Origin of the sequence: Streptomyces sp. NPDC127114 (assembly GCF_042677525.1) — a bacterium.
Classification (GTDB): Bacteria; Actinomycetota; Actinomycetes; order Streptomycetales; family Streptomycetaceae; genus Streptomyces.
The window spans coordinates 1-56063 of sequence record NZ_JBHXTJ010000027.1 but is presented as its reverse complement, the minus strand read 5'-3'; the positions used below and the strand labels follow the sequence as shown (position 1 = coordinate 56063).

The following is a 56063-nucleotide window of genomic DNA, read 5'->3' as shown; positions in this document are numbered from 1 at the left end:
CGGCGACGTGGTGCTCGCGTGCTGCGGTCCGTACCCGGTCCTCGCCTGCCTCGACGCCGCGGACACCCTCGCCGGGCTCGGCATCGAGGCCACCGTCCTGAACCTGCACACGCTGCGGCCGTTCGACACGGAGGCGCTCGTGGCGGCGGCGGGGCCGGCCGGGCTCGTCGTGACGCTCGAGGAGCACTGGCGCGGCGGCGGCCTCGGCGGCGCGGTGGCCGAGGCACTGGCGGAGGAGGCACCCACGCGCGTGCTGCGGCTGGGCATGCCCGACCGGTTCGTCGACGAGGTCGGCAACCAGGAACACCTCGTCGCGCACTACGACCTCACCGCGGAGCGGGTCGTCAGGACGGTCCGCACCGCGCTCGACAGGACGGCCCCCGGCCCGACGGCCCTGGCCGGCACCCCCCACTGAGCCACCACCACCGAGGCACCACCGACCCGAAGGGACACCACCGATGACGACCACAACGACCCAGGCCTGCCCCGAGTGCGAGGACGAGGTGCAGCTCAGCGCGTCCGTGCGGCTCAACGAGATCGTCGAGTGCGCCGGCTGCCGCAGCGAGCTGGAGATCGTGGCGCTGAGCCCCGCGGTGCTCGCCCTCGCGCCCGAGGTCGAAGAGGACTGGGGCGAGTGACCGTGCGAGGACGGACGACACCCGCCGGCGGCCCGGCGCCCACCGGGCGCACGGCGCTCACCGGGCGTACGACGTGATCCGGGTCGCGGTCGTCGGCGCGGCCGGCTACATCGGCGGGGAACTGCTGCGCCTGCTCATCGGCCATCCCGAGGTCGAGGTGGCGCACGCGGTGTCCTCCCGGTTCCCCGGCAGGCGCGTCGACGGCGTGCATCCGAACCTGCGGTCCGCCACCGACCTGACGTTCTGCACCGCGGACGAGGTGGAGGAGTGCGACGTGGTCTTCCTCGCCACGCCGCACCGCGCCGCCATGACCCAGATGGAACGCTGGACGGGACAGGCCAAGCAGGTCTTCGACCTCACCGGGGACTTCCGGCTCGACGACCCCGAGGTCTTCCGGCGCTACTACGGCACCGAGCACGCCGCCCCGCACCTCCTGGGCGACTTCGTGCCCGGGATCCCCGAGCTGTACCGGGACCGGCTGCGCACCGCCGACCTGGTCAGCGTGCCGGGCTGCATGGCGGTGGCGGGCGTGCTCGCGCTGCACCCGCTCGCGGCGGACGGCCTGGTCGAGCCGGAGGCGCAGTTCGACGCGCGCACCGGTTCGAGCGGTTCCGGTGCCACCGCGGGCGAGGCGAACCTCCATGCCGAACGCAGCGGCGCCATGCGGGTGTTCGCGCCGACCGGTCACCGGCACGAGGCCGAGATCTCCCGGCACCTGGGCATCTCGGCCGCGATGACGGCGACCGGGGTCGAGGCCGTGCGCGGGGTGCAGACCGTCTGCCACGCCACGCTGCGCCCCGGCGTGGACAAGTCCGCGGTGCGCAGGGCGTTCCGCGAGCACTACCGGGACGAGCCGTTCGTCCGGGTCGTGGCGCACCAGCGCGGCACGTTCCGCTACCCGGAGCCGAAGATCCTGCTCGGGTCGAACTTCTGCGACGTCGGCTTCGCCGTCGACGAGGAGGCCGGCCGGCTGGTGACCATCGCCGCACTGGACAACCTCATGAAGGGCGGCGCGGGCAACGCGGTCCAGTGCCTGAACATCCGCATGGGCTGGCCGGAGAACCTCGGCCTGTCCTTCCCCGGCCTGCATCCCGTCTGAGCCCAGGTGACTGGAGACACTGTGACCACCAGACCGCTGACCGTCGTCAAGTGCGGCGGCAACCCGGCCGTCGACGCCGCGGGCATCTGCGCCGACGTCGCCGCGCTCGTCCGGGCCGGGGAATCCGTTCTCCTGGTGCACGGAGGCTCGGCGGAGATCGCCCGGCTGGCCGGGAAGCTCGGTGTGCCGCAGCGCCGGCTGGTCGCCCCGGACAACGTGTCCACCAGGTACACCGACCCGGCGACCCTCGAAGTGGTCGTCCTCGCCCTGGCCGGTTCGGTCAAGCCGAAGATGGTCGCCGAGCTGTCCCGGCTCGGCGTGCCCTCGGTCGGCCTCACCGGCCTGGACGGCGGCATGCTGCGCGCCCGCCGCAAGGCCGCCGTCCGGTCCGTCGTGGACGGCAGGACGACCCTCGTCCGGGACAACCTCAGCGGCCGGCTGCGCGAGGTCCGCACCGAACTGCCGCGGACGCTGCTGCGGTCCGGCTTCGTACCGGTGGTGTCGCCGCCCGCGCTGGACGAGCACGACCAGCCGGTGAACGTCGACGCCGACCGCGTCGCGGCGGCCCTGGCGGCGGCACTCGGCGCCGACCGCCTGGTGCTGCTGACCGGCGCGCCGGGCGTGCTGGCCGATCCCGACGACGACACCAGCGTGCTCAGCGGCTTCCAGGTGCCGGCGAGCGGCGCGCCCGGCCGGTTCGCCGGCGGTGGCATGGCGCTCAAACTCGTCGCCGCGCGGGAGGCGCTGGCCGGCGGAGTCGGGTCGGTACGCATCGCGGACGGGCGGGTGCCCGACCCCGTCAGCCGGGCACTGGCCGGGTCCGGCACCACGGTAACCATGACGTGCGCGGAGCCGGCCACCGCCGGACCGCGCGAGAGGGAGCTCCGAACATGAGCGAACCGAACGGCGAACCGGCCGTGTGGCAGGGCGGCACGGTCTGGCTGACCGGACTGCCCAGCGCGGGCAAGACCACGCTGGCGCGGGGCCTGGCCGGCCGGCTGCGCGCCGAAGGACACCGCGTCCAGGTGCTCGACGGCGACGAGGTCCGCGCGGCGCTGTCCGCGGAACTGGGCTTCTCCAAGGAGGACCGGGACACCAACGTGCGACGGATCGGCTACGTGGCCGGGCTGCTCGCCGCGCACGGCGTCACCGTCCTCGTACCCGTCATCGCCCCGTACGCGGTGTCCCGCGCGGCGGTGCGGGAACGGCACGCGGCGCTGGGCGTCCCGTACGTCGAGGTGCACGTGGCGACCCCGGTGGAGCTGTGCGCCGACCGCGACGTGAAGGGTCTCTACGCCCGGCAGGCGGCCGGCGAACTCCAGGGCCTCACCGGCGTGGACGACCCCTACGAGGCGCCGGTCGACCCCGACCTGCGGCTCGCCACCGAGGACCGTACGGTCGAGGAGTCCGTCCGGCTGCTGCGTGCGCTGCTCACCGCACGCGGGCTGTCGTGACCGCCGTGGCGCGGGCCGCGCTCGACGACGCGCCCGGACGCGTCGGCCCGCCGGCCGGCCCCGCGGTGCCGCCGCTGTCCCACCTGGAGATGCTGGAGACCGAGGCGGCGCACGTCTTCCGCGAGGTGGCCGGCGAGTTCGACCGGGCGACGCTGCTGTTCTCCGGCGGCAAGGACTCGATCGTCATGCTGCACGTGGCGCTCAAGGCCTTCGCCCCCGCGCCGCTGCCGTTCTCGCTGCTGCACGTGGACACCGGGCACAACTTCCCCGAGGTAATCGCCTACCGGGACCGGATCGTCGAGAAGCACGGCCTGCGGCTGGAGGTCGCGTCGGTGCAGGCGTACATCGACGACGGCAGGCTCCGGGAGCGCCCCGACGGCACCCGCAACCCGCTGCAGACGGTGCCGCTGCTCGACGCCATCCGCGACGGCCGCTACGGCGCCGTGTTCGGCGGCGGCCGGCGCGACGAGGAGAAGGCGCGCGCCAAGGAACGGGTGTTCAGCCTGCGCGACGAGTTCGGCGCCTGGGACCCGCGCCGGCAGCGGCCGGAACTGTGGCAGCTGTACAACGGCCGCCACGAGCCGGGCGAGCACGTCCGCGTGTTCCCGTTGTCCAACTGGACCGAGCTGGACGTGTGGCAGTACATCGAGCACGAGGGCATCGAACTGCCCGAGATCTACTTCGCGCACCGGCGCGAGGTGTTCCGGCGCGACGGGATGTGGCTGACGGCCGGCGACTGGGGCGGCCCACGGGACGACGAACCCGTGACCGAGCGGCAGATCCGCTACCGCACGGTCGGCGACATGTCCTGCACCGGCGCGGTCGACTCGTCGGCCTCGACGGTGCGGGCGGTGATCGCCGAGATCGCGGCGAGCCGCGTGACCGAGCGCGGCGCGAGCCGGGCCGACGACCGGCTGTCCGAGGCCGCCATGGAGGACCGCAAGCGAGAAGGGTACTTCTAGACATGTCAACGGACGTTGCGGAGGCGGAGGTCCGGTCCGGCGCGTCCGGGCGGCTCTCGGGCGGCCTGCTGCGCCTGGCCACCTGCGGCTCGGTCGACGACGGCAAGTCCACGCTGGTCGGCCGGCTCCTGTACGACACCAAGTCCGTGCTCGCCGACCAGATGGAGGCCGTCGAGGAGGCGTCCCGGCGGCGCGGGCAGGACGGCCCCGACCTGGCGCTGCTCACCGACGGCCTCCGGTCCGAGCGCGAGCAGGGCATCACGATCGACGTGGCCTACCGCTACTTCGCGACGGCCCGGCGGCGGTTCATCCTCGCCGACACACCGGGGCACGTGCAGTACACGCGCAACATGGTGACCGGCGCCTCCACCGCGGACCTGGCGGTGATCCTGGTCGACGCGCGCAAGGGCGTCGTGGACCAGACGATGCGGCACTGCGCGATCACGGCTCTGCTGCGGGTCCCGCACGTCGTGCTCGCGGTCAACAAGATGGACGCCGTCGGCTACGAGGAGTCCGTCTTCACCGCCATCGCGGAGGAGTTCACCGCGCGGGCCCGGGAGCTGGGCATCGCCGACGTCGTCGCCATCCCGATGTCGGCGCTGGCCGGCGACAACGTGGTCGAACCGTCGGCCGGCATGGACTGGTACGGCGGCGACACGTTGCTGTCCCACCTGGAGAACGTGACGGTCGGGGCGGACCCGGCCGGGATGCCGCTGCGCCTGCCCGTGCAGTACGTGATCCGGCAGCCCTCCGGTGACCGGCAGGCCGTGGAGCGCTGGCTGGCCGGGCAGCTGGCGTCCGGCCGGCTCGCGGTCGGCGACCGCGTCGTCGTCCAGCCGGCCGGGGCGGCCAGCACGGTCACCGACCTCAGCGTGCTCGGCAGGAGGACCGACCTCGCGTGGGCGCCGCAGTCGGTCGCGGTCCGTCTCGCCGACGACATCGACGTCGCCCGGGGCGACCTGCTCACCGCCGGCCCCGCCCCCGTGCCCGTACGGCGCTTCGGCGCCACCGTGTGCCACCTCGACCAGCGCCCGCTGCGCCCCCGGCAGCGCGTGCTGCTCAAGCACACCACCCGGACCGTGCCGGCCGTGGTCGAGCAGATCACGTACCGCATGGACGTCACCGTCGCCGGCCGGCTGCCGTGCGAGGACGGGCTGTCCGCCAACGACATCGGCGGGGTGCGGATCCTCACCGCCGAGCCGCTCGCCCTCGACGACTACGCCGACAACCGGCGCACCGGCTCGTTCCTGCTCATCGACCCGCAGGACGGGGCGACCCTCAGCGCCGGCATGGTCGAGGCGGGGGCGGAGGACCCGTCGCCCCGATGACCACCGCGCCAGTGTTCCACCGCACCAGTGATCAACCGCCGAAAGGGTGAACCACGCCATGAGTACGACCCCGGACGCCACTTCCCCTCAGGAGCACGTCGCCCTCGCCGAACGCTGGGGCGCGCACAACTACCACCCGCTGCCCGTGGTGCTCAGCCACGGGGAGGGCGCCTGGGTGACCGGTCTCGACGGCCGGCGTCACCTCGACTTCGTCGCCGGGTACTCCGCGCTCAACTTCGGCCACCGGCACCCCGACATCGTCGCCGCGGCCAAGGCGCAGCTCGACCGCCTGACGCTGACCGGCCGGTCGTTCCACAACGACCAGTTCGGCCTCTTCTGCCGTGAACTGGCCGAGCTGACCGGCACCGAGACGGTGCTGCCCGCCAACACCGGCGCCGAGGCGGTCGAGTCGGCCGTGAAGGTGGCCAGGAAGTGGGCCTACCAGGTCAAGGGCGTGCCGGACGGCACCGCCGAGATCGTGGTCGCGGGAGCGAACTTCCACGGCCGCACCACGACGATGGTGTCGCTGTCCACCGACGCGGTCGCCCGCAAGGACTTCGGCCCGTTCACGCCCGGGTTCCGGGTCGTGCCGTACGGCGACGTCGACGCGCTGCGCTCGGCGGTCACCGACCACACGGCGGCGGTCCTCCTGGAGCCCGTCCAGGGCGAGGCGGGCGTGGTCGTCCCGCCGAAGGGCTATCTCGCCGAGGTCCGTCAGCTGTGCGACGACACCGCCACGCTGTTCGTCGCCGACGAGGTGCAGTGCGGTCTGGCCCGTACCGGCGCGACCCTGGCGCTCGATCACGAGGGCGTCCGCGCGGACCTGTACACCCTGGGCAAGTCCCTGGGCGGCGGCCTCCTTCCGGTGTCCGCGGTGATCGGCCGGGCCGACGTCCTGGGCGTGCTCAAGCCGGGCGAACACGGCTCGACCTTCGGCGGCAACCCGCTGGCGGCGGCGGTCGGCCGCGCGGTGGTGAGGCTGCTCGCGACCGGTGAGTTCCAGGAGCGGTCCCGCGAGCTCGGCGCGTACCTGCACGCCCGGCTCGGCGAGCTGGACGGCGTCGCCGAGGTCAACGGCCGCGGCCTGTGGGCCGGAGTGGAGATCGCGGAGGGCCGGCCGAGCGGACGGCCGGTGTCCGAGGCGCTGCTCGAGCGCGGTCTGCTGGTGAAGGAGAACAGGTCGCACCTCCGGATCGCGCCGCCGCTGGTGATCACCCGCGAGGAGATCGACTTCGGCGTCGACGCCATCGCGGAGGTGCTCGGCTGACGCCTCGTCAGCCGGGTTGCCGCGTAGGGCGGTCACCCGGCCCGGTGAGGCTTACCGTGATAGCGTTGCGACCGGTGATCCTTTACCACGAGGACCAGCATTCCCTCTGACCACCTGGCAGGGACGACCCGTCGGCCGGACCACCGTCGGGGATCCCGCGCCGAACGTCCCACCGTCTCGACCGCACGTGGACGGACACGAGGCCGCTGACCCTCCGTGCGGCGCACCGCGCGGAGGTGCCGAACTGATCCTTCCAGCGCCGTGACGCCATTTCCGACTCCCGGCGATCCCGCGGGTCGGCACGCGAGAGAAGGAGCCGCATTGTCCATCGATGTCGAACCCACCGGACGGCCTCGCGTCCTGGTCGTCGGCGGCAAGCCCAAGCTTGTGCGCAAGGCCCGCGAGCTCGGCCTCGACGTGGTGCACGCCCAGTACCCCGACGCGTACGACCGCGTCCACTGGCCGTACGTCGACCAGGCGCTTCTGCTCGACTACGGCGACATGGACCGCTTCCTGCCGCTGGCCCGGGCGTTACACGAGGTGTACCCGTTCCAGTCGGCCGTGGCCCTGTTCGAGCTGGGGCTGCTGCCGGCGGCGCGGATCAACGAGGCGCTCGGCCTGAACGGCGAGTCCGTGGAGACCGTGGAACTGCTCCTGGACAAGTGGCGGATGCGGCAGCGGCTCGCCGAGAAGGGCATCAGCCCGATGGCCTCGGCGATCGGCCGGTCCGCCCAGGACGTGCGGGACTTCGTCAAGGCGCACGGGCTTCCGATCATCGTCAAGCCGGTCCGCGAGTCGGGCAGCGTGGGCGTGTTCCGCGTGGACGACGAGGCCGGCGTGGAGGCCGTCGCCGGGCGCTACCGGTCGCTCGACGACGAACAGTGGGCCGTCGGGGACCTGTTCAGCGCCGACTCCTTCGACGAGTTCCTGATGGAGGAGTACCTCGACGGCCCCGAGATCAGCGTCGAGACGCTGAGCTTCGACGGCCGGCACGTGGTCTGCGCCATCACCGACAAGGCGGCGTTCGGCGGTGGCTCCGGCTTCGTCGAACTCGGGCTCTCGCAGCCCAGCCGCCACCCCGAGGAGACGCTGGACGAGGTCAGGCGGCTCGTGGCGGACTTCCTCGACGCCGTCGGACTGCGCAACGGCCCCGGTCACACCGAGATCCGGCTGACCTCCCGCGGCCCGCGGATCATCGAGTCGCACAACCGCATCGGCGGCTACGGGGTCAACGAGATGGTCGAGACCGCCTACGGCGTCGACATGGAGCGCTACACCCTGGGCGTCAGGTTCGGCCTGGTGGCGCCGCTGCCCTCGGCGCCGGAGCCGCTGGGCGGCGTGGCCCTCCAGGCCCTGACGCCGGAGCCCGGCCGGGTCGTGGAGGTGAACGGCGTCGACGCCGTGCGCGCGGACCCGGCGTTCGTCGACCTCCACGTGAAGGTGAAGCCCGGCGACGTGGTGAACCCCCTCACCTGGAACGAGGACATCGGCGGCTACGTCATCGCGCGCGGCGCCGACGCGACCGAGGCGATCGCCCACAGCAAGCGTCTCGCCGCGGCGATCCACGTGCGCACCGAGCCCGTCGCGTGAGCACCGCACCGCCGGACAAGTCGCGCGTCGAGGAGCCGCGGTTCCGCGACGCGTTACGCACCCTGCCGGCCCGGGTGTGGATCATCAGTCTCGGCATCCTGGTCAACCAGGTCGGCAACTTCCTGCCCGTGTTCATCGTGCTCTACCTGACCGAGCGCGGCTATTCCGCCGGGGCCGCGGGCCTCGTCCTGGGCGTGTCCGGTCTGGGCAAGGTGCTCGGCAACGCCGTCGGCGGCTACCTCGCCGACCGGCTCGGCCGGCGTTGGACCATCGTGCTCTCGGCGGTGACCACGGCCGCCCTCACGGCGGTCGTGCCGTATCTCGCGGCCCTGCCGGTCATCATCGTCGTGGTCGGGCTCATCGGCGTCACCTCGCAGATCTACCGGCCGGCCGCGGCCGCGGTGCTGATCGACGCGGTGTCGAGCAACCAGGAACGGCTCGCGGCCTTCGGGGTGTTCCGGTTCGCGATGAACGTCGGCTCCGCCCTGGGCGGCGTCATCGGCGGTGTCCTCGCCGCCACCTCGTACGTCGAGCTGTTCCTGGGCAACGCCGTCGCGTGTCTGCTGTTCGGCGTGGTCATGGCGCTGCTGCTGCGGGACGGGCCCCGGTCCGCGGCGGACGGGAAGGACGCGGAGGCGAAGGCGGACCGGGCGGCCGGCTACCGGCAGGCGCTCGCCGACCGCGCCCTGGTGCGGTTCCTGGTGATGATCCTGGTGGCCGAGTTCGTCTACATCCAGTCGAGCGTCGCCCTGCCGCTGCACGTCAACGACGTCGGTCTGAGCGAGCGCGACTTCGGTCTCCTCATCGGCCTCAACGGTCTGCTGGTGCTGGCCCTCGAACTGCCCATCACGGGCTGGGTCTCCCGTTACCGGCTCGAGTACGTCCTGGCCTTCGGCAACCTGGTCATCGGCGTCGGGCTCGCCCTGACCGGGTTCATGGACAGCATGGTCCTGCTGGCCGCGACGGTGGTGCTGTGGTCGCTGGGCGAGATGATCTCCACCTCCGTCTCGCAGGCCTACCTGGGAAGCATGGCCCCGCCGCACCTGGTCGGCCGCTACCAGGGCCTGTACGGCGTCGCGTACACGATCGGCACGGGCGCGGGACCGCTGATCGGCGGCGCCCTCTACGCCTTCAGCCCGTGGGGGCTGTGGACCCTGGTCGGCCTGGCCGGGCTGCTGGCCGCACAGCTCTGCCTGCCGCGCCGTGGTGCGGCACCGGCGGTGAAGGAAGCGGATTCCTGATGTTCCGGAACGGATGGACAGGAGAGAACTCGTGAGTGACTTCGCAGGACTCGTCGCGATCGTGACCGGCGGCGCGTCGGGGATCGGCCTGGCCACGGCGAAACTGCTGACTGGCAGGGGCGCCAAGGTCGCCGCGCTCGACCTCAAGCCCGAGGGGCTGCCCGACGGCATCCTCGGCATAGCGGCCGACGTCACCGACGACGCCCAGGTCAGGGCCGCCGTGGACGAGGTGGTCGAGCGCTTCGGCAGGCTGGACGTGGTGGTGAACAACGCCGGCATCAGCGCGGTCGGCGACGTCACCGTGAACAGCGACGAGGAGTGGCTGCGCGTCCTCGACGTCAACGTGGTCGGCATGGTGCGGGTCGCCCGGCACGCGGTGCCGCACCTGCGGCGCTCGCCGGCCGCGGCGATCGTCAACACCTGTTCGATCGTCGCGTGGGCCGGCGTGGAGCAGCGGGTGCTGTACTCGGCCAGCAAGGGCGCGGTGCACGCGCTGACGCTGGCGATGGCGGCGGACCACGTCCGCGAGGGCATCCGGGTCAACTGCGTCGCTCCCGGCACGGCGGACACCCCGTGGGTGGACCGGCTGATCGACCGCATGCCCGACCCCGACGCGGCCCGGGCGGCGCTCAACGAGTTCCAGCCGATGGGCCGCGTGGTGACGGCCGACGAGGTGGCGAACGCGATCGCGTACCTGGCCAGTCCGCTGTCGGGGTCCACGGTGGGCACGGTGCTGTCCGTGGACAGCGGCATGCACGGCCTGCGGCTGCGCCCGCCGACCGACAAGGGCGGCAAGTACTGAAGGAACGATGCGGCGGGTTCCCCGGGTGACGAGCACCGGGCGACCCGCCGCACCCGTCGTGTCCGTCAGCGACCGGCAGGCGCGGCGTGCACGGCCCCGGCCCGCAGGACGCCGAGCAGGCGGGTGACCTCCTCGGCCACGGCCGCGCGTCCGGCGCCCAGGTAGCCGCGCGTGTCGACCGCCGTGCGGTCCGCGGCGAGGGCTTCGCGGGCCGCCGTGGTGAACACGCGGTTCAGGTGGGTGGCGATGTTGACCTTGGTCATGCCGTGGTCGACGGCGGTGGTGAGGTCGTGGTCGGCGACGCCCGACGAGCCGTGCAGCACCAGTGGCACGGGGACGCCGGCGCGCAGGGCGGCGATGAGGCCGAAGTCCAGGGCGGCGTCGCGGGTGAGCATGGCGTGCGAGGTGCCCACGGCCACCGCGAGGGCGTCCACGCCCGTGGCGGCGACGAAGGCCGCCGCCTCCCCAGGGTCGGTACGGGCCCCCGGCGCGTGCACGCCGTCCTTGCCGCCGACCTCGCCGAGCTCCGCCTCCACCCAGACCCCGGCGGCGTGGCAGCGGGCCCGTACGGCGGCGGTGGCGCGGACGTTCTCCTCGTACGGCAGGGTCGAGGCGTCGTACATGACGGAGGTGAAGCCCAGTGCGACGGCCTCGCCGACGAGTTCGGGCGAGGTGGCGTGGTCGAGGTGGACGGCCACCGGGACCGCCGCGGCGCGGGCGACGGCCAGGGTCGCCGTGCCTATCGGGGCGAGGGCGCCGTGGTAGCGGACGGCGTTCTCGCTGATCTGGAGGATCACGGGGGCGCCGGCCGCCTCCGCTCCGGCGACGATCGCCTCGGCGTGCTCGAGCTGGATGACGTTGAAGGCTCCGACGCCGCGTCCGGCGCGGGCGGCGGGGTCGACGACGTCGGCCGTCCCTACGAGGGGCATGCTGTGTCTCCTGGAGTACGGGGCAGGGGTGCGACGTCCACCAGGTGGCGGAGCCGGTGGTGGACGTCGGGCGCGAAGGAGCCCGCGAGCGGGGCCGCCACGGCGGCGGCCGACAGTGCCACGGCCTCGGCGAGCCGTACGGGCCAGGGGTCGCGGGCGGCGAGCCCGAGGGCCAGCGCGGCGACGGCGGCGTCCCCGGCACCGGTCGGGTTACCGCGCAGCCGTTCGGGAGGCCGGGCCAGCCAGGCTCCCTCGACGGTGACGGCGAGCATGCCCTCGGCCCCGAGCGAGGCGACGACGGCCCCGGCCCCGGCGGAGAGCAGGGCCTCGGCGGCAGGGAGGGCGGCACGGTGGGGACTGCCGGGATCGGGGGCCGGGGCGGGGTCACGGCCCGGGGCCGGGTCGCGGGCCGAGGTCGGGTCACGGCCCGAGGCCGGGTCACGGCCCGAAGCCGCGTCGCCGCCCATGGCCGGGTCACGGGCCGAGGCCGGGTCACGGGCCGAGGCCGGGTCACGGGCCGAGGCCGGGTCACGGGCCGAGGCCGGGTCACGGGCCGAGGCCGGGTCACGGCCCGGGGCCGCGACGCCGCCCGAGTCCGCGACGCCGCCCGAGTCCGGGTCACGGCCCGAGTCCGCGACGCCGCCCGAGTCCGGGTCGCCGCCCGAGGCCGGGTCGCGGCCCGAGTCCGGGTTACGGGCCGGGGCCGCGTCGCCACCCGAGGCCGCGACGCCACCCGAGGCCTCACGGCCCGAGGCCGGGTCGCCGCCCGAGGCCGCGACGCCGCCCGAGGCCTGGCCCGCGGCCGCGGGCCGGCCGGGTTCCGGCGGAGGCTGGAAGGCCGGCGCGAGTACGGAACCCGGCGGCAGTCCGGAACCCGGCGGCGGCGTGGTGCGCCGCCGGGAGGCCTCGAAGTGGCTCGCCGTCTCCGCGAGTTCGTCGGCGTTCGGTTTCACCAGGGTCGGGCAGGCCGGCAGGGCGGCGAGGAGGGCCGGGCCGCTGGTGTCCAGGAGGGCCGGGACTCCCCGTGCGCGGGCGGCCCGGACCAGGACCGCGTAGGCGTCGTCGGGCAGGCCGGGTGGCAGGCTGCCGGAGAGGACGACGACGGTGGCACGGGCGAGCAGGGCGCCGAAGGCCTCGCGGAACAGGGACCATTCCTCCGGGAGGACGACGGGTCCCGGTTCCAGCAGGGTCGTCGTGTCGCCGGTGGAGGCGTCCACGACGGCGACCGTGCGGCGGGTCTCGCCGACGACGGGGACCAGCTCCTCCGGGATGCCGGCCCGGTGGAGTTCGCGGCGGACGGCGGCTCCCGTGCCGCCGCCGGCGAGGCCCGTGACGAGGGTGGGGTGGCCGAGGGCGTGCAGGACGCGGGAGACGTTGACGCCCTTGCCGCCCGCGCGCGCGGCCACGCCGTGGACGCGGTGGGCGGCGTGGGGACGGAGCCGGTCGACGTGGTGGGTGATGTCGAGGGCGGCGTTGAGCGTAACGGTGAGGATCACAGCGCCACCGCCTCCGGTCGGACCAGGAGGTCCTGGGCGAGGAACGCCGCTCCCATGCAGCCGGCCAGGTCCCCGAGGCGGGCCTCGACGACCTGGGGCACGGCCTGGAAGGTGAGGCGTTCGGCGAGTGCGGCGCGCAGGGGCGCGAGGCAGGCCTCGCCGGCCAGGGACAGGCCGCCGCCGATGACGACGCGCTCCGGGTCGTAGAGGGTGATCGCGGTGGACAGCGCGTCGGCGAGCGCCTCCATGGCCTCGGACCAGACGGACGCGGCCACCTCGTCGCCGGCCTGGGCGCGGCGCTGGACGTCCCGGGCGGTGACGCCGTGCCGGCGGGTGGCGCGTGCGTAGCGGCGGGCGACGGCGGAGGCGGAGGCCACGGTCTCCAGGCAGCCCCGCGCCCCGCACCGGCAGCGCTCTCCCCCGGGCCGCACCACCACGTGCCCCAGTTCCCCGGCTCGGCCGTGGCGACCCGTCAGGGCGCGGGCGCGGCCGGCGGTGAAGGCCGCTGCGCCGATCCCGGTGCCGACGGGAACGAAGAGGAAGTCGGCGCAGCCCCGGCCGGCGCCCGCCCGGGCCTCCGCGAGGCCGCCGGCCCGGACGTCGTGGCCGCACGCGACCGGCAGGCCGAGGTGTTCGGCCAGCCAGTTCAGGACGGGCACGTCGCGCCAGCCGAGCTCGGCGGCGAGCACGGACACGCCGTCGTCCTCGTCGACGATGCCCGGGACGACGACGCCGGCGGCCTCGGCGGCGGGGCAGCGCTCGGCCAGTTCGGCGGCGCAGGAGAGCACGGTCTCCAGGACGGCGTCCGGGCCACGGTCGACCCGGGTGCACCAGCGCCGGGTGTGGCTCAGCGTGCCGTCCTCCGCGACGACACCGCCCTTGATGAAGGTGCCCCCGACGTCCAGGGCGATGACGGTCATGATCCGGCCCGGGCATCCTGCGGTCCGGCGTCGGCGAGGACGACGGAGCGGGTGAGGTTGCGGGGCCGGTCCGGGTCGAGGCCGCGGCGCCCGGCCAGGGCCACCGCGAGGCGCTGGGCGCGGACCAGGTCGGCGAGCGGGTCGGACGGGGAGACGGAGGCGTACGCGCCGGTCGCCCGCACCTCGTCGAGGAGGCCGGCCGGCGGAGCGCCGAGGAACCAGACGGCGCGCCCCGGTCCCGCGATGCTGATCGGGCCGTGCCGGTACTCCATCGCCGCGTACGACTCCGTCCACGCACCGGACGCCTCACGCAGCTTGAGCGCGGCCTCGTGGGCGAGGCCGACGGTCCAGCCGGTGCCGAGGAAGGTGAACTGCTCGGCGCTCACGGCCTCTTCGGGAAGCGGGGCGAGCACGGCACGCTCGGCCTGCTCGGGCAGGTCCTGCGGGACGAGCCCGAGGCCGGCGCGCAGCAGCACGAGGGCCGTCGTGGCGAACCGGGTCTGCACGACGGACCGTTCGTCGGCGAACGAGAGGTCGACGACGACGTCGGCGGCGTCGCGGACGGGCGTGTCGAGGTCGCCGGTGAGCGCGACGGTCGGGGTGCCGCGGGCCGCCAGGTGGCGCAGGGCGTCGAGCACTTCGGTGGTGGTGCCGGAGCGGGTGATCGCGAGGACGCGGTCGTAACGGCGGGTCAGGGGGTACGCGGAGGCGGCGAAGGCGTCGGTCTCGCCGAGGCCGGCGGTCTCGCGCAGTTCCGCGTAGGCCTGGGCGATGTGGAGCGAGGTGCCGCAGCCGATGACGGCGAGCCGCTCGCCGTCCTGCGGCAGCCCGGCGGGACGGGCCTCCAGCGCGCGACGCCAGCACGTGGGCTGGCTGGCGATTTCCGCTTCGACATGGCTCACGAGGGCTCCCGGATGGGCCGTGGCCGGCTTGCGTCCGACCGATGATTGGAGATGCAGTTTTTATAGGCCTTACGCGCAGAACTGCGCAAGTGTGTGCAGCAGTGCGCAGGTCACGGAAGGAGCGGGTTACGCTCAGCACCCGAAGCAGGCAGACGGTGACGAGCGAGGAGAACGGTGATGGGCACGCACGAGCGGTGGACGCGACTCCTCGACGCCCTGAGCGAGCGGGGCAGCATCGAGGTGGGCGAGGCGGCCACGCTGCTCGACGTCTCCCCCGCCACCGTGCGCCGGGACCTGGAGGAGCTGGCCCGCCAGCAGCTTCTGACCCGGACCCGTGGCGGCGCGGTGCTCAGCGGCGTCACGTACGACCTGCCGCTGCGCTACAAGACCGCCCGCAAGGCGGACGAGAAGCAGCGCATCGCCCGCGCCGCCGCCGCGCTCGTCCCGCCGGGCGCCGTCGTGGGACTGAACGGCGGCACCACGACCTCGGAGGTGGCCCGCGAGCTGGCCACCCGCCCGGACCTGGCCGAGCACGCGGCGGCGACCGCGCTGACGATCGTCACCAACGCGGTGAACATCGCCAACGAGCTGGCCGTCCGGCCGTACGTGAAGACCGTCGTGACCGGCGGCGTCGCCCGCCCCCAGTCGTACGAGCTGACCGGTCCGCTGGCCGCCGCCGTCCTCCAGGGCCTGTCCCTCGACTACGCGATCCTCGGCGTCAACGCCGTCGACCCGGGCTTCGGCGCCTCCACCCACGACGAGGGCGAGGCCAGCGCCAACCGGGCCATGGCCGAGCGCGCCGACCGGGTGGTCGTGGTCGCCGACTCCACCAAGCTCGGCCGGCGGGCCTTCGCGCGGGTCTGCACCATCTCCGAGATCGACGTGCTCGTCACCGACCACGACGCCCCGGACGAGTTCGTGGAGCAGCTGACGAGCCAGGGCGTGGACGTCCACTGCGTGTAGGGGTGTTCCGCCGGACGGGCCCGCAGGCCTCTCCGGCGTGTCACCGCGCGACGGACGCGCAGCGCGCCGCGCGGTTGTGCGCGTTTTTGATTGAAACAAGCATCGCATGAGCACTTGACGTCATTCGGCGGGACTGTCGAGCATGGCGCGTCAGCACGTTTGTTGTCGGCGGCGCCGCGGACGGCGGCGGCCGCATGGCCCGAAAGGCGGCTGTGATGCGTCAGAACTCCGCACGTCCCCCACGACCGTGGGGAGGAGGACGGGCCCGGGGCAGACGCCCGGCGGTCCTCGGCCTGGTCGCGGCCATGGTGGCGGCCGTCCTCTCGGTCGCCGGCCCCGCGTCCCCCGCGGCCGCGGCGAGCGCCGGTGACGTCACCGGCGTCAGTCAGTCCGGGAACGCCGTCACGATCAGCACGTCGACGGCGGCGAAGGCGAGAGTGGTGATCGCCCGCCAGGACATCTTCCGCATCTGGCTCTCGCCCAGCGGCGGCTTCACCGACGACCCGGCGGGCACCGCGCTCGCCACCACCACCGACTTCGGCCCGGTGACGACGAGCGTCACGGACGCCGGCACGTACTACCGCATCACCACGCCGGCCCTGAACATCCGCGTCGACAAGTCCCCGATGCGCTTCTCCGTCTACCGCGCCGACAACAGCACGCTCGTCTGGGCCGAGTCCCAGCCGCTGTCGTGGACGGGCGCGCAGACCAGCCAGTACCTCACGCAAGGCGCCGACGAACAGTTCTACGGCACGGGCCTGCGCCTCGGCGAGTGGGCGCTGCGCGGCAAGACGGTGCCGGTCTCGGTCGCGAACACATGGAAGGAGAACACCAACGCGAGCCCGGCGCCCTTCTACATGTCGACCAACGGCTACGGCGTGATGCGCAACACCTGGGCGCCCGGCAGCTACTCCTTCGGCGCGCCCGGCACCTTCACGCACAACGAGAGCCGGTTCGACGCCTGGTACTTCGTCGGCGACTCGCTGAAGGGCGTCCTCGACGCGTACACCGACGTGAGCGGGAAGCCGTTCCTGGCGCCGATGTGGGGCTTCGAACTCGGCAACGCCGACTGCTGGAACGCCTCCAACCCGGACTACACCGGTGACCACGGCCGGCTGCGGCACCAGACGACGAAGGACGTCCTCGGGTACGCGGCCGACGCCCGCGCCGCCGACATGCCGTCCGGCTGGTTCCTGCCCAACGACGGCTACGGCTGCGGCTACACCGACCTGAAGGCCACCGTCGACGGCCTGAAGGCGAAGGGCTTCCAGACCGGTCTGTGGACGTCGACCGGCCTCGCGGACATCGCCACCGAGGTCGGCACCGCCGGCAGCCGCGGCGTGAAGACCGACGTCGCCTGGATCGGCTCCGGCTACAAGTACGCCTTCGACGGAGTCCAGCAGGCCGTGGACGGCATCGAGAAGAACTCCGACGCCCGCCGCTACGTCTGGACCGTCGACGGCTGGGCCGGCACCCAGCGCAACGCGGTCGTGTGGACCGGCGACACGCCGGGTACCTGGGACGCCATGCGCTGGCACGTCCCCGCCATCACGGGCGCGGGCCTGTCCGGGTTCAACTACGCGGCCGGCGACGTTGACGGCATCTTCCAGGGCAGCCCGAAGACCTACGTCCGCGACCTGCAGTGGAAGGCGCTCACGCCCGCCTTCATGACGATGTCCGGCTGGGGCGCCACCAACCCGGAGGCCGGTTACCAGGACAAGCAGCCCTGGCGGTTCTCCGACCCGTACCTCTCCGTCAACCGCAAGTACCTCAAGCTCAAGATGCGGCTGATGCCGTACCTGTACTCGGCGAGCCGCGTCGCCGCCGAGACCGGCACGCCGACCGTCCGCGCCATGGTCCTGGAGTACCCGGACGACCCGGTCGCGCGCGGCAACCAGACCAGCGGCCAGTTCATGTCCGGCGACTCGCTCCTGGTGGCACCGGTCGTGACGGACACGACGACCCGTGACGGCATCTACCTCCCGGCCGGCACCTGGACGGACTACTGGACCGGCAGGACGTACACCGGCCCGGGCTGGCTGAACGGCTACAGCGCCCCGCTCGACACCCTGCCGATGTTCGTCAGGGGCGGCGGCATCGTGCCGATGTGGCCGCAGATGAACCACACCGGCGAGAAGCCCGTCTCCACCCTCACGTACGACGTCTACCCGCGCGGCGCCTCGACGTTCACCCTGTACGAGGACGACGGCATCACCCGCCAGTACCGGACCGGCGCCTACGCCGAGCAGAAGGTCGACGTCACCGCCCCCGCCTCCGGCACCGGCGACGTGAGCATCGCCGTCGGGGCGAGCACGGGCACGTACGCCGGCAAGCCGGCGTCCCGCGGCTACGAGTTGACCGTCCACGCGGCCGCCGCCCCCTCGGCCGTCACGGTCGAGGCCTCCGCCCTGCCCGCCCTGACCTCCAGGAGCGCGTACGACTCCGCGGCCACCGGCTGGTACTTCGACGCCGCCGACCGCTCCGGCACGCTCTGGATCAAGGCGGGCCCGAAGTCCGCGGCCTTCACGGTGAAGGCCGCCGGGCTGACGCTGCTCCCGTCCACTGCGGTACCGGCCACCGGCACGCCGATCGCGAAGGCCGGGTGGAAGGTCCAGTACGCCGACAGCCAGGAGACCTCGGCCGAGAACGGCGCCGCCGCGAACGCGATCGACGGCAGCGCCTCGACCCTGTGGCACACCGCGTACTCCGGCGGCCAGGCCGCCGCGCTCCCCCACGAGATACAGATCGACCTCGGCGCGCGCCACGACGTGGACGGCGTCTCCTACCTGCCGCGCCAGGACGGCGGGAGCAACGGCCGGATCGGCTCGTACGAGGTCTACGTGTCCGACACGACGGCGAGCTGGGGCAGTCCGGTCGCCACGGGCACGTGGGCGGACACCGCCACGGAGAAGAAGGCCGCGTTCGCCCCGAAGACCGGCCGCTACCTGCGTCTGAGGGCGTTGTCGGAGGCGGGGAACCGGGGCCCGTGGACCAGTGCCGCCGAGATCTCGGCGACGGGCCGGGCGACGCCGCTCCCGGCGAACGCCACGCTGGTCAACGCGGCCTCCGGCACCTGCGTAGACCTGCCGTACGGCGCCACCACCGCGGGCACCGAACCCACCCTCTACACCTGCCACGGCGGCACCAACCAGCGCTGGACCTTCACCGTCGCGGGCACCCTCACCGGCAAGGACGGCGTCTGCCTCGACGGCTCCGGCACCACCGTCACCGTCCAGCCCTGCAACGGCTCGGCCGGCCAGAAGTGGCAGCTCGGCGCCCAGTCGGGCATCACCAGCGGCGGCCGCTGCCTGGCGCCGGCCGGGGCGGGCACGGCCAACGGCACGAAACTGACCCTCGCCACCTGCTCCGCCACCTCGGCGGCCCAGCGCTGGACACCCACTTCCTGACCCCGGCCCTCCACCCCTGATCCCGTCACCCACCCCCACCTGCGCCTCCGGTCGTGCAGCCCACGGCCGGAGGCGCCATCACGCAAAAACCTAGACATCCAAAGTTTTCGGACTTACCGTGGTTTTACGGGCGGCTTCGAGCCGCCGACCGCGCCCCCTCCCCCAGGCGCAAGGAGCCCCCACATGTCCGTCCCCGCCTTCCCCGCAGCCGTGCGGACCAGCTCGCCCGGCGTCTCCCCGAACGCCGTCCCCCACCAGCCCGGGCCGGATCTTCCGGGCACCCGGCGGGCCCTGTCCGTCATGGCGGCGACCGCCGAGGCGGTCCCCTTGCTCCGGCGCTTCGCCCGGGACACGGCCCGTCAGTGGAACCTGGACGACCGGGCCGACGAGGCCCTGGCCGTCGTCGTCACCGAACTCGTCGCCAACGTCGTCCGGCACAGCGGCAGCCCCGACGTCGCCGTCCTGCTCACGACCACCGACCGGACGGTCACGGTCCGGGTCCACGACGGCGGCCGGTGGCGCCCCCGGCGCACGCGTCTGCCCGGCGACGACCTCGACGCGTGCTGCGGCCGCGGCCTCGACCTGGTCCGGGCCTACGCCACGGACTGCGCCGTGGTCCGCACGGCGCTCGGCACGCGCGTGGCCGTGACGCTCGCCACGGACGCCGGCCACTCCGGCGGCGACGACTGCGGGGGCCACCACACCGGCGGCGACCACTCCGGCGGCGACTACTCGGGCGCCGACTGCTCCTCCGGCTGAGCTCCGGGCACCCGCCCGGTGCCGGCGTCGGCGTTCAGGGCGTCGAGCAGCACGTCACGCAGCCGCCCGATGTCGCCCGCCATGTCGATGGACGGCTCGAGCAGCCACTGGAGCTGGATGCCGTCCGTCGCCGCCAGCAGGATCCGGGCCGCCCACTCCGCGTCGCACGCGGACTCCGGGCCGGTATCCCCCGTCTCCGCCGGAGGACCGGCGAGGAGCAGGGCCGCGATCTGCCGCCGCAGCCCCCGGTAGCGCTCGGTGAAGAACTCGTGCCCGGGATGGTCCGGGTCCGCGGCGGCGGCCGCGATGTCCAGGAACAGCTTGACCAGACCGGGGGTGGCGGCGTTCTGGGCCAGCAGCTCGGTCCGCCACAGCACGGTCTCCGGCGTGTACGCCTCCAGGGCGGCGGTGTCACGCGCCTCGATCACGGCGGTGAGCAGCGCCTCGCGGCTGCCGAAGTGATGCAGCACACCCGCGTCGGTCATGCCCACCCGCTGGGCGATGTCCCGCACCGACACCCCTCGGCTGCCCGCCTCGGCGTAGGCCGCGAGGGCGGCGTCGAGGATCTTCCGTCGCCTGTCGGCGGTCTTGGCGTAAGGCCCCCGGGACCCGCGTGTGCTCACCCGCGCACTCTAACGACGGAAGCCCGGCGGCAGGCCGAGCCGAGCCCGTCCGAGGGAGACGTCCGGCGCCGGCCCCGGTCGTCGTACCGGCCCCGCCTGACCGCCGGACCAGGATCTGTGTTACGGTTCGGGTGTTGCAGTTGTGGTACCCATGAACCTATGTGCGCCTGACGGGAAATGCTTTCCTCCAGGCGCACTATTTGTTTTCCGGCATCTCCGGATGGGGCCTCTGCCTACAGAAGGAGAAATGTCATGGCTCAGGGAACCGTGAAGTGGTTCAACTCCGAAAAGGGTTTCGGCTTCATCGAGCAGGACGGCGGCGGCCCCGACGTCTTCGCCCACTACTCGAACATCGCGACGCAGGGCTACCGTGAGCTCCAGGAGGGCCAGCGGGTCTCCTTCGACGTCACGCAGGGCCAGAAGGGCCCGCAGGCGGAGAACATCCTCCCCGCCTGATCGCCTGACACGACTCCGTCCGCCGGGGTCCGCACTTCCGCGGTGCGGCCCCGGTTTTTGCGCTGTTTCCAGGAAGGTCAGACATCCGCATGTCCCGGAGGGCCCAGAAGCCGAACCGGCGTACGCCGTCGCCCGCAGCCGCCGCAGCCGCGCCGAAGGAATTCCGGCTGCCGCAGAGCACGACCCCCGCGCTTCCCGCGGTCGAGGAGTTCGGCGACCTCGACATGCCCAAGGGACTGCTGAACACGCTCACCGCACAGGGCGTGACCACACCGTTCCCCATCCAGGCCGCCACGCTGCCGAACTCGCTCGCCGGCCGTGACCTGCTCGGGCGGGGCCGTACGGGATCCGGCAAGACGCTCGCGTTCGGCCTCGCGCTGCTGGCGCGCACGGCGGGGCTGCGTGCCGAGTCCAGGGCTCCGCTCGCGCTCGTCCTCGTCCCCACACGCGAGCTGGCCCAGCAGGTGACGGACGCGCTCGCCCCGTACGCGACGGCCGTGAACCTGCGGATCGCCACCGTGGTCGGCGGTCTTTCCGTCACCCGGCAGGCCGCCTCCCTCCGCCGCGGCGCCGAGGTCCTGGTGGCCACCCCCGGCCGGCTCAACGACCTCGTGGAACGCGGGGACTGCGTGCTGGACCAGGTGCGCGTCACCGTGCTCGACGAGGCCGACCAGATGACCGACCTGGGCTTCCTGCCCCAGATCACCAAGCTGATGCGGCAGGTGCGGCCCGACGGTCAGCGGCTGCTCTTCTCGGCCACCCTGGACGGGAACATCGACCGCCTGGTCCAGCAGTTCCTGTCCGACCCCGTGGTGCACTCCGTGGACCCGTCCGCCGGGGCGGTGACCACGATGGAACACCACGTGTTCCACGTCCTCGACGAGACGGACAAGAAGGCCGTCACGACGCGCATCGCGGCGCGCGACGGCCGGGTGATCCTCTTCCTCGACACCAAGCGCTCCGCCGACCGCCTCGCCAAGCGGCTCCTCAACTCCGGTGTGCCGGCCGCCGCGCTGCACGGCGGGCGCTCCCAGGCCCAGCGGACCCGGACCCTGGAGCAGTTCAAGAACGGTCAGGTGACGGCGCTGGTGGCGACCAACGTCGCGGCCCGCGGCATCCACGTGGACGACCTCGACCTCGTCGTGAACGTCGATCCCCCGGCCGACCACAAGGACTATCTGCACCGGGGCGGGCGGACGGCCCGCGCCGGCACGTCCGGCAGCGTCGTCACGCTCGTCCTGCCCGACCAGAAGCGGGACGTCGACCGGACCATGGCCCACGCGGGCATCCAGGCGCGCACCACCCGCATGACGTCGAGCGACCCGCAGCTGGCCGCCCTGACCGGCGCCCGCGAGCCCTCCGGCGTGGCCGTCACGCTGGACGTGCCCGCGCCCACGGCGCCGAAGGCGTCCCGTCCGAGCCGGACGAACGCGACCGAGCCGGGCCGGCGACCCCGCCGGACCCGCAAGGACGCGACCGAGCCGGACCAGCGGCCCCGCCGGCGCCGCAACGGCTCCAACGGGGAGGGAGCGGCGGCCGACTCCCCCGCCGGCCGCGGCGGCCGGTCCGCGGACCACACGACGGGATCCCGTACGAGGACGGGCCGCCCCGCCGCGACGGACGGCCGCGGCTCCGGCCGCAGGCCCGCCTCGGACGAGGCCGCCGCCCGCACGACCGGGTCGCGGCGCGGCCGCGGCGGCACCGCGCGCAGGAGCGGTTGACCTCCTGACGGTTCCTTGGGACACCTGACGGTTCCGTGGGACGCCTGACGGTCCCGCCCAGCCGGCCACGAGGACGAGGTGGTCGACGGCGCGGGGCCGCGGGTCCGCGGCTTCCCGGAACGCGGATGAACGCCGTCCGGCAGGGCAGCCGCGGGCAAGGAAACCGGAGGTGAGTGCCGTGCCGGAGCCAGGCAGCAAGAAGTACGACACGCGCAGGGCGCGGCTGCGCAAGGACGCCGAGCGGTCGGGCACACCCGACGCCAAGGCGAACGAGCAGGCCAACGAGGCCCTGCGGGAGGACGAGGGCATGCGCGGCTCGGGTCCCCGAACGAGCCGGGGCCGCGGCCCCAAGGGTGAGCGCCGGGGCAACGAGTGAACGGACCGGAGCGGCGGACGGACCGCCGCTCCGCCGACGCCCCGCGCCGACGGGCGGCCGCGTCCCGGCCCGGGGCGCAGGTCATCCGTACGTGAGCCCGTACGTCGACCCGTAAGACGTCCGCCGCCATACGTCAGCCCGTACGCCAGGCGTCGTCGGGCAGGTGGGAGCCCGCCATCGGGCCCATCCGGAGCATGCCGCCGTCGACGCTCCAGGACGCGCCGGTGACGTACGAGGCGTCCGGGCCGGCGAGGAAGGCGATGACGGCGGCGACCTCGCGGGCGTCACCCGGACGGCCCAGCGGGATGCCCGGGCGGGACTCGGTGGTGACGTCATGGTCCTCCTGGCCCGTCATCGGAGTGGCGATCTCGCCGGGGGCGACCGCGTTGACGGTGATGCCGTGGGCGGCCAGCTCCAGCGCCATGACCTGGGTCAGGAGCCCCAGGCCGCCCTTCGCCGCGCAGTAGGGCGCCGTCCCGACCCGCGGCTGGTGCTCGTGGACCGAGGTCACGTTGACGATCCGGCCGCCGTGCCCCTGGCTGATCATGCGCCGGGCCGCGCGCTGGGCGCACAGCAGCGGGCCGACGAGGTCCACGTCGATGATCCGGCGGACCGTGTCGTGGTCCAGGTCGAGGAACGGCGTCGAGGTTCCGGTGCCGGCGTTGTTGACCAGGACGTCGACGCCTCCGAGCCGGTCGGCGAGCAGGTCGACGGCCTCGGCCGCGTCGGGCAGCCGGGTGAGGTCCATGGGCTCGACGAACGCCTCCCGCCCCAGGCTCCGTACCTCGGCCGCGGTCTCCTCCGCGCCGCGCAGGTCCTGGTACCAGGTGATGCCGACGTCCGCGCCGGACGCGGCGAGGCGGACGGCCGTGGCGCGGCCGATCCCGGAATCGGCTCCTGTGACGACGGCGGTCCGCGGGTGGAAGCTCGACGGAATGTTCATGGTGGCACCCTCCTCGGCGCGTTCCCGGGCGACCGGACGGCGGACCGAGCGCCTCTGCCCGCGGGAGCGCGGCGCATGCGCGCCGGCCGGGTCCGGCGGCGGTCCGTTTCACCACGGGTGCCCGGGGCAGACGCGCGACACGCCCTTGCGGCACCCGTTCGCGTGACCCGACGAGGCACGGGACACGCCGAGACACGCGGCTCTACGAGGCAGGGGACACGACGAGACGGAGGAGTCATGGACCACTCGCGCGCACCGGTGCTCGAAGCGCTGGAGGACTTCCGGCGGCGTGGGGACGTCGTCTTCGGTCCCCCGGGGCACAAGCAGGGCCGGGGCACCGATCCCCGGGTGGGCGACATCGTGGGGTACGACGTCTTCCGTTCGGACGTGCTGCTGCTCAACGGCCTGGACGACCGGCGGGAGTCGCAGGGCGTCCTGGAGCAGGCGCAGGAGCTGATGGCCGACGCGGTCGGCGCGGAACGGGCGTTCTTCTCGACGTGCGGCAGCTCGCTCTCGGTGAAGACGGCGATGCTGGCCGTCGCGGGGCCGGGAGAGAAGCTGCTGGTGTCGAGGAACGCGCACAAGTCCGTGATCGCGGCCGTGGTCGTGAACGGCGTGGAGCCGATCTGGGTGCACCCGAAGTTCGACACGGAGCGGCATCTGGCCCATCCCCCGGAGCCCGACGACGTGCGCGCGAAGTTGCGGGAGCACCCGGACGCCAAGGGCATGCTGCTGATCACGCCCACGGACTGGGGCAGCTGCGCCGACATCAAGGGCGTGGCCGAGGTGTGTCACGAGGCCGGGGTGCCGCTGATCGTCGACGAGGCGTGGGGCGCGCACCTGCCGTTCCACCCCGACCTGCCGGCCTGGGGCATCGACGCGGGCGCGGACCTGGTCGTGACCAGCGTGCACAAGATGGGCGGCGCGATCGAGCAGAGCTCCGTCTTCCACCTCCAGTACGACCGGGTGTCGCCGGAGGTCCTGAAGCAGCGGGAGGACCTGCTCGGAACGACGAGCGCGTCCTCGCTGGTGTACGCGACGCTCGACGGCTGGCGGCGGCAGATGGCCGAGCACGGACGGGAGCTCCTCGACGGTGCCCTCCGCCGCGCGGCCCGGGTTCGCGAGAAGGCCGCGGGGCTGCCGGGACTGGTGCCGATGGGCGAGGAGATCGTCGAGGCCGGTCTCGCCGCCGAATTCGATCCGCTCAAGATCGTGATGGACGTGCGAGGCCTCGGCATCAGCGGGATGCAGGCGGCCGAGTGGCTCCGGGAGCACTGCCACGTGGACGTGGGTGGTTCCGACACCTGTCGGATCAGCGCCTCCGTGACCCACGCGGACGACGACACGACCGAGAAGATCCTGGTGGACGCGCTGCAGTCGCTCGTCGAACGGGCCGGCGAGCTGGAGTCCCGCCCGGCGGTCCGGCTGCCGCAGCCCTCCCGCCTGGAGCTGGAGCAGGCCAGGCTGCCGCGCGAGGCGTTCTTCGGGGAGGCGGAACACGTGGCGGCGAAGGACGTGGTCGGCCGCATCTCGGCGGAGACGATCAGCCCGTACCCGCCGGGCGTGCCGGTGGTGACGCCCGGCGAGGTGATCAACGCCGAGGTGGTGGAGTACCTGCGCAGCGGCGTCGCGCACGGCCTGCTGATCCCGGACGCCGCCGACCCCTCCCTGGACACGTTCCGGGTGGTGGCCCGCGGCGGGGGCGCCTGAGCGGTCCCGGCCTGCCCGACGACGACCCGGCCCCCGACGGCCCTGCCGGACCGCAGCCGCTCCGCCGGCCGGCTGCCCGCTTCAGCGCCACTACCTGCCGGTCCACGGGCCGTCGCCCGCCCCGGCGCCTGCCGGTCCACGGACCGCTGGCCCGCCCCGCGCCGCCGCTACCCGCCCCCGTGAGGGTCAGACGCCTTGAGGGCGGTCAGACGCCGCCACCTCGCCTCACCCCGCCTCGGTGAGGGTGATCACCAGGGCGTCGTGGTGCGCGGGGCGCCCGGGCGCTTGGGGGCGCAGGGCGGACAGTCCGTGGAGGGTGCGGCGGTCGTCGCCGAGGAGCAGGGTGCCGGGCCGTTCGAGCAGGGTCCGGAAGAGGGGCGCCCCGTCCGCGTGGTAGACGGCGCTCTCGCCGCCGTCCGCGTTGCGCCGGTCGACCAGCAGCGACGAGACGAGGGTGACCCCGTCGCGGTGCACGCCTCCCGGTGCGTACGTGCCGGGTGGGCCGGAGGTCGCCAGCATCCGGAAAGGGTGGATCCCGACGGTCCACTCGGGCGGGTCGGCGAGGACGGCCGCAGCCTCGCCGAGGAACGCCAGGATGTCCGCGAGAAGCGGATCGGCCGCGAACGCGTCGGTGAGCGGTGCGAAGTGCCGCTCGCGTCCCACGTACAGCGGATTGCCGTCTCCGGGCTCCAGGAAGGCCCCGTGGGGTCGCGGTCGTCGTTCCCCGGTGCGGCGCAGGCCCATGTGGCCGTAACGGCGCAGTCGCAGGGTGCCCGGAGAGTGCACGTACGGGTCGGGGACGAGGTCGTCCCAGTGGCGGTCGAACGCCGCCCACCGCTCGCTGCCCGCACCGAGTCTGCGTGCGGTCTCCTCCGCCGGGACGAGACAGACTCCCGGGCCGGAGAGTTGGCGCGTCAGGGGTTCGAGGTGGTGGTCGGTCATGGCGGGCGGATGCCCGGACCGCGCACCGCCATGCGCCCGTCGCCGTACGTCCGGGAGCCCGGCGCTCAGGGCGCCCGGCGCCCCGCCCTGCGGCGCAGCCGGAAGGGCAGGACGTACCAGCACAGGGCGAACCAGACCATGACCACGCCCGCGATCACCCGGGCGAACGGGGTGGGCACGACGTCTCCTGGAGGATCTCCGCCCACCGCCGGTTGACCCGCCCCCGCGCCGTCTCCGGCGGCCCCACCCCGTCGAACCCGTCGAGGGGTTCGGAGCCTTCGGGCGGTGTGCGCGAGGTGCTCGACGTGACGGTCATGGCGGCCTCCTCTACCGGCCGGCGGGTCCCGGTGGGTTTGCGCGGTCAGTCGTCCCCGCGGATGATGTGCCGCTCCGGATCGCCTCCGTCCCGCTCGTCCGGTGGCGCGTCGTCGGTGAGCGTCCGCGCGGGCCGACAGGTGCACAGGGTGGTGTCGCGGGTGATGACCTCGTCTGCCGGTGGTGCGTCGATCCGGGTGCTCATCGCCGTCATCTCCTCGTGGGCCTCGCCGTACTCGTGGGGAGCCCTGGCCGTGCGGCCGGAGCGTCGGCTCGCGGCTACCCGGCGAGGCAGCGGAGAGTCGCCTTTCCGTCCGAGAAGTTCAGGTTTGTCCGAATCCACCAAGAAACGTCTCGCTCGCGAGGAGTAGCGCTGCTCCGCCCGGGTAGCAGCCGCCTGGACGACCGGAACTTCCGGTACGCAGCTAGCTCACCAGCACATGAGCGCGGCACCCCGCACCCAGCGGTCGGGTGGCGGCTCTCCCCTCCCCGGGTGAGACTGTCAGACGACGCGTGAAAAACGCCCGGCAGGCAGACCGGTCCCGGGCAGTGGCGGCAGCGACCGCCCGGAGCCGCGGCTCATCTCCCTCACTTCACACGGTTGAGGAGATCCCCCATGGCCAATTCCCGCGCCCCGAGCTGGGAACATGCCGTCGTCACCGGAGGTTCGGGTTTCGTCGGATCCCATCTGTGCGCCGCGCTCCTCGCCGGCGGCACGGACGTGACCTGCGTCGACGACTTCAGCACCGGAACACGCGACAACGTCGCCGGGTTGCTGGGCCGTCCCGGATTCCGGCTGCAGGAAGCGGACGTCCGCGAGCCGTTCGCGGTGGACCGGGACCCCGATCTGGTCCTGCACTTCGCCTCCCCGGCGTCCCCCGCCGACTATCTCCGACTGCCCGTCCACACGTTGGAGACCGGCAGTCTCGGCACCCGCAACGCCCTCGCCCTGGCCCATGCCTGCGGCGCCCGCTTCGTCCTCGCCTCGACCTCGGAGGTCTACGGCGATCCCGAGGAGCATCCGCAGAACGAGCGGTACTGGGGGCATGTGAACCCCATCGGCCCGCGAAGCGTCTACGACGAGGCGAAACGCTTCGGCGAGTCGCTCACCACCGCCTTCGCCCGGTCCCGGGGTACGGACACCCTGATCGTGCGCCTGTTCAACACGTACGGGCCGCGCATGCGCGGGTACGACGGGCGCGCCGTGCCCACGTTCATCCGTCAGGCCCTCGCCGGCGAACCGCTCACGGTCGCCGGTGACGGACGGCAGACGCGTTCCCTGTGTTACGTGGACGACACCGTGCGCGGTGTCCTGGCGGCCGCGGCGCACGGGCTGCGCGGACCGGTGAACATCGGCAACCCCTCCGAGATCTCCATGCTCGATCTGGCGCGCTGGATCGTCGAGTTGACCGGTTCGCGCTCCCTCCTGCGCTTCGTCGAACGGCCCGTGGACGATCCGGCGGTGCGCTGCCCGGACATCACGCTGGCCCGCGACAAGCTCCAGTGGGAGCCACGGGTGCCGGCCGAGCAGGGGCTGCGACGGACCATCGAGTGGTTCCGCACCCGCCATGAGGACAGCGCCCCGACCGGCCGCGCGCAGCGGACCCGGACCGGCCGGGACGAACGGGCCCTCCCCTTGCGCGAGTAAGCCACGAGGCCGGCGGATCCGGCCGGGCGACCACGTCGATCGCCCACAGGGAACGCCCACGTGGACTGTTCAACCGAGCGGCCCCGACGGAGGTTCGCGGACTCCCCCATGCGCCCCGGCGCCCTCGCGCCCCACCGCTCCCCGCTCCCCCGCTGCCCGCCCCGGTCCGCGCCGCCTCCTCCTCCGCTCGCGTCCCGCTCGCACCCCGCCCCCCACCCGCGCGCATCCCCCGCACCGCACCGGAAGGCCTCCTCATGCGAGTTCTCGGCATCAACGCCCTCTTCCACGACCCCGCCGCCGCCGTGGTCGTCGACGGCATCACCGTCGCCGCGGCGGAGGAGGAGCGCTTCTCGCGGCGCAAGCACGGCAAGCGGCCCGTGCCCTTCTCCGCGTGGGAGCTGCCCGAGCAGGCCGCGCGCTGGTGCCTGAGCCGCGCGGGGCTCCGCCCGTCCGACCTCGATGCCGTCGCCTACTCGTACGATCCCGAACTCGCCAGGCCCGCGGACGACATGGGCCTCGACGATCCCTGGGACAGCCTGCGCCAGGCCTACGCCCGGCACGCCCCCGGCTTCCTCGCGACGGCGCTGCCCGGCCTCGACCCGGACGCGGTCCGGTTCGTCGGACACCACATGGCGCACGCCGCGTCGGGGGCGTTCGCCGCCGAGGCCGCCGAGACCTCCTCGGTCCTGGTGCTCGACGGGCGCGGCGAGTGCGCCTCGCACCTGGCCGCCCGCCGCATGGGCGACCACCTGGAACCGCTGCGTGCGCAGCTGCTGCCCGAATCGCTCGGCCTGGTCTACGAGGAGCTCACCGAACACCTCGGATTCCTGCGCTCCTCCGACGAGTTCAAGGTGATGGCGCTCGCCTCGCACGGGAGGCCGCGGATGGCGGACGAGATCCGCCGCCACGTGCATCCCACGGGAGACGGCGGCTTCCGGGCCCACGGCGTGCCCTGGGCGGAACTGTGCCCGGCCCGCGGCGCCGACGAGCCCTGGAGCGCCGCCCACGCCGACCTGGCCGCCAGCGCGCAGGCGGTCCTGGAGGAGACGCTGCTCGACCTGGTGCGGTGGCTGCACGGAGAGACCCACGACAGCGTCCTCACGCTCGCCGGCGGCGTCGCCCTCAACTGCGTGGCCAACTCGCGGATCGCCCGAGAGGGCCCCTTCTCCCGCGTGTGGGTGCAGCCGGCCGCCGGCGACGCCGGAACGGCCCTGGGCGGGGCGCTGCTGCTGTCGGCGGACGCCGGCGAGGAGCCGGCGCCGATGCCGGGCGCCGCGCTCGGCCGGGAATGGTCGGACGCGGAGCTCGCCGGACGCCTGAAGACGGCCGCCGTCCCCTTCGAGCGGCCCCCGGACATCGCCGCCGCCGTGGCGGAGGTGCTGGCCAAGAACGGCGTGGTGGCCTGGTTCCAGGGCCGTTCGGAGTACGGCCCGCGGGCCCTCGGGCACCGCTCGCTCCTCGCGCACCCGGGACACGCCGGGAACCTGGAGCGGCTCAACGACATCAAGGGACGCGAGCAGTTCCGCCCGGTGGCGCCGATGGTCCTGACGGAACGCTCCGCCGAGATCTTCGACGGCCCGCTGCCCAGCCCGTACATGCTCTTCGTCCACGACGTCGCACCGGAGTGGCGCGAACGCATCCCGGCCGTCGTCCACGTCGACGGCACGGCGCGGATCCAGACCGTCGACCGGCGCCACGAACCGCTCGTGGCCCGGATGCTGGAGGAGTTCGAGCGGCGGACCGGCCTGCCGGTGGTCGTCAACACCAGCCTCAACACGGCGGGCCGGCCGATGGTGGACGATCCTCGCGACGCGTTGGAGTGCTTCGGCTCGACACCGGTCGATCTGCTCGCGATCGGGCCCTTCGCGGTCCGCAGGAACGATCTCTTCGGCACCGGTCCGGGCAGCCGGGACGCCACCTCCGGTGAGAGGAGCGCCCAGTGACCGGCCGCCGCCCCCGCACGGCCCCCGGCGCCGACGGGCGGACGACGGCCCCGCGATACGCGGTCGTCGTGCCGACCACCGGCCGGCCGAGCCTGCAGCGCTGTCTGACCGCCCTCGCCCGGTCCGGCGGGCCGCGGCCCGCCCGGGTGGTCGTCGTCCACGACCGTCCCGGACGCGACGGCACCGTGCCCCCGCTGGAGGTTCCCGAGGAACTGCGCGAGGTCACCGTCGTGGTCCCGGGCCGGGCCCGCGGTCCCGCGGCCGCGCGCAACGCGGGCGCGCGCCTGGCCGGCGACGTGTCGTGGATCGTCTTCCTCGACGACGACGTCGTGCCGTCCGCGCGCTGGGGCGAGGACCTGGCCCGCGACCTGGCCCGCGCGCCCGTCGGCACGGCCGCGGTGGCGGCCCGGATCGAGGTGCCGCTGCCCGTCGACCGGCGCCCCACGGACGGGGAGCGGAACACGGCCGCGCTGGCCACCGCACACTGGATCACCGCCGACATGGCCGTACGGCCGGAGGCCCTGGCGGCCGTGGGAGGCTTCGACGAGCGGTTCCGCCGCGCCTTCCGGGAGGACGCCGACCTCGCGCTGCGGCTCCTCGACGCCGGCTGGGCACTGGACCAGGGAACCCGCCGCACCGCCCACCCGGCGCGACAGGGCGGCCGCTGGCTCTCGGTCCGGCAGCAGGCGGGCAACTCCGACGACGTCCTGATGCGCAGGCTCCACGGCCCCGACTGGCGTGTCCGCGCCGCCGCGCCGCGCGGCCGGCTGCCGCGCCACCGCGCCGTCACCGCCGCGGGCGCCGCCGCCCTCGTCTGCGCCCTCGCCGGGCGCCGGAGGGCCGCCGCGGTGTGCGGCGCCTGCTGGTGCGCCGGGACGGCCGAGTTCGCCCTGGCCAGGATCCTGCCCGGTCCGCGGACCCGGACGGAGGTCCTCGACATGATCCTCACCAGCGCGGCCATTCCCCCGGCCGCCACCTGGCACTGGCTGCGCGGCCTCGCCCTGCACCGCACCGCCCGCCCGCGCGACCCGGTGGCGCGGCCGGCGGCGTCCGGTGCCCCGGCCCGGTCGCAGGCCCCCGAGGAGGCCGTGTCATGAGCGCCGACACGACCACGAAGCCCGCCCGGGCCGCGCGGCCCTCGCCGTGCCACGCCGAGGCGGCCTTCGGACGTACGGGGCCGGGCGGCGGGCGGAGGCGGAACGCGACGTACGCCGACGAGAGCGCGGCCGTCGGCGCGAGCCCGGACGCGAGCGCGGCCGTCGGCGCAAGCCCGGCCGCGAGCGGGACCGTCGGCGCAAGCCCGGCCGCGAGCAGGGCCGTCGGCGCAAGCCCGGACGCGAGCAGGGCCGTCGGCGCAAGCCCGGACGCGAACGCGGCCGTCGGCGCAAGCCCGGACGCGAGCGGGACCGTCGGCGCAAGCCCGGCCGCCGGGTCGGGCGGTGCCGTCGGCGCGAGCCCGGACGCCGGGTCGGGCGGTGCCGGGGAGCCGTGGCTGTTCGGCGGACGCCGTCGGACGGCCGTGGCACCGAGGCGCGGACCCTCGGGCGGGCGGCCGGATGCCGTGCTGTTCGACCGGGACGGCACGCTGATCGTCGACGTGCCGTACAACGGGGACCCACGGCGCGTGTTCCCGCTGCCAGGGGCCGAGGAGGCGGTGACTCTGCTGCGGTCGCTCGGGGTGCCCGTCGGGGTGGTCAGCAACCAGTCCGGCGTGGCGCGCGGCATTCTGACGCGACGTCAGGTGAGCGACGTACAGCGGCGCGTGGAGGGACTGCTCGGGCCGTTCGACGTGTGGGCGGTCTGTCCGCACGGCCCCGACGACGGCTGCGCGTGCCGCAAGCCCGCGCCCGGACTCGTCCTCGCCGCGTGCGCCCGGCTCGGCGCGCGGCCCTCCCGCACCGTCGTGATCGGGGACATCGGCACGGACATGGACGCCGCCCTGGCGGCCGGGGCGCGCGGTGTGCTCGTCCCGACGCCCGTGACGCTGCCGGAGGAGATCGCCGCCGCTCCCCGCACCGCCCCTGACCTGGCCGCGGCGGTCCGCATCGCCCTCGCCGCGCCGCCCCACGACGGCTTCGTCCCGCGCGACGACACCCCGGCCGCGGGGCGCCGCCCCCGCTCCGCCGAGCGCCCCGCCGGCCAGGGAGGTTCCTCGTGAGCGATGCCCCGCGCACCCTCGTCGTGCGTCTCGACAGCGCCGGTGACGTGCTGCTCGCCGGCCCGGCGGTGCGGGCCGTCGCCGCGGGCTCCTCGTGGACCGCGCTGCTGTGCGGCCCCGCCGGCGCGCCCGCCGCACGACTGCTGCCCGGCGTGGACGAGGTGCTGGAGTACGAGGCGCCCTGGGTGGGCCTCGAACCGCCGCCCCTGACGGCGGAGGACGTGCACCGGCTCGTCGGGACCCTGGCCGCCGGCCGCTTCGACCGGGCGCTCGTGCTCGTCTCGTACCACCAGAGCCCGCTGCCCGCGGCGCTTCTGCTCCGCATGGCCGGGGTGCCGTGGATCGGCGCCGACAGCGAGGACTACCCGGGCGCGCTCCTCGACCTGAGGCACCGGCGCGCGGACGGGCGGCACGAGGCCGAGGCGGCCCTCGACCTGGCTCTCGCGGCGGGCTTCCGGCTGCCTCCCGGCGACGACGGCGGGCTCTGCGTCCGGCCCGCCCCGGACGCGACGTGGCTGACCGGCGACGGCCCGTACGTCGTGGTGCACCCGGGGGCCGCCGTCCCGGCCCGCGCGTGGAGCCCCGAGCGGGCCGCACGCGCGGTGGCCGCGCTGCACGAGGCCGGCCACCTGGTGGCCGTCACCGGGTCGGCGGCGGAGCGCGCCCTGACGGCTCGGGTCGCCGGCCGGCACGGTCTGGACCTCGGAGGCGCCACCGCCGGCCTGGGCGACCTCTCGGGCGTCCTCGCCCGGGCCGGCGCCGTGGTCACCGGCAACACGGGCCCCGCCCATCTCGCGGCGGCCGTCGGCACGCCGGTGGTCTGTCTCTTCGCCCCGGTGGTGCCCGCCGAGCGCTGGCGCCCCTACGGGGTGCGTCACGTGCTGCTCGGCGACCAGCGGGCGCCTTGCGCGCTGACCCGGGCGCGCGTCTGTCCCGTACCGGGGCACCCGTGCCTCGACGCGGTGAGCGACGACGAGGTGGTCGCCGCCGTGGCGTCCCTGCTGTCGCCACGCCGCGAAACCCACGGCGAACCGGCCGCCGGGCCGCGACCGCCTTCGGAGCCCACGGCCCAGCCCGACGCGCGCCCCACGGCCGACTCCGGGCAGCGGCCCACGACCGGGTCCCCGCCCGGGGCACGCCCCCGGAGCGGCCCCCAGACCCACCCCCGCCCCCGTCCCCTTCCCCGGGAAACCGGTGGTCCGCTCGGTGCCGGCGCAGGCCGGGACCGGTCGGCCGCGGCGGCCGGGGCGAGAGGAGGAACGCCCGCATGAACATCCTGCTGTGGCACGTCCACGGATCCTGGACGACGGCCTTCGTCCAGGGCCCACACGCCTATCTGACCCCCGTCACGCCCGACCGCGGCCCCGACGGCCGGGGCAGGGCGGAGACCTTCACGTGGCCCGGCTCGGTGCGCGAGGTGCCACCGGAGCGGCTCCGGGACGAGCCGGTCGACCTGGTCGTCCTCCAACGGCCGCACGAGGAGGAGCTCGCCGCACGGTGGCTCGGCGGCCGGCGTCCCGGCAGGGACGTGCCGGCGGTGTACGTGGAGCACAACACCCCCCGGGGCGACGTGCCGCTGTCCCGGCATCCGGTCGCCGACCGCGCCGACCTCACCCTGGTGCACGTCACGCACTTCAACCGGCTGCTGTGGGACAACGGGACGACCCGCACCGCCGTCGTCGAGCACGGGATCGTGGATCCCGGCCACCGTTACACCGGTCGCCTCGCGCGGGCCGCCGTGGTGGTCAACGAGCCGGTCCGGCGCGGGCGTTTCGTCGGTACGGACCTGCTGCCCGAGCTCGCGCGCGAGACGCCGCTCGACGTCTTCGGGATGCGTACGGAGGGGCTGGCCGCGCATCTGGGGCTGCCGGAGGAGCGGTGCCGCACGGCCGACCTTCCCCAGGCCCGGCTGCACTCCGCCATGGCGGAACGGCGGCTCTACCTCCATCCCGTGCGCTGGACGTCGCTCGGTCTGTCCCTGCTGGAGGCGATGCACCTGGGCATGCCGGTCGTCGCCCTCGCCACCACCGAGGCCGTCGAGGCGGTGCCCCCCGGCGCGGGAACGCTCTCGACGCGCCCCGAGGTGCTCGCGCGGGCCGCCCGCCGCTACCTCGCCGACCCCGACGCGGCCGCCGCCGACGGCGCCAGGGCCCGTCAGGCGGCCCTCGAACACTACGGCCTCAAGCGCTTCCTGGACGACTGGGAGCGCCTCATCACGGAAGTGCTCTCATGACTCCTCTCCACGCACCCCTCCACTCGAACGCCTCGGGCCTCCGCGCGGCTCCCTCGGGCCGGGACCCGGCCCGACATCCGGGCGACCCCCTCGCGATCGCCCTCGTCTCCGAGCACGCGAGCCCGCTCGCGACGCTCGGCGGCGTGGACGCCGGCGGCCAGAACGTGCACGTCGCGCAGCTCGCGGGCGCGCTCGCCGACCGCGGTCACCGGGTGACCGTCTACACCCGTCGTGACGACGCCGCCCTGCCGGAGTCGGTGCCGCTGCGCCCGGGGGTGATGGTCCATCACGTGCCGGCCGGGCCCGCCGAGCAGCTGCCGAAGGACGAACTCCTGCCCCACATGCGGCCCTTCGCCCGCTATCTCGCCGACCGGTGGCGCGAGGAACGCCCGGACGTGGTCCACTCGCACTTCTGGATGTCGGGACTCGCCGGACTCTGGGCGACCGAGGGGACCGGGACGCCGTTCCTGCACACGTACCACGCGCTGGGCACGGTGAAGCGGCGCCACCAGGGCGCGGCCGACACGAGCCCTCCCACGCGCATCGCGCACGAGACCGAGGTGGGCCTCGGCTGCGACCGGGTCGTCGCCACCTGCCGTGACGAGGTCGAGGAACTGGCCGCCATGGGCATCCCGCGCGCCAAGGCCGACATCGTGCCCTGCGGCGTCGACCCGGCCGCCTTCCGGCCGGACGGGCCGGCCGCGCCACGCGGTCCGCTCCGCTACCGGCTGCTGCACCTGGGCAGGCTGGTGCCCCGCAAGGGCGCGGCCGTCTCCATCGCCGCCCTGGGGCGGCTGCCGCACACCGAGCTCGTCATCGCCGGCGGCCCCCCGCCCTCGGCGATGGACGCCGACCCGGAGGTGCGGCGGCTGCGGGCGCTCGCCGAGGAGGCGGGCGTCGCCGACCGGGTGCACTTCACCGGGGCGGTGCCGCCGGCGGCGGTGCCGGGTCTGATGCGGAGCGCCGACCTCGTCCTGTGCCCGGCGGACTACGAGCCGTTCGGCATCGTGCCGCTGGAGGCCATGGCCTGCGGCAGGCCGCTGGTGGCGAGCGCCGTGGGAGGCCAGCTGGACACGGTCGCCCACGGCGTGAACGGCCTGCTGGTGCCGCCCGGCAGCCCGCCCCTGCTGGCCGCGGCCGTACGGCTGCTGCTCGCCGATCCCGCGCTGCGGGCGGAGTACGGCAGGGCGGGGCGGCGCCGGGTGCTCGAACGGTACTCGTGGCAGCGCGTGGCCGGGGCGACGGAGGAGTCCTACCGGGCCGTCCTCGCCGCGCACGCGCCGATGGCCGGAGCGGCCTGACCGTCCTCCCGGGCCGCGGGGAACCCCCGGCGGCCCGGGACCTGACAGGCGAAGGAGGTGCGGCCCGGACCCGGCAGGGCGCGCGGCCGACCAGCATGAACGAATCCCAGACCTTCGAGGACGCACGGCTGCACTGCCAGGCGCTGTGCCGGGCGGTCGACCGCCTGGACGGCACGGACCTGCGGCGGCTCTCCCGCTGGGGACGCCACCTGGCGGCCGTGCTCACGGACGGCGGGCGGCTGCTGGCCGCCGGCAACGGGGGCAGCGCCGCCCAGGCGCAGCACCTCACCGCGGAGCTCGTGGGGCGCTACCGGGAGGACCGTCCCGCCTACTCCGCGCTGTCCCTGCACGCCGAGACCTCCAGCGTCACGGCCATCGGCAACGACTACGGCTTCGAGCAGGTCTTCGCCCGTCAGGTGGCGGCGCACGGCCGCGCCGGCGATCTTCTGATGCTGCTGTCGACGTCGGGGCGCAGCCCCAACCTGCTCTCCGCGGCGATGACGGCCCGCTCCCGGGGCCTGGACGTCTGGGCCCTGACGGGGCCCGCGCCGAACCCGCTGGCCGAGGCCGCCGACGACGCCCTGACCGTGGACGCCGCGACCACGGCCACCGTCCAGGAGGCGCATCTGGTCGTCGTCCACCTGCTGTGCGAGTTCTTCGACGCGTCCCTCGTGGGCGCGCTCGGCGGACACGCGGACCGGGCCGACCCGGCCGCCGCGGATCGTGCCTCCGCACGCGCGGCCGGGGCGTCCGCCGCTGCCGACGGCTCACCCGTGCCGGGTGCGCCTGCCGGGCTGCGGGGCCGGTCCGAGCGCGCGGCGCGGGACGCGACGCCGCGGTTCGGGAGGATGCGGTGAACCGCGGGCCCTTGGTCGTGGTGGGCGACCTCCTCCTCGACGAGGACATCGAGGGCGAGGCCGGCCGGCTGGCCCCGGACGCCCCGGCGCCCGTCGTCGACGTGGCAGGGGTGCGCCGGCGGGCGGGCGGCGCCGGCCTCGCCGCGCTCCTCGCCGCCCGCCTCGACGGCCGGCCCGACGGTCGGGTCGACGGCCGGCCCGACGGGGCCTCCGCCGCCGGTGTCGTGCTGATCGCCGCGCTCGGCGCGGACGAGTCGAGTGCCGCGGCCCGGCGGTGCCTGGGCGGTGAGGTCCGTGTCGTGGCCGTGCCCCTGGACGGGACCCTGCCGGTGAAGACCCGGGTGCTGGCCGGCGGCCGGCCGCTCGTGCGCCTCGACCGGGGCGGCGGAAGCCCCGGCCGACCCGGCGACGACGCCCTTCGCGCGCTGGAGTCCGCGGGCGCCGTCCTGGTCTCCGACTACGGTCGGGGCACGGCCGACGTCCTGCGCGGGCCGCTGGCGCGGGCGGCGCGGCGGGTGCCCCTCGTCTGGGACCCCCACCCGCGCGGCGGCCCGCCCGTGCCGGGCACCCGTGTGGCCACCCCGAACGCGAAGGAGGCCGCCGGCTTCAGCACCCGGCCGGGCACGTCCCTGCGCGCCCACGCGGACCGGGGTGCCGAGCTCGCCGCACGGTGGGAGGCGACGCACGTCGCCGTCACCCTCGGCGCCGAGGGGGCACTGCTGACCCGGGCCGGCTCGACGGCACCCCTGCTGGTGCCGGCGCCCGCCGTCACGTGCGGCGACCCGTGCGGAGCGGGCGACTGCTTCGCGGCGGCGGTGGCCGTGGCCCTGGCCCGGGGCGCGCTGCCGGAGGAGGCGGTGGGCCGGGCCGTGACCGAGGCCGCGGCGTTCGTCGGCGCGGGCGGCGCCTCGGCGGTCTCGGGCGCCGACGGGAACCCGGCGGCCGCCGCGCCGCCCGACCCGGAGCCCGCGGCCGACGCGTTCGCGCTCGCCCGGCGCGTCCGGGCCCGCGGCGGCACCGTGGTCGCGACGGGCGGCTGCTTCGACCTGCTGCACGCGGGCCACGTGGGGCTCCTGGAACGCGCGGGCCGGATCGGCGACTGCCTCATCGTGTGCGTCAACACCGACGCCTCGATCACCCGCCTCAAGGGCCCCGGCCGCCCGCTGACCCCGCTCGCGGACCGGATGCGCGTCCTGGAGGCCCTGAGCAGCGTGGACGCGGTGGTGGCCTTCGACGAGGACACCCCGGAGCGGCTGCTGGAGGCGCTGCGGCCCGACGTGTGGGTGAAGGGCGGCGACTACGCCCCCGACAGCCTGCCGGAGACGCGGGCGCTGCGGAGCTGGGGCGGCCAGACGATCGTCCTGCCCTACCTGGAGGGCCGCTCGACGACCACCCTCGCCCACCGCGCGGCCCACGCCGCCCGCGCCGCCGCCCGCGTCGGCGGGGCCGGCCGGTCGGGCCGGGACGGGCGGACCGGGCAGGCCGGCCGATCCGAGCGGGACGCTGAGGTCGGCCCTGCCGGCCCGGGCGCGTGGGCGGACCGGACCGACCGGGCCGCGCCGTCGGGGCGAGCCGGCCTTGCCGACCGGACCACGACGGCCGACCGGACCGACCGGGCTGCGCCGGCAGGGCGGACCGGCGCGGCCGCGTGGGCGGACGGAACCGACGGGACCGCGACGACCGGGCGGTGGGACCGATGAGCCCGGCTCACCCTCGGCCGCAGGGCGTGGCGCGCGGGTCGGGGCACACGGCGTCCAGGGCGGGCCGGGCCGTCCACGCCCGGCCCACGGCCGGTCGGCCCGAGACTCCCCACGGGCGGCCGGTGGTTCTGGTGCTGCGTGCCCTCGGGCTGGGTGATCTGCTGACCGCCGTTCCGGCGCTGCGGGCGCTGCGCCGGGCGCTGCCGGACCACGAGCTGGTGCTCGCCGCGCCGCGTGCCCTGGCGCCGGTGGCTCGCGCCACGGGATGCGTGGACCGGCTGCTGCCGGCCGGCAGCCCCGGACGCGCGGTGCCCGCCGTCCTGCCCGGGGCCGCCCGCGCGCCGCGGCTCGCCGTGAACCTCCACGGCCGCGGACCGGCCAGCCACCGGCTGCTCGCGGGGCTCGGACCGGAGCGCCTGTGGGCCTTCCGCCATCCGGGCGTGCCCGCCGTGCCGGGGCCGGCGTGGATCGCGTACGAGCACGAACGCCTGCGCTGGTGCCGGATGCTGCGCTGGTACGGGCTCCCGGCCGATCCCGACGACGTGCGGATCGCGCCGCCCGGCCGCGCGTCCCCGCTGCCGGGAGCGGTCGTGGTGCACCCGGGGGCCCAGGCGCCCGCGCGACGCTGGCCGGTGGACCGTTTCGCCGCCGTGGTACGGGGCGTCCGCAGGGCGGGCCTGCCGGTGCTCGTCACGGCGGGTCCGGGCGAGGGCCCGCTGGCCCGGTCGGTGGCCGAGCACGCCGGTCTCGACCCGTCCGCCGTGCTGGGCGGGGACGGGGGGATGCCGTTCGAGGAGCTGTGGGCGCTGGTCGCGCAGGCGCGCTGTCTGGTGGTCGGCGACACGGGGCTCGCCCATCTGGCGACGGCGCTCGGCACGCGCTCGGTGGTGCTCTTCGGGCCGGTGTCGCCGGCCCTCTGGGGGCCGCCGCGCGACGGCCCGCACACGGCGCTCTGGCATCCGGTGCCCGGCCCGGAGGCCGGCCGGCCGGGCGACCCGCACGGGGACCGCCCCGATCCCCGGCTGCTGCGGATCACGGTCGCCGAGGTCCTGGAGGCCGTCCTGACGCCGGTCTCGGGCGCTTCCGTGCCGGCGCCGGTCGTCGAGGCGGCGGCGCCGTGAGCACGCGCCCCGCGCCCTCGGAGGGCGCGGTGCGGTCAGGCCGCGCTGTCCAGGGCGGGCCGGGTGACGCGGGTGAGCCGGGTGAACCGCGGGCGGAGCGTTGCGGCCACCGGGTCGGCGGTGGCGACGGTCCGGGGGCCGCGCAGCAGCCATCCGCCGGCGACCGCGGCCGCGACGACCAGTCCGCCGGTGACGAGCGCGCCCCGCGCGCCCATGAGCTCCATGAGCAGGCCCAGGGTCGGCGGTGCGGCCAGGCCCCAGAGCGTACGGATGCTGTTCCACGCGCCGAGGACGCGGCCGCGCATGTGCGGCGGCGGGTCGGTCTGCAGGAGCGTGTTCTGCGCGGTGTCCGTCACGGACTCGGCGACGGCCATGGGCAGGGCGAGCACCACGAGGAACGCCAGGGACGGCGAGATGCCGGCCACCACCTGGAGCAGCGCGCCGCCCGCGGTGAGCAGGGCGACCATGCGGACGCGGGGCGCCCGGAGCCGGGCGCCGAGCACGGCGCCGACGATGCCGCCGACGGCCAGCGCCGTGGAGACGGCGCTGAAGGAACCGGCGGAGCCGGCGAGGGGGCCGGCCACCAGGACCGCGAGGGTCAGCGAGTAGTTGCGGCCGAAGAGGGCGCTGACCGCGTTCAGGGCGGCGAGCGCGACGAGCCGGGGGCGGCGGGCGAAGAAGACCAGGCCTCCGCGGACGCTCGTGTCGGCGGCGTCGTCGGACGTTCCGGTCGCGCCGGACGCCTTGCGCGCGGGTGCGGCCGTGGCCTCGCCGTGCTGGGGGCGGATCAGGGTGAGGAACGGGATGACGGCCGCGACGAAGAAGAACGAGATGCCGTTGGCGACGTAGGCGGCGGCCGTGCCGAGCGTGGCGACGGTGATGCCGGCCAGCGCGGCCCCGGCGAGCCGTCCCGCGCTGTGGGCGAGGGAGCCGACGCCGATGGCCGAGGGCACGTCCCGTGCGGGGACGAGGTCGTTGCCGAGCAGGGCGCAGGCGGGTCCGTCGACGGTGGCGACGAGGCCGGTGACCACGGCGAGCGCGATGAGGACGGGCAGGTTCAGCAGGCCGGCCGCGACGAGCACGGCGGTGGTCAGGGCCACGAGGCCGAGGGTCACCTGGGCGGCGGCGGCCGTCACCTTGCGGGGCCAGCGGTCGACGGCGGCGCCGCCGAGCAGGCCCATCAGCAGGCCGGGGGCGGCCTGAGCGGAGATCGACAGACCGGCGGCGGCGGGCGAGCCGGTGATCTGGAGGACCAGCAGGTTCTGGACGGTCAGCTGCATCCACGTGCCCGTGTTGGACACGAGGTGGGCGACGGCCCACCAGCGCATGCTGCGGTGGCGCAGCGAACGCCAGGGCGACCGGTCGTCGGCGGACCGGGGCTTGGGCTGGGGCCGGGAGGGGGACTGGGGCAGACGCGAGGAAGGCACAGGGTCACCGGAAGCGGCACGAGGCACGCGCGAGGAGCGGGGGGCACGAGACGGCCTCGGTCCGTCGCACCGGGAACTCCGGCACGGCGGTCTCCGGCCAGCGGCCCACTGTGGCAGACGGTTCTCGAGAAGAGAGTGACGCCGCCGACACGGCCCTCCGCGGCCGGCCGTTCGCCGCCCCAACTCCCCTGCCGATCAAGGCGCGTGGGAAGCGCGTGGGCTTGCTCACATCACGTCCGGGAAATGTCGTCCAGGGAGAAGAGACAGCGATGAACAGTGGAGTGGAGATCACGCTCGACGGCCGGTCCGCCCTCGTCACCGGCGGGGCGCGCGGACTGGGCGCGGCGATCGTGCGGCGTCTGGCGCGCGCCGGGGCTTCGGTCCTGGTCGCCGACGTACGGCAGGAGCAGGCGAAGGAGCTGTGCGAGGCCCTGGTGGCCGAGGGCGGCAAGGCCCGGCCGGTCGGTCTGGACGTGCGGGACCCGGAGGCGGTCGGCGAGCTGTTCGAGGAGCTGGACGCCTCGGGCGGCGCGGTGGACGTGCTGGTGAACTGCGCGGCCGTCGACGTGACGAAGTCCGTGGCCGAGCTCACGGCCGACGAGATCACCCGCGTGATCACCACCGACCTGCTCGGCCCGATGTACCTGTGCCGTGAGGGCTACCGCCGGATGGTCGCGCGGGGCGGCGGGCACATCGTGAACATCCTGTCGACCGCCGCCGTCCGCACCTGGACCGAGGCGGGCCCGTACTCGGCCGCGAAGACCGGGCTGCGCGCCTTCACCCACACGTTGTTCAAGGAGGCGCAGCGCGACTGCCCGGGCATCGGGGTCACCGGGGTCGTGGCCGGCGGCATGGAGACGCCGTTCATCATGGAGCGCTTCCCGGAGACCGACACGGCTCTGCTGCAGAGCCCGGAAGTCGTGGCGGACGCCGTGATGTACGCCCTGTCGGTGCCTCCGGGCAGTGCGGCGGCGGAGCTGGTGGTGGTCCCGCGGCGCGAGGTGTCCTGGCCGTGAGCCCGGATGGCCTGGCCGTCCCCCCGAGGCGCCCGCGCCCGACGTGAGACGCCTCCGGCACACGAAGCGCCTCCGACACGGTGCCGGTCGTCCGGCCCGGGTCGGAGGCGCCCGGCGGTGCGCCGCCGCGCCGGGGTGGGACCGGCCGGAGCGGGCGTGTCCCGGGTTCGGCTTCATCCAGCCGGCGCAGACGCGGCGGGCGGACGACTCACGGGACGGGGTACGGCCCGGCCCGTCCGGGGACGGTCACCTCGGGCCCGGGCGCTGATGGGCGCCGATGTCGGTGGTGCCGCGGAGCCGGTTGCCGAAGTAGTCGTGCGGGCCGGCGTCGTCGACCGGTGTTCCGGCGCCGAGGGCCGGGGAGCCGGGGCGCAGGCGCAGGTCGCCCGGGGTGTCGGGGGTGGCGTCGTGGAAGCGCGGGTCCGCGGTGATCGCGTGGGCGTCGTTCGCCGGGACGGTGCCCACGCCGACGTACAGGTTGTGGTCGTACGTGTTGAGCGTGTCGACGACCGGGGAGCCTCCCTCGGCGGTGCTCACGAAGATGTTGTTGCGGAAGGTGACCCCGCCCTGGCCGTTGTCGCTCACCATCGCCGTGCCCGGGTGGTCGGTGGCGACGGTGTTGTTGTGGATCCGGGTGTTGACCGAGGGGGCGCAGACGACGGCGAAGACGCCGTACGGGGACTGGGTGTTGCGGTCGTTGATGCTGACGTTGTAACGGAAGACGTTGTCGGCCGTTGTCATCCCCGCACCGTTGCAGACCAGCAGGAAGCCGCCCTCGTTGTCGTGGCTGTAGTTGTACTGGTAGACGTTGCGGTTGTTGCCGCCGTCGAAGTCGAAGGCCTGCGAGTCGCGCGTGCCGTGGCCGCCGGTGACCTCGTTGTACTGGTACACGGCGTCGTCGAAGTTCCAGGCCCAGATGCCGGCGTTGTAGCCGGCCGACCGCATGTTGAACCCGTCCACGTAGTTGTGCTCGACGAGCGCGTGGTGGCCGTGCTGGAGCACGATGCCGTCGCCGCCGACGTCGACGACCTCGTTGCCCCGGATGGTGAGGCGGGTGTTCGGCGCCCAACCGGGTGCGCCGCTGTGGGGGTGTTCGGGGCGCCTGCCCCAGCTGGAGGCGGTGGCGATGCCGGTGCGGTCCACGTGCTTCACGGTGGAGTCGGTCACGGTGATCCCGTCGAAGCGGGTCGGGGTCGCCGTGCCGCGGACGACGAAGAGGATGCCCCCGGAGGGATCGGGGTCCTTGTGGTCGGAGCCGTTGACGTCGTGGACGTCCACGTCGTCGACGACGTAGTGCCGGCCCGTGCCGAAGTCCGTGAGCCGGAACAGGATGCCGGCGCGACGCTCCTGCGGCCCCGGGGCGGCGCCCTTGTTGGAGATGTCGAGGTTGCGCAGCTCCCACTGCTCGACGTTCTCCAGGAGGACCGCGGCGCGGGCACCGCCGCCCCGGATGCGCGGCTTCGCGCCCTCGCCGTACGCGTCGACCCGCACCGGTGCGCCGTCGGCACCGGACCCCGTCGGAGCGAACACTCCCTCGCATGTGCTGCCGCGCCGGAACAGGATCCGGTCCCCGGGCCCGTACGTGACGGAGCTCGCCCTGGCCGGAGAGTTCCAGGCGGTGGCCGGGGACGTGCCGGAGGCACTGTCGGAGCCCGAACCGCAGTCGACGAAGTACGTCGTGCCGCCCTGGCGTCCGCCGCCGTCCGCCCGCGCGGGCAAGGCGCCCGCCGCGACCGCCAGCACCATGGCGAGCACCGCTCGCGTGCCCCAACCCGTCATCCCCATGGAGTCGTTCTCCCGTGTTCCGGTGTGTGCCGTTCGAAGACACGGCGCAGATTTCCAGCGCTCGCGGGGGCCCGTCCATGCACTCTGCGAGCCGGGAGTTGTGTTTCTCTCCGCGGAGAGAGCGCTTGTCCCCACAGGGCTGCCTGCCGCCGGTCGGTCGTCGAAGAGGCATCGCTCGGCGCGGGCGCCGGATCGCGGTGACGGCCGTGGACGGCCCGGCTCGCGTCGCCGCGGTAGGTGTGCTGTTCTGGAAACAGCCGCAGGAAGGCCCGCCGATGCGTCGCAGCCGGATCTCCGCCTTCGTACCCGCCCGGTCGACCGCCCCGACCGGAGCCGGCGGGGGGTTGCTCCCCGCACGTGATCTCGCGGCCGCCTGGATCCTCGTCGTCCTGATCGCCGTACCGGCCTGGGTGCTGACGATCTGGCAGGCGCGGGACATGGGCGTCGAGCCCGGCACGATGGGGATGGCGCTGCCCCTGTTCCTGCTGCTCTGGGTGACGATGATGGCGGCGATGATGCTGCCGTCCATGGCGCCGGTCGCCATCACCTGGGTACGCGGGATCGGCCGGCAGTCCTCCGGCTGGGTCAGGGCCGGCCGCACCGTCGAGTTCGTGGGCGGATATCTGCTCGTGTGGACCGCCTTCGGACTGCTCGCCTATGCGGCGCTGGCCTTCACCGGTGGCCTGGTGGACGACCACCCCACCGCCGGACGCTGGATCGGCGCGGTCGCCTTCCTGCTCGCCGGTCTGTACCAGCTCGGCCCCCTCAAGAACGTCTGTCTGCGGCACTGCCGCGACCCGCTGAGCCATCTGGTGCGTTACGCCGGCTTCCGGCGACCGGCCCGCGACCTGCGGGTGGGCGTCCACCACGGCGCGTACTGCGTGGGCTGCTGCGCCGGGCTGATGGTCGTCTTCATACCGCTCGGCGTGATGAACGTGGCGGCGATGGCCGGCCTGGCCCTGGTGATCTTCGTGGAGAAGCTGTGGTCCCGGGGCGTCCTCCTCAGCAACGTCGTGGGCGTCGCCTTCCTCGTCCTTGCGGTGCTCGCACCGTTCCAGGACTGGATGCTGCCGGGACTGGAGGGCTCGATGCCGTCCATGGACGGCATGTGATCCCCCTGGGCTCGCCGTCCGTGGCCCGCCGTCGGCGCCGGCCGGTTTCCCGACCGGCAGGGGAGGCGCAAGCTGGAAGGGAGACCGTTTTCCGATCCCGGGAACGGGCTCGGGGCACGCGGTCTCGCCACTCCGAGTGAGCTCCTCGGAGCTCGGCGGGAGGAAGCGAGATGACACAGCAGGCCACCACCGGCACGCGCTGGCACCTGACCGGCGACTGGTTCGACGTGTGCAAGTGCGCCATTCCCTGCCCGTGCACGTTCGCGCAGCCCCCGACCTACGGCGACTGCGAAGGCGTACTGGTCTGGCACATACGGGAAGGCAACTTCGGCGACGTACGGCTCGACGGTCTCAACGTCCTGATGCTCGGCTCCTTCGAAGGAAACCCCTGGGCCGGCACGCACACGCAGCCGTACGCCGCGGTCTTCCTCGACGAACGCGCCGACGACGAGCAGCGGGCCGCGCTCGGCGCCGTCTTCGGCGGTGAGGCCGGCGGATGGCCGGCGGAGTTCGGGGCGATGTTCCACCCCGAGATGCGGGGCATGGACGTCGTGCCCATCCACGTGGAGGTCGACGAGGACCTCGCCACCTGGCGCGCCGAGATCCCCGGCCGTGTCACGGCGGCCGCCGAGGCCCTCACCGGCCCGACGACCCCGGACGGCGCGCGCGTCGAGGTCCACAACGCGCCGGGCTCCGAGGTGGGGCCGGGCCAGGTCGCCACGTGGGGGCGGGCCACCGTCGACCGCGCCGACGCGTTCGGCTTCTCCTGGGAACGCAGCGGGAAGTCGAGCAAGTACTTCCCCTTCGACTGGAGCGGCCCTGACTGAGTCCCGGCCCGTCGTCTCCCGCGCCCGGGCCGTCGTCTCCTGCGCCCGTCCCGTCCTCTCCTGCGCCCGACGCCACGGTGGACGTCTCCGGACGTGTCTGCCGCGGTGGGTCTCCCCGCTCACCTGGCCCGCAGGCCCGCACGCCATGGCGTGCGGGCCCGTCCAGGGCGCGCGGGCCCGTCCAGGGCGCGCGGCCCGTCCAGGGCGCGCTGAGCCCCTGCCGGGCTGACGCGCGGACGCTCAGATGCGACCGTGAGCCGCGCCCTCGGCGCCCTCGCTGCTGAAGACGTACGCGGCCCTCTCCCCGTACTCCGCCTCATAGCTCAGCCCGAAGGCGTCGGAGCGCCCGGTCGTCCTGCCGACCTCGAATTCGGGTGCGAACCCGAACATGGCGTTCCTGATCGTCGTCGTGCCTCCGTCCGGGCCCGTCAGCGGCTCGTACGAGAGTTCCGTCCTGCCCTCGACCGTGAAGCCCGGCCGGTCGCCGTCGGTGAGGGAGACCCGGGCGCGCTCCATCCCCAGGTACTCGCCGTAGAACTGCGAGAGCTGGCCGAACGGCCCGCCTTCCCGGCCGGCCAGGATGCGCTCCAGGCCTTCGGCCTGTTCGTCGCTGGCCTCGCTGTCGACGACCAGCCCGACCTTCCAGTTGCCGGAGGTCAGGTTGGACGGGAAGTGGTTGTAGAAGGCGAAGTCCACACCGGACAGGTCGAGGCCGTCCAGATCACCCTCGGCCACGTGGAACACCGCGGTGCCCAGGCATTCGGTTCCGCCCTTGGCGTCGCGCGGCCGGCCGTCGTACGGGCAGCTGCACAGCACCGCGCAGGAACAGCCGGCCACGTAGGTGCCGGATATCGTCCATGACATGACTGCTCCCCTTCCGGGAGGGGGATGGCGGCGAGCGTCATCGTCTGCACTTTTCACGCTAGACCCACCCCATGGGCATGTAAACGACGCTTGCGGGCACGGCAGGCACACGGTGCGCAGCGGAAGCCCCGGTGGCGTGAAGGTGTTACAACTGGGGTTGTGAGCCCGTCCTGTCTCTCGTGTCCGGCGTACCGGTGCCGAACCTAGGCAGAAGATTCGGAAGCGTCGCCGGGCAGGTCTTCGTCCTTCAGGTGGCGATCGTGGTGATGCTCGCCGCCGGGGCCCTGCTGGCGCTGGTGCTGCAGTCGCGGCACGACATCGACCGCGAGGCGCGCAACCGGTCGGTCTCCGTGGCGCAGACCTTCGCGAAGTCCCTGGGCCTGCGGGAAGCGCTGGACGCGCCGGACCCCTCCTCGATCCTGCAGCCCCTCGCCGAGGAGACGCGCAAGGCCGCGGGGGTGGACTTCATCGTGGTGATGGACACCGACGGCATCCGCTACAGCCACCCTCAGCCCGACCGCATCGGCAAGCGGTTCGTCGGCACGATCGAGCCCTCGCTCGCCGGACGCGTGCACACCGAGAGCGTGGAGGGGCCGCTCGGCAAGGAGATCCAGGCGATCGTGCCGGTCACCTCGCCCCAGGGCGATGTCGTCGCCCTGGTCTCGGCGGGTCTGACGGTGAAGAGCGTGACCGGCGTGGCGAACCGGCAGCTTCCGGTCATCCTCCTGTCCATCGCCGGCGGTCTGGCTCTGGCGACCGTCGGCACGGCGCTGATCAGCCGGAGGCTCCGCCGCCAGACCCACGGGCTCGGCACCCAGGAGATGACCCGCATGTACGAGCACCACGACGCGGTGCTCCACTCCGTCCGCGAAGGGGTGCTCATCACCGACGGCGAGGGACGGCTGCTCCTGGCGAACGACGAGGCCGGGCGGCTGCTCGGCCTGCCCGACGACGCCGAGGGACGCCCCGTCGACGAGGTCGGGATGGACCGCCCGATGGCGGACCTGCTGCTGTCCGGCCGGGTGGCCACCGACGAGGTGCTGGAGGCCGGGGGCCGGCTGCTCGTGGTCAACCAGCGGCCCACCCACCCCCAGGGCCGCCCGCAGGGATCGGCGGTCACCATCCGCGACTCCACCGAGATGCGGCTCCTGAGCAGCCGGGCGGAGACGGCCCGCAGGCGGCTCAGGCTGCTCTACGACGCCGGGGGCGACATCGGCACCACGCTCGACGTGGTGCGCACCGCGCAGGAGCTGGCCGACGTCGCCGTTCCGCAATTCGCGGACTTCGTCACGGTCGACCTGGCCGATCCGGTGCTGGAGGGCGACGAGCCCGGCCCGGAATCCGACATGCGGCGTACGGCGGTCAGCGGCATCCGCGCCGATCACCCGCTGTACCCGCTCGGCACCCTCATCGACTTCCTGCCGTCCACCCCGCAGGCCCGCGGATACGGCACGGGCGCGGCCGAGCTCGTGCCCGATCTGCGCGACGCTCCCGGCTGGCACGCGCAGGACCCGGCACGCACCTCGGCCATCGTCGACTACGGGATCCACTCGCTCATCGCGGCCCCGCTGAAGGCCAGGGGCGTCGTGCTCGGGGTGGTCAACTTCTGGCGTTCGCAGAAACCGGAGCCGTTCGACGAGGACGACCTGTTCCTGGCCGAGGAGCTGGTGGGCCGGGCCGCCGTCACCATGGACAACGCCCGCCGCTACACCCGGGAGCACAACCTCGCCGTGACGCTCCAGCGCAGCCTGCTGCCGCAGGACCTGCCCGAGCAGAGCGCCGTGGACGTCGCGCACTTCTACCAGCCCGCCCAGTCAGGAGTGGGCGGCGACTGGTTCGACGTGATCCCGCTGCCGGGCAGCCGCGTCGCGCTCGTCGTCGGTGACGTCGTCGGGCACGGCCTGCACGCCGCGGCCACCATGGGGCGGCTGCGGACGGCTGTGCACAACTTCTCCTCCCTGGACCTGCCGCCCGACGAACTCCTCGCCCGCCTGGACAACCTCGTCCAGCGCATGGACCAGGAAGGCGACGGCTCCGCGCCGATGGGCGGCGTCATGGGGGCGACCTGCCTGTACGCCGTCTACGACCCGGTCTCCCGGCACTGCAGCATGGCCCGGGCCGGGCACATGCCGCCGCTGGTGGTCGCCCCGGACGGCACGACGACGATCTCGGAACTGCCGGCCGGTCCCCCGCTGGGGCTCGGAGGCATGCCGTTCGAGACCATGGAACTGCACCTGGCGGAGGGCAGCCAGCTGGTCCTGTACACCGACGGGCTGGTCGAGGAGCGGAGCCGGGACATCGCGGAGGGCGTGGAGATGCTGCGTACGGCGCTGAGCCACCCCGACCGGGACCCGCAGGCCAGCCGCCGCGCCGTGCTGGACGCCCTGCTCCCCAGTCAGCCGTCCGACGACATCGCGCTGCTCATCGCCCGGACACGCACCCTGGGACCCGGCCGGGTCGCCCGGTGGGAAGTGCCGTTCGACCCGAGCGAGGTCGGCGCCGTGCGCGGCCGCGCGGCCCGGCAGCTCGACGAATGGGGCCTGGAGGAACTCGCCTTCAGCACGGAACTGATCCTCAGCGAGCTCGTCACCAACGCCATCCGGTACGGCGCCGCGCCCGTTCACGTGCGTCTCCTGCTCGATCGCACCCTGACCTGCGAGGTCTGGGACAGCAGCAGCACCGCCCCGCACCTGCGGTACGCGGCCGGCATGGACGAGGGAGGCCGCGGGCTGTTCCTGGTGGCACAGATCAGCGAGCACTGGGGCACTCGGTACACGGCGGAAGGCAAGGTCATCTGGGCCGAGCAGCCCCTGCCGACCGCCGACCGCTGACGTACCGTCATCCTCTCGGAGTGCCGGCAGCTCAGCGGGCGGCGAGCACCAGGGCCAGACCGACCACCGCCGGAACGGTCTGCACGAAGAGGATCTTCCGGCTGGCCGTGGCGGCACCGTAGACACCGGCCACGGCCACGCACACCAGGAAGAACACCTTCGCCTGGAAGCCCACGGGGTCGGCCGCCACCGCGCCCCACACCAGCCCGGCGGCGAGGAAGCCGTTGTACAGCCCCTGATTGGCGGCGAGCGCCTTCGTCTCGGAAGCGAACTCCACACTGGTCCCGAACGCGGCCCGGGCCCGCGGACCGGTCCACAGGAACATCTCCAGGACCAGGATGTAGACGTGGAGCACGGCGATGAGCAGCACCACGACGGTTGCGATGATCGACATGGACACCAGACTCACACATGACACCCGCACCCCGCGGGGAGGGGTGGGGCGGAACGGCCGCGAAACTCTCCCGTTCCCGAGCGGTGGCCGCGGCCTCGCGCGCGGCCACATCGCTCTCGCGGGTCCGAGGAGGTGCCGTCCCCCCGCCCCGGCTAGGCCGTGCGGCGCCGCGCTCGCATCACGATGATCACGGTGTCGCAGACCATGGCGGCAACCCCGAGAACCACGAGCGGCCAGGTGCGCTCTTGCGGGACGTACTGCCAGACGATGCCGGCGGTGACGGCGCCGGCCAGTGCGAAACCGACGCCCGCGGGGTAGCGGAGCGGGATCGAGACCTGGCGACCGGCCCCGGGTTCCGGTCCGGCGACGGGCATGGGATCCTGAACGGACATCTGGTGCTCTCCTTCGTGGTGGTGCCGGGTGGTTCCGCCGCTCCCACGGTTCCTAGGCCGAGAGGGGAGCGGCGGACTGCTTCGTAGCGCTCGGTGACCGAGCCAGGTGCGGGCGTTCACGCCTTCCTGCGTTTCCTCGACCAGGCGGTCACTCCTGTCGGGATGGCGCGAGTCGAGATCCGAACGAGGTACATGGCCCGAATGCGGCGGGGACGCCGGGGCAGGTCGTGCCACTCTGCCGCCCATTCCTCGGCGTAGCGGGCGCTGTCTCCCGTCAGCCGGGCGGCCGGCGAGATGCCGCGGCCGCTCGGTGGCGCGGAACGCGCTTCGTCCTGCGTCCTCACCGCCAGGTCCGACGCACGCGCTCCTTTGCCGTGCCGCCTCCACCACGGGTACGCCACGATGAGCGCCGCTGACGATCCACCCTCCGTGGCGAGTTCGACGACCTCCAGAATCGCGCTCATGCCGCCTCCCTGCGCTTCTGGACGCGGAGCACCCATGCGAGGGCGGGCCCCGTGCGAACGAGAAGCCGGGTGAGGAACGCGAGGCGAGCAAGGAAGGACCGTTCCCGTAAGTCCTGCCACTCTCCCGCCCACTCCTCCGCCCAGCGCTCGCGGTCGCGGGTGGGCAGCATGAACGCGGTCAAGCTGACCGTGCGCGATCGGTGCGGCGCGGGAAGCGGCAGGGTGCGTTGTCTCACCGTGTACTTGACGGGAACCCGCGCCCGGGTCTCGCTGTCCTCGACGGACACAGCCCCGGCGTTGATTTCCTCGATCAGCCGCCTCGAGTAGGCTTCCGCCCTTGCGAGTCGGTCCCGCTCCTCGCTGTCGCGCAGGATGTACTCGTCGAGCAGTCGGGCGTCTTCGGAGTTCAGTTGCCAGGGCTCGCTCGTGATGTCCGTGATGCCGTCGTCGTCCATGGATCACGCCCCCAGCCCGCCGGCGGCGGGACGCAGTCGCGCGGAGGTGGTGCCGCCGTTGTACGCCTGGGCGAGGGCAAGGCGGGCCGACTCGGCGCCGCCGGGCGAGAAGCGGTAGTAACGGCGGCGCGGGCGGGGCGGGTCGGTCTTCTCGATCTCGCTCTGGTCCTCCCAGAACGACTCAAGCCAGCCGGCGTTCTCGAGGCGGGCGAGGATCGGATGGATGGTGCCGGTGGGCAGACCCGCGGCGTTGGAGAGCTCGAGGCCGTAGCGGGCCTTCGTGGGGGTTTCCAGGAGGGTCCGCAGCACCAGCTGTGTCTGGAGCGTCATCCGCGGAGTCTTAGCCATGCCAAAACTCTAGTATGGGCGCGACCTGCTATGTCAACGCCCAGTTGAGTATCAGTCATGCACGGCGCACATCAGGGGAGTTCGGTGGCGGGCATCGGCGCAGGTCAGTGCTGCGGGCTCGTCCTTCTTGGTGACGTCCACGGCGGCGAGAAATGTGCGGCGCTCGTCGGCACTCCCCACGCAGCAGGCCCGGTGACCGTTGCAGGGGGCTGGGCGCCGGGCAGCTGCGTCGGGTCGAGCCGGGCGACGACGAGGGTTCCCTCGGGGAGCCGGACCGTGAGAGTGTCGGGCTCCGGCTCGGGGTGGATCACCGTTCAGCCGAGGTCCCCCGCTGCCCGCAGCGCCGATGTCGTCATCGCCCCCGGCCGCGGCGATCAGGTGCCTGGGAGTGTGCGTCCGTGAGCGGGGTAGTAGCCCGTCGTGCACCACACCGCGCATATGCCGACGATCCGGTCGCTCGACGAGTTGGCCGGTCTCATCGCCCGGAGGTCAGAACTGTACGTCCGTTGGTCGATGGGGCCGGAGGTGGATCTTCCCGCCCCCGCCAGCCGCGACGACCTCACCGGGATTCCGATGCCCGGACTGTCGGCCAGTCCGCTCGACGTCGAGCCCTGGTGGGACGGGCGTCCCCTGCGGGTATGGGCCGCCCGGCGTCTGTACGACTACGCCCACCTGCCGCGCGTGAAGGACCACCGCGTGCGCCCTTGGCTGCTTGTCGGCACGGAATGCGGGCGGGGCCCGGACAACGAGCCCCTCGTCACCGACGTCGAGCCGATGGGCTGGATCGACCAGGCAGTGATCGAAGAGGCCACCCAGGAGATCAACAGGCAGCGCGGCCGCTGGGGTCCCCTGGACCGTAGCGGGCACGCCCGCCCCGCGTAGGCGCCCGGTCCAACCGACACGGTGTTCCTCACGCCTTGTGGCCGCCGGCCGGCGTACCGGCGGCTGGCAGCTCGTCGAGGAAGCGCGCCAGGGCGCTGACTCCGAGCCGAAGCGCCCCGACCTCCACCCGTTCGTCCGGTCCGTGCCAGCGGTCTCCCGGGAGCCCCGTCCCGAAGAACAGCACGGGCGCGTCGCAGGCGCCGGCGAGCTGCGCGCCGGGAGCCGCTCCCCCGTTGCCGATGTGCCTCGCCGGAGCCCCGTAGGCGTGGCCGACGGCCCGGGTGAGAGCCCCGAGCGCGGGGGCGTCGGGCGGCGTCCGGTAGGGATCAGAGATGGTGGAGGAGATCTCCAGGTCGTAGGTGAACCCGGGCCGCCGGTGCCTGGCCAGCCATACGCGCAACTGGTCGGCGACCTGGTCGGCCCGCTGATCGGGCACGAGCCGGAACAGCACGTCGGCACCGGCCTCCGCCGGAATGAGGCCGAGTGCCGGCGCATCGGTGCGACCGGCCGAGAGGCGGGCGACCTCGGCGGAGGGGCGGGCCCACAGGCGCTCGGGGACCGTGAAACCCGCTTCGCCGGGAGCGCCGAACGTACCGGTCTCGGCCTGCCATTCCGTCAGGTCGAAGCGGACGCTGTCCACTCCGGCGCGCAGGTCGGGGGCCGGGGCGGCCACCGCGTCGTAGAAGCCGGGCAGGGTGACGCGGCCCGACGCGTCACCGAGGAGGTCCACGAGGCGGCACAGTTCGACCGCGGCGTTCGCGGCGGCGCCCGAGACGGCGCCGCTGTGGAGGTCGCGCTCGGCCCCGCGGACGGTGAGGGACGCGGTGACCGAGCCGCGCACCGCGGCGCAGACGGTGGGCTCGTCCAGGGACCAGAGCATCGAGTCGGACACCATCACGACGTCGGCGTCCAGGTCCTCGGTGTGCTCCGACAGCAGGTCGGCCAGGTGTACCGAGCCGACCTCCTCCTCGCCTTCGATCAGGTACCTGACCGTCACGGCCGGGGCGGTGCGGTGCGCGAGGTGCGTGCGCAGAGCCCACAGGTGGCTGGTGATCTGGCCCTTGGCGTCCGACGCCCCCCGGCCGTGGAGCCGGCCGTCCCGCAGGAGCGGCGAGAACGGCTCGGTGACCTTCCATTCGGAGGGATCGACGGCGTGCACGTCGTGGTGGCTGTAGACCAGCAGGACCGGCGCCCCGGGATCGGCCGCGGGCCAGGAGGCGTACACGGCCGGCAGGCCGTCCGTCTCCCAGACTTCGGCCCGCGGGAAGCCGGTGCGACGCAGTGCCTCCACGAGCCAGCGGGCGGACCGGCGCACGTCATGGGCCCGCTCCGGGTCGGAGGAGACGGACGCGATACGCACCCACTCCGCCAGCTCGGCGAGGTCCTTCCGGGGCACGGCGCCGGGTGCGTCGGCGGTGGACGGGAGGATCATGGTCGACCCCCGCCCCAACCCCGATTCCGCCCTCCGCACCGACCCCGGCCCTGGACCGGGACCCGGCCCCGGCCCTTGCCCTGGCCCCGGTCGATGCGACGGCCTGCGAGCCGGCTCTCGCCGCGACGAGCCCTGCGCTGTCTCCGCTCCCGTGCGGCCACCGTCCTCACCCTGCCCTCCCTTGTCCCGCGCCCGTCGCGTACGTGGACCGGACCGGAGTGCTCAGCGGGCGCCTTCCCGGCTGCAGACCTTTCATGCGGAGGTGCTCCGCGGGGGCAGGCGGTGGAGCGTCACGTCGTACAGCTTCGCGTCGGCCACCGTCAGCGTCATGAAGGAGCAGAAGGGCTGGCGCCTGCGGTCCGTGGGCGAGCCCGGGTTCAGCAGACGCAGCCTCCCGGCGCTGGTGTCCCACGGGATGTGGCTGTGGCCGAACACCAGGACGTCCACGTCGGGGAATCGCGCGGCGCAGCGCCGCTCCCGCCCCGCGGCCGCTCCCGTCTCGTGGACGACCGCGAAACGCACCCCTTCCAGCTCGGCGTGGGCGACCTCCGGAAGCCTGCGACGGAGTCCCGGGCCGTCGTTGTTGCCGTACACGCCGATCAGCCGGCGGGACCTGGACTCCAGCAGGTCGAGCGTGGCCTCGTCGGTCCAGTCACCGGCGTGGACGACGGCGTCGGCGTCGTCGACGGCGTCCATGAGGGCTTCCGGGAGGGACGCGGCGCGGGCGGGCAGGTGGGTGTCCGAGGTCAGCACGAGCCGCATGCCTCCCACGGTAGGACGCCGCAGCCGCCGACGCGCGTCAGCCGGTTCAGTCGCCGACCAGGGTGCGCAGGTCGATCACGCGATAGCCGCGGGCGGTGAACGCGTCGAGGATCCGGGGCAGCGCCTCCGCGTCGATCACCTCGGTGCGCCCCTGGGACGCCCCGACGTGCATCTGCAGGACCGCTCCGGGGCGCAGGGCGTCCAGCGCCCTGTCCACAGCGCGGTCCACCGTCATGCCGCCCTCGGTTCCCTTCCACCCGTTGGTGTCGGTGGTGAACTCGATGTCCGCGAACCCCAGGGCGTTGACCTCCCGGATGTGAGCGGCACTGGTCTCGCCGTACGGGAACCGGAAGAACGGCGTCACCGCGCGCCCCGCCCCGGCCGCGCGAAGCGCCCGGTCCGCCGCCAGCACCTCCTGCCGTCGTCCGCCGGCGTCCAGGTCCTGGAAGAGAGGGTGGCTGAAGGAGTGGTTGCCGAGGCCGTGACCGGCGGCCGCGATCCTCCTCACCGCCGCGGGGTGGCGGTCGGCGAAGTCACCGGTCAGGAAGAACGTGGCGGGTGCGCGGCGGCGGGCGAGCTCGCCCAGGACCGCGTCCAGGCCGGCCTCGTTCCAGGCCGCGTTGAAGGTCACGGCGACCAGCCGCTCGCGCGTACGGATCACCCGGTTCTCCGACCCGAACAACGCCCGCAGCCCCCTGCCCTCGACGGTCGCCGCCGGGGACGGCACGACGGTCTCGGCCGGCCGGGCAACGGGCCCCTGGGCGGAGGCCCCCAGCAGGACGGCGAACAGTGCGGCACCTGCCGCGAGCAGCCGCCGGCCGGGAGGACGACAGCCCGTGATCACAGAACGCACGCGCATGCCCCACTCATCGGCCGCCGGCACGCCACCCTTGAGCGCCCCGATCACCGTGGCCGAGATCTTCCGTCCGAGCGACGGGCCCCTTCGGCTGTCGCGGTCCCGCCTGCCCGGCCTCGACCGGCTCACCGGCGCTGCCGTCCTCGCGGCGTCCTCCTGGCCGTCCTCGCCGGACCCTGAGCCGAGCCCGGGCCCGGGACGGGGACCTGTAGCCGGCGGCCGACGACGGCGGGAAGGAGTTCGGGGCCGAGGTGACGACGGCGGGAAGGGGTTTGGGGCCGAGGTGACGACGGCGGGAAGGGGTTCGGGGCCGAGGTGACGACGGCGGGGAGGGGTCCGGGGTCGGAGCGGGGGTGGGGGTGTCCGGACGTTTAGGCCTCCTCCGCGAGCGAAGCGAAGCGGAGGTGGCAGT

General features: G+C 74.3%; 50 protein-coding genes and 2 pseudogenes (1 of these 52 running past the window's edge). 33 read left to right on the top strand and 19 right to left on the bottom strand.

The annotated features are described in order from the left end of the window. From ACFVGS_RS25130 to ACFVGS_RS25080, 11 genes are all read left to right on the top strand, one after another. Window positions 1-415: the 3' end of a transketolase family protein gene (locus ACFVGS_RS25130; RefSeq protein WP_384411246.1), read on the top strand. The gene continues 554 nt to the left of window position 1, outside the view; the window shows 415 of its 969 coding nt (coding positions 555-969); the start codon falls outside the window, past its left edge; its stop codon occupies window positions 413-415. A gap of 43 nt (window positions 416-458) precedes the next feature. Continuing rightward, a complete protein-coding gene (gene lysW / locus ACFVGS_RS25125) occupies window positions 459-638 on the top strand; it encodes a lysine biosynthesis protein LysW (RefSeq protein ID WP_384411245.1) in 180 nt (59 codons plus the stop codon). 73 nt (window positions 639-711) lie between these two features. Continuing rightward, a complete protein-coding gene (gene argC, locus ACFVGS_RS25120; protein ID WP_385693739.1) occupies window positions 712-1737 on the top strand; it encodes an N-acetyl-gamma-glutamyl-phosphate reductase in 1026 nt (341 codons plus the stop codon). Between the two features lie 21 nt (window positions 1738-1758). After that, a complete protein-coding gene (locus tag ACFVGS_RS25115) occupies window positions 1759-2631 on the top strand; it encodes a [LysW]-aminoadipate kinase (protein WP_385693738.1) in 873 nt (290 codons plus the stop codon). Then, entirely contained in the window at window positions 2628-3191 is a 564-nt protein-coding gene (gene cysC / locus ACFVGS_RS25110; protein ID WP_384411240.1) for an adenylyl-sulfate kinase, read from the top strand. Before ACFVGS_RS25115 ends, cysC begins: the two co-directional genes overlap by 4 nt. Window positions 3192-3280: 89 nt before the next feature. Beyond that, complete coding sequence (gene cysD, locus ACFVGS_RS25105) at window positions 3281-4153, top strand: sulfate adenylyltransferase subunit CysD (protein WP_384411413.1); 873 nt, start codon at window positions 3281-3283, stop codon at window positions 4151-4153. A gap of 2 nt (window positions 4154-4155) precedes the next feature. After that, window positions 4156-5481: a sulfate adenylyltransferase subunit 1 gene (locus ACFVGS_RS25100; RefSeq protein WP_384411239.1), complete on the top strand. Its 1326-nt coding sequence runs from the start codon at window positions 4156-4158 to the stop codon at window positions 5479-5481. A 58-nt stretch (window positions 5482-5539) separates the two neighbouring features. Beyond that, on the top strand, window positions 5540-6748 hold the full coding sequence (rocD, locus tag ACFVGS_RS25095) for an ornithine--oxo-acid transaminase (RefSeq protein WP_385693737.1): 1209 nt from the start codon (window positions 5540-5542) through the stop codon (window positions 6746-6748). A gap of 321 nt (window positions 6749-7069) precedes the next feature. Beyond that, window positions 7070-8338, top strand: a complete 1269-nt coding sequence (locus ACFVGS_RS25090; protein ID WP_385693736.1) for an ATP-grasp domain-containing protein — start codon at window positions 7070-7072, stop codon at window positions 8336-8338. Beyond that, the gene (locus ACFVGS_RS25085) at window positions 8335-9579 is read left to right on the top strand and encodes an MFS transporter (protein WP_385693735.1); all 1245 of its coding nucleotides are present in this window, start codon (window positions 8335-8337) and stop codon (window positions 9577-9579) included. The genes ACFVGS_RS25090 and ACFVGS_RS25085 overlap by 4 nt, the downstream gene beginning before the upstream one ends. Before the next feature lie 31 nt (window positions 9580-9610). Then, on the top strand, window positions 9611-10381 hold the full coding sequence (locus ACFVGS_RS25080; protein WP_384411231.1) for an SDR family NAD(P)-dependent oxidoreductase: 771 nt from the start codon (window positions 9611-9613) through the stop codon (window positions 10379-10381). A 65-nt stretch (window positions 10382-10446) separates the two neighbouring features. Here ACFVGS_RS25080 and ACFVGS_RS25075 read toward each other — a convergent pair whose 3' ends face one another. The 4 genes from ACFVGS_RS25075 to ACFVGS_RS25060 are packed head-to-tail and all read right to left on the bottom strand — an operon-like array spanning window position 10447 to window position 14628. After that, complete coding sequence (locus ACFVGS_RS25075) at window positions 10447-11310, bottom strand: ketose-bisphosphate aldolase (protein ID WP_385693734.1); 864 nt, start codon at window positions 11308-11310, stop codon at window positions 10447-10449. Continuing rightward, the gene (locus tag ACFVGS_RS25070) at window positions 11298-12806 is read right to left on the bottom strand and encodes a PfkB family carbohydrate kinase (protein WP_385693733.1); all 1509 of its coding nucleotides are present in this window, start codon (window positions 12804-12806) and stop codon (window positions 11298-11300) included. The genes ACFVGS_RS25075 and ACFVGS_RS25070 overlap by 13 nt, the downstream gene beginning before the upstream one ends. After that, on the bottom strand, window positions 12803-13726 hold the full coding sequence (locus ACFVGS_RS25065; protein WP_385693732.1) for an ROK family protein: 924 nt from the start codon (window positions 13724-13726) through the stop codon (window positions 12803-12805). The genes ACFVGS_RS25070 and ACFVGS_RS25065 overlap by 4 nt, the downstream gene beginning before the upstream one ends. Next, the gene (locus ACFVGS_RS25060) at window positions 13723-14628 is read right to left on the bottom strand and encodes an SIS domain-containing protein (protein WP_384411228.1); all 906 of its coding nucleotides are present in this window, start codon (window positions 14626-14628) and stop codon (window positions 13723-13725) included. Before ACFVGS_RS25060 ends, ACFVGS_RS25065 begins: the two co-directional genes overlap by 4 nt. A gap of 177 nt (window positions 14629-14805) precedes the next feature. Here ACFVGS_RS25060 and ACFVGS_RS25055 point away from each other — a divergent pair, with 177 nt between their 5' ends. From ACFVGS_RS25055 to ACFVGS_RS25045, 3 genes are all read left to right on the top strand, one after another. Continuing rightward, window positions 14806-15591, top strand: a complete 786-nt coding sequence (locus ACFVGS_RS25055) for a DeoR/GlpR family DNA-binding transcription regulator (protein ID WP_384411226.1) — start codon at window positions 14806-14808, stop codon at window positions 15589-15591. Between the two features lie 215 nt (window positions 15592-15806). Then, the gene (locus tag ACFVGS_RS25050; protein ID WP_385693731.1) at window positions 15807-18998 is read left to right on the top strand and encodes a TIM-barrel domain-containing protein; all 3192 of its coding nucleotides are present in this window, start codon (window positions 15807-15809) and stop codon (window positions 18996-18998) included. Between the two features lie 183 nt (window positions 18999-19181). Then, window positions 19182-19757: an ATP-binding protein gene (locus ACFVGS_RS25045; RefSeq protein WP_385693730.1), complete on the top strand. Its 576-nt coding sequence runs from the start codon at window positions 19182-19184 to the stop codon at window positions 19755-19757. Here ACFVGS_RS25045 and ACFVGS_RS25040 read toward each other — a convergent pair. Further along, window positions 19727-20380, bottom strand: coding sequence for a TetR/AcrR family transcriptional regulator (locus tag ACFVGS_RS25040; RefSeq protein ID WP_385693729.1), 654 nt, complete (start codon window positions 20378-20380; stop codon window positions 19727-19729). The two genes, ACFVGS_RS25045 and ACFVGS_RS25040, sit on opposite strands and share 31 nt — an antisense overlap. A gap of 252 nt (window positions 20381-20632) precedes the next feature. Here ACFVGS_RS25040 and ACFVGS_RS25035 point away from each other — a divergent pair, with 252 nt between their 5' ends. From ACFVGS_RS25035 to ACFVGS_RS25025, 3 genes are all read left to right on the top strand, one after another. Next, complete coding sequence (locus ACFVGS_RS25035; protein WP_384411218.1) at window positions 20633-20836, top strand: cold-shock protein; 204 nt, start codon at window positions 20633-20635, stop codon at window positions 20834-20836. An 89-nt stretch (window positions 20837-20925) separates the two neighbouring features. After that, a complete protein-coding gene (locus tag ACFVGS_RS25030) occupies window positions 20926-22557 on the top strand; it encodes a DEAD/DEAH box helicase (RefSeq protein WP_385693728.1) in 1632 nt (543 codons plus the stop codon). 169 nt (window positions 22558-22726) lie between these two features. Then, window positions 22727-22933, top strand: a complete 207-nt coding sequence (locus ACFVGS_RS25025) for a hypothetical protein (protein ID WP_384411214.1) — start codon at window positions 22727-22729, stop codon at window positions 22931-22933. 133 nt (window positions 22934-23066) lie between these two features. Here ACFVGS_RS25025 and ACFVGS_RS25020 read toward each other — a convergent pair whose 3' ends face one another. Then, complete coding sequence (locus tag ACFVGS_RS25020; RefSeq protein WP_385693727.1) at window positions 23067-23876, bottom strand: SDR family oxidoreductase; 810 nt, start codon at window positions 23874-23876, stop codon at window positions 23067-23069. Between the two features lie 237 nt (window positions 23877-24113). Between ACFVGS_RS25020 and ACFVGS_RS25015 the strand changes: the two genes are divergently transcribed. Next, window positions 24114-25586: an aminotransferase class I/II-fold pyridoxal phosphate-dependent enzyme gene (locus ACFVGS_RS25015; protein WP_385693726.1), complete on the top strand. Its 1473-nt coding sequence runs from the start codon at window positions 24114-24116 to the stop codon at window positions 25584-25586. Between the two features lie 225 nt (window positions 25587-25811). Here ACFVGS_RS25015 and ACFVGS_RS25010 read toward each other — a convergent pair whose 3' ends face one another. After that, window positions 25812-26528: a 2OG-Fe dioxygenase family protein gene (locus tag ACFVGS_RS25010; RefSeq protein ID WP_385693725.1), complete on the bottom strand. Its 717-nt coding sequence runs from the start codon at window positions 26526-26528 to the stop codon at window positions 25812-25814. Between the two features lie 361 nt (window positions 26529-26889). Continuing rightward, window positions 26890-27048 (bottom strand): hypothetical protein, encoded by a 159-nt coding sequence (locus tag ACFVGS_RS25005; protein ID WP_385693724.1) that lies wholly within the window; start codon window positions 27046-27048, stop codon window positions 26890-26892. A 411-nt stretch (window positions 27049-27459) separates the two neighbouring features. Here ACFVGS_RS25005 and ACFVGS_RS25000 point away from each other — a divergent pair, with 411 nt between their 5' ends. From ACFVGS_RS25000 to ACFVGS_RS24955, 10 genes and pseudogenes are all read left to right on the top strand, one after another. Then, on the top strand, window positions 27460-28491 hold the full coding sequence (locus ACFVGS_RS25000) for an NAD-dependent epimerase/dehydratase family protein (RefSeq protein ID WP_385693723.1): 1032 nt from the start codon (window positions 27460-27462) through the stop codon (window positions 28489-28491). Window positions 28492-28745: 254 nt separating this feature from the next. Further along, window positions 28746-30434 (top strand): carbamoyltransferase, encoded by a 1689-nt coding sequence (locus ACFVGS_RS24995; RefSeq protein WP_385693722.1) that lies wholly within the window; start codon window positions 28746-28748, stop codon window positions 30432-30434. After that, window positions 30431-31531: a glycosyltransferase family 2 protein gene (locus ACFVGS_RS24990; protein ID WP_385693721.1), complete on the top strand. Its 1101-nt coding sequence runs from the start codon at window positions 30431-30433 to the stop codon at window positions 31529-31531. Before ACFVGS_RS24995 ends, ACFVGS_RS24990 begins: the two co-directional genes overlap by 4 nt. Continuing rightward, a complete protein-coding gene (locus tag ACFVGS_RS24985; RefSeq protein ID WP_385693720.1) occupies window positions 31528-32592 on the top strand; it encodes an HAD-IIIA family hydrolase in 1065 nt (354 codons plus the stop codon). Before ACFVGS_RS24990 ends, ACFVGS_RS24985 begins: the two co-directional genes overlap by 4 nt. Beyond that, window positions 32589-33596 (top strand): annotated as a pseudogene (locus ACFVGS_RS24980) (glycosyltransferase family 9 protein); the annotation flags it as partial. The gene ACFVGS_RS24985 and the pseudogene ACFVGS_RS24980, both read left to right, overlap by 4 nt. Window positions 33597-33859: 263 nt before the next feature. After that, entirely contained in the window at window positions 33860-34825 is a 966-nt protein-coding gene (locus ACFVGS_RS24975; protein ID WP_385693719.1) for a glycosyltransferase, read from the top strand. Continuing rightward, on the top strand, window positions 34822-36126 hold the full coding sequence (locus tag ACFVGS_RS24970) for a glycosyltransferase (protein ID WP_384411196.1): 1305 nt from the start codon (window positions 34822-34824) through the stop codon (window positions 36124-36126). The genes ACFVGS_RS24975 and ACFVGS_RS24970 overlap by 4 nt, the downstream gene beginning before the upstream one ends. A 95-nt stretch (window positions 36127-36221) precedes the next feature. Beyond that, entirely contained in the window at window positions 36222-36983 is a 762-nt protein-coding gene (locus ACFVGS_RS24965) for an SIS domain-containing protein (protein WP_384411194.1), read from the top strand. After that, window positions 36980-38407, top strand: a pseudogene (gene rfaE2, locus ACFVGS_RS24960) (D-glycero-beta-D-manno-heptose 1-phosphate adenylyltransferase); the annotation flags it as partial. The gene ACFVGS_RS24965 and the pseudogene rfaE2, both read left to right, overlap by 4 nt. Before the next feature lie 407 nt (window positions 38408-38814). Next, a complete protein-coding gene (locus tag ACFVGS_RS24955) occupies window positions 38815-39804 on the top strand; it encodes a glycosyltransferase family 9 protein (RefSeq protein ID WP_385693718.1) in 990 nt (329 codons plus the stop codon). 35 nt (window positions 39805-39839) lie between these two features. Here ACFVGS_RS24955 and ACFVGS_RS24950 read toward each other — a convergent pair whose 3' ends face one another. Then, window positions 39840-41132: an MFS transporter gene (locus ACFVGS_RS24950; RefSeq protein WP_385693763.1), complete on the bottom strand. Its 1293-nt coding sequence runs from the start codon at window positions 41130-41132 to the stop codon at window positions 39840-39842. A 368-nt stretch (window positions 41133-41500) separates the two neighbouring features. Between ACFVGS_RS24950 and ACFVGS_RS24945 the strand changes: the two genes are divergently transcribed. After that, on the top strand, window positions 41501-42247 hold the full coding sequence (locus ACFVGS_RS24945; protein ID WP_384411190.1) for an SDR family oxidoreductase: 747 nt from the start codon (window positions 41501-41503) through the stop codon (window positions 42245-42247). A gap of 246 nt (window positions 42248-42493) precedes the next feature. On the opposite strand, the gene ACFVGS_RS24940 is transcribed toward ACFVGS_RS24945, so the two are convergent. Then, window positions 42494-44032 (bottom strand): right-handed parallel beta-helix repeat-containing protein, encoded by a 1539-nt coding sequence (locus ACFVGS_RS24940; RefSeq protein ID WP_385693717.1) that lies wholly within the window; start codon window positions 44030-44032, stop codon window positions 42494-42496. 275 nt (window positions 44033-44307) lie between these two features. On the opposite strand from ACFVGS_RS24940, the gene ACFVGS_RS24935 reads away from it, so the two are divergent. Beyond that, on the top strand, window positions 44308-45144 hold the full coding sequence (locus tag ACFVGS_RS24935) for a DUF2182 domain-containing protein (protein ID WP_385693716.1): 837 nt from the start codon (window positions 44308-44310) through the stop codon (window positions 45142-45144). Window positions 45145-45314: 170 nt separating this feature from the next. Then, complete coding sequence (locus ACFVGS_RS24930; RefSeq protein WP_384411185.1) at window positions 45315-45971, top strand: DUF1326 domain-containing protein; 657 nt, start codon at window positions 45315-45317, stop codon at window positions 45969-45971. 240 nt (window positions 45972-46211) lie between these two features. Here the strand turns inward: ACFVGS_RS24930 and ACFVGS_RS24925 are convergent, their stop codons facing one another. After that, entirely contained in the window at window positions 46212-46835 is a 624-nt protein-coding gene (locus ACFVGS_RS24925; protein WP_385693715.1) for a DUF1326 domain-containing protein, read from the bottom strand. A gap of 251 nt (window positions 46836-47086) precedes the next feature. Here ACFVGS_RS24925 and ACFVGS_RS24920 point away from each other — a divergent pair, with 251 nt between their 5' ends. Further along, complete coding sequence (locus tag ACFVGS_RS24920) at window positions 47087-49666, top strand: SpoIIE family protein phosphatase (RefSeq protein ID WP_385435765.1); 2580 nt, start codon at window positions 47087-47089, stop codon at window positions 49664-49666. A 31-nt stretch (window positions 49667-49697) separates the two neighbouring features. Here ACFVGS_RS24920 and ACFVGS_RS24915 read toward each other — a convergent pair whose 3' ends face one another. The 5 genes from ACFVGS_RS24915 to ACFVGS_RS24895 all read right to left on the bottom strand — a co-directional run bounded on the left by ACFVGS_RS24915 (window position 49698) and on the right by ACFVGS_RS24895 (window position 51719). Further along, the gene (locus ACFVGS_RS24915; RefSeq protein WP_384411182.1) at window positions 49698-50060 is read right to left on the bottom strand and encodes a DUF1304 domain-containing protein; all 363 of its coding nucleotides are present in this window, start codon (window positions 50058-50060) and stop codon (window positions 49698-49700) included. A gap of 152 nt (window positions 50061-50212) precedes the next feature. Continuing rightward, window positions 50213-50452 carry a hypothetical protein gene (locus tag ACFVGS_RS24910; protein WP_384411180.1) on the bottom strand — a complete coding sequence of 80 codons (240 nt, stop codon included), beginning with the start codon at window positions 50450-50452 and terminating at the stop codon, window positions 50213-50215. A gap of 116 nt (window positions 50453-50568) precedes the next feature. Then, window positions 50569-50916, bottom strand: coding sequence for a hypothetical protein (locus ACFVGS_RS24905; protein ID WP_385693714.1), 348 nt, complete (start codon window positions 50914-50916; stop codon window positions 50569-50571). Then, complete coding sequence (locus ACFVGS_RS24900; RefSeq protein ID WP_384411177.1) at window positions 50913-51371, bottom strand: hypothetical protein; 459 nt, start codon at window positions 51369-51371, stop codon at window positions 50913-50915. The genes ACFVGS_RS24905 and ACFVGS_RS24900 overlap by 4 nt, the downstream gene beginning before the upstream one ends. 3 nt (window positions 51372-51374) lie before the next feature. Continuing rightward, a complete protein-coding gene (locus tag ACFVGS_RS24895) occupies window positions 51375-51719 on the bottom strand; it encodes a PadR family transcriptional regulator (protein ID WP_384411175.1) in 345 nt (114 codons plus the stop codon). A 438-nt stretch (window positions 51720-52157) separates the two neighbouring features. Between ACFVGS_RS24895 and ACFVGS_RS24890 the strand changes: the two genes are divergently transcribed. Then, window positions 52158-52601, top strand: a complete 444-nt coding sequence (locus tag ACFVGS_RS24890; protein ID WP_384411406.1) for a DUF6098 family protein — start codon at window positions 52158-52160, stop codon at window positions 52599-52601. A gap of 28 nt (window positions 52602-52629) precedes the next feature. Here the strand turns inward: ACFVGS_RS24890 and ACFVGS_RS24885 are convergent, their stop codons facing one another. From ACFVGS_RS24885 to ACFVGS_RS24875, 3 genes are all read right to left on the bottom strand, one after another. Further along, complete coding sequence (locus ACFVGS_RS24885) at window positions 52630-54033, bottom strand: M20/M25/M40 family metallo-hydrolase (protein ID WP_385693713.1); 1404 nt, start codon at window positions 54031-54033, stop codon at window positions 52630-52632. Window positions 54034-54285: 252 nt separating this feature from the next. After that, the gene (locus ACFVGS_RS24880) at window positions 54286-54795 is read right to left on the bottom strand and encodes a metallophosphoesterase family protein (protein ID WP_384411172.1); all 510 of its coding nucleotides are present in this window, start codon (window positions 54793-54795) and stop codon (window positions 54286-54288) included. A 46-nt stretch (window positions 54796-54841) separates the two neighbouring features. Next, window positions 54842-55654, bottom strand: coding sequence for a polysaccharide deacetylase family protein (locus ACFVGS_RS24875; RefSeq protein ID WP_385693712.1), 813 nt, complete (start codon window positions 55652-55654; stop codon window positions 54842-54844). Window positions 55655-56063: the final 409 nt, after the last annotated feature.

Excerpts from the sequence above, each read along its gene's own strand:
- rocD (WP_385693737.1), top strand. The coding sequence starts at position 5,540 with ATGAGTACGACCCCGGACGCCACTTCCCCTCAGGAGCACGTCGCCCTC.
- ACFVGS_RS25020 (WP_385693727.1), bottom strand. The coding sequence starts at position 23,876 with ATGAACATTCCGTCGAGCTTCCACCCGCGGACCGCCGTCGTCACAGGA.
- ACFVGS_RS24945 (WP_384411190.1), top strand. The coding sequence starts at position 41,501 with ATGAACAGTGGAGTGGAGATCACGCTCGACGGCCGGTCCGCCCTCGTC.
- ACFVGS_RS24930 (WP_384411185.1), top strand. The coding sequence starts at position 45,315 with ATGACACAGCAGGCCACCACCGGCACGCGCTGGCACCTGACCGGCGAC.
- lysW (WP_384411245.1), top strand. The coding sequence starts at position 459 with ATGACGACCACAACGACCCAGGCCTGCCCCGAGTGCGAGGACGAGGTG.
- ACFVGS_RS24885 (WP_385693713.1), bottom strand. The coding sequence starts at position 54,033 with ATGATCCTCCCGTCCACCGCCGACGCACCCGGCGCCGTGCCCCGGAAG.
- ACFVGS_RS25035 (WP_384411218.1), top strand. The coding sequence starts at position 20,633 with ATGGCTCAGGGAACCGTGAAGTGGTTCAACTCCGAAAAGGGTTTCGGC.
- ACFVGS_RS24905 (WP_385693714.1), bottom strand. The coding sequence starts at position 50,916 with ATGAGCGCGATTCTGGAGGTCGTCGAACTCGCCACGGAGGGTGGATCG.
- ACFVGS_RS25075 (WP_385693734.1), bottom strand. The coding sequence starts at position 11,310 with ATGCCCCTCGTAGGGACGGCCGACGTCGTCGACCCCGCCGCCCGCGCC.
- ACFVGS_RS24995 (WP_385693722.1), top strand. The coding sequence starts at position 28,746 with ATGCGAGTTCTCGGCATCAACGCCCTCTTCCACGACCCCGCCGCCGCC.
- ACFVGS_RS25065 (WP_385693732.1), bottom strand. The coding sequence starts at position 13,726 with ATGACCGTCATCGCCCTGGACGTCGGGGGCACCTTCATCAAGGGCGGT.
- ACFVGS_RS25000 (WP_385693723.1), top strand. The coding sequence starts at position 27,460 with ATGGCCAATTCCCGCGCCCCGAGCTGGGAACATGCCGTCGTCACCGGA.
- cysD (WP_384411413.1), top strand. The coding sequence starts at position 3,281 with ATGCTGGAGACCGAGGCGGCGCACGTCTTCCGCGAGGTGGCCGGCGAG.
- ACFVGS_RS25015 (WP_385693726.1), top strand. The coding sequence starts at position 24,114 with ATGGACCACTCGCGCGCACCGGTGCTCGAAGCGCTGGAGGACTTCCGG.
- ACFVGS_RS24935 (WP_385693716.1), top strand. The coding sequence starts at position 44,308 with ATGCGTCGCAGCCGGATCTCCGCCTTCGTACCCGCCCGGTCGACCGCC.
- ACFVGS_RS25100 (WP_384411239.1), top strand. The coding sequence starts at position 4,156 with ATGTCAACGGACGTTGCGGAGGCGGAGGTCCGGTCCGGCGCGTCCGGG.
- ACFVGS_RS25010 (WP_385693725.1), bottom strand. The coding sequence starts at position 26,528 with ATGACCGACCACCACCTCGAACCCCTGACGCGCCAACTCTCCGGCCCG.
- cysC (WP_384411240.1), top strand. The coding sequence starts at position 2,628 with ATGAGCGAACCGAACGGCGAACCGGCCGTGTGGCAGGGCGGCACGGTC.
- ACFVGS_RS25030 (WP_385693728.1), top strand. The coding sequence starts at position 20,926 with ATGTCCCGGAGGGCCCAGAAGCCGAACCGGCGTACGCCGTCGCCCGCA.
- ACFVGS_RS24940 (WP_385693717.1), bottom strand. The coding sequence starts at position 44,032 with ATGGGGATGACGGGTTGGGGCACGCGAGCGGTGCTCGCCATGGTGCTG.
- ACFVGS_RS24910 (WP_384411180.1), bottom strand. The coding sequence starts at position 50,452 with ATGTCCGTTCAGGATCCCATGCCCGTCGCCGGACCGGAACCCGGGGCC.
- ACFVGS_RS24975 (WP_385693719.1), top strand. The coding sequence starts at position 33,860 with ATGAACATCCTGCTGTGGCACGTCCACGGATCCTGGACGACGGCCTTC.
- ACFVGS_RS24880 (WP_384411172.1), bottom strand. The coding sequence starts at position 54,795 with ATGCGGCTCGTGCTGACCTCGGACACCCACCTGCCCGCCCGCGCCGCG.
- ACFVGS_RS24925 (WP_385693715.1), bottom strand. The coding sequence starts at position 46,835 with ATGTCATGGACGATATCCGGCACCTACGTGGCCGGCTGTTCCTGCGCG.
- ACFVGS_RS24895 (WP_384411175.1), bottom strand. The coding sequence starts at position 51,719 with ATGGCTAAGACTCCGCGGATGACGCTCCAGACACAGCTGGTGCTGCGG.
- ACFVGS_RS24950 (WP_385693763.1), bottom strand. The coding sequence starts at position 41,132 with ATGCGCTGGTGGGCCGTCGCCCACCTCGTGTCCAACACGGGCACGTGG.
- ACFVGS_RS24915 (WP_384411182.1), bottom strand. The coding sequence starts at position 50,060 with ATGTCGATCATCGCAACCGTCGTGGTGCTGCTCATCGCCGTGCTCCAC.
- ACFVGS_RS24875 (WP_385693712.1), bottom strand. The coding sequence starts at position 55,654 with ATGCGCGTGCGTTCTGTGATCACGGGCTGTCGTCCTCCCGGCCGGCGG.
- ACFVGS_RS24970 (WP_384411196.1), top strand. The coding sequence starts at position 34,822 with ATGACTCCTCTCCACGCACCCCTCCACTCGAACGCCTCGGGCCTCCGC.
- ACFVGS_RS25045 (WP_385693730.1), top strand. The coding sequence starts at position 19,182 with ATGTCCGTCCCCGCCTTCCCCGCAGCCGTGCGGACCAGCTCGCCCGGC.
- ACFVGS_RS25050 (WP_385693731.1), top strand. The coding sequence starts at position 15,807 with ATGCGTCAGAACTCCGCACGTCCCCCACGACCGTGGGGAGGAGGACGG.
- ACFVGS_RS25005 (WP_385693724.1), bottom strand. The coding sequence starts at position 27,048 with ATGAGCACCCGGATCGACGCACCACCGGCAGACGAGGTCATCACCCGC.
- ACFVGS_RS24965 (WP_384411194.1), top strand. The coding sequence starts at position 36,222 with ATGAACGAATCCCAGACCTTCGAGGACGCACGGCTGCACTGCCAGGCG.
- ACFVGS_RS24890 (WP_384411406.1), top strand. The coding sequence starts at position 52,158 with ATGCCGACGATCCGGTCGCTCGACGAGTTGGCCGGTCTCATCGCCCGG.
- ACFVGS_RS24900 (WP_384411177.1), bottom strand. The coding sequence starts at position 51,371 with ATGGACGACGACGGCATCACGGACATCACGAGCGAGCCCTGGCAACTG.
- ACFVGS_RS24985 (WP_385693720.1), top strand. The coding sequence starts at position 31,528 with ATGAGCGCCGACACGACCACGAAGCCCGCCCGGGCCGCGCGGCCCTCG.
- ACFVGS_RS25055 (WP_384411226.1), top strand. The coding sequence starts at position 14,806 with ATGGGCACGCACGAGCGGTGGACGCGACTCCTCGACGCCCTGAGCGAG.